Origin of the sequence: Marinifilum fragile (assembly GCF_963677365.1) — a bacterium.
In the GTDB taxonomy this organism is placed as follows: Bacteria; Bacteroidota; Bacteroidia; order Bacteroidales; family Marinifilaceae; genus Marinifilum; species Marinifilum fragile.
In genome coordinates this window covers 1,787,816-1,845,486 of record NZ_OY781962.1, presented here as the reverse complement: position 1 = coordinate 1,845,486, position 57,671 = coordinate 1,787,816, and the positions used below count along the sequence as shown (strand labels likewise).

The window sequence follows — 57,671 nt, the reverse complement described above, 5'->3', positions numbered from 1 at the left end:
ATGATTTTTGGCGCTTGGCTTGAATCGATTCTTAAAAACATCAACACTCAAAACCAAGGCACCGGTATTGATCATGGAATCCATGGTTGACATGATGGCTGAGCAAAGACCTACAAATAGCAATGCAGCCAAACCCAAGGGCATATAATCTTGGATTATGGCAGGCACAATTCCTCCTTCGGGTACCGATTCATATATACCCAGACTAAGCATACCAGTTAAGGTCACCATTAAATACAATGGAATAAATACAACGAATGCCAAACCCATCATTTTCCTGGCATCGGTAGGTTGTTTTGCAGCTGAGATTCTTTGCCAGATATTGGCCTGTATCATCCATGAGCATCCAAAGGTGATGATAAACACAAAGTTGTTGGATAAATTGTGGAAGAAAGAAAAGAACTCAGGTTTGTTTCTGCTTAAGGCGATTTCCTGTACTTTTTCGAATCCACCCGAATGATTGTACGCAAATATGAAAAGCACAACGGCTGCTATTAACAGAAATACAAACTGAATGATATCGGTAACTACAACGCCTTTAAATCCGCCAAAGAATGAATAAAGCACTACAATGCCAGTTCCGATGAATGCTGCAAGCTTATAATCTATATCGAAAAAGGATTGGAAAAATTTCCCGATAACAACCGCCTGTGTGGCTACGCCCAAAATCATGAATATCAAAATGAGAATAGATAGGAGCAAGGCAACCGTTTTGTTGTAGCGCATCTCCATGATTTGTGGTTGTGTTATGGTTCCTACTTTTCTAATAGCTTTCGAAAACAGGTACATCAGAAAGGTGGAAAAAAGAACAGGCATGCCATAAATCCAGAAGGAGGAAAGTCCTTGATTGAATCCATGATCGACTAAATCAATAGAAGACCCACCTCCCCACCAGGATGCGATAAAGGTAATCGCCAATGCCCAAAAGGGAAGTTGACGGCCGGCTAAAAAATAATCTTCGGTGTTTTTACTTGCTTTCGATCGCAAAACAATAAACATGATTCCTGCGAAATAAGCAATCAATAGAAGTATTGAAATATTTTGAAGTTGATTCATATTTGCATTTTAAAATTAATAATGCTGTTTGCCACAGCATTTCTTAAATTTCAATCCGCTTCCGCAAGGGCAAGGACTGTTTCTGCTGATGCTTTGTTTGGCACGAAGCAATTTTCTTTGCGACATATTCTGGTTAAAAATTTCTTCAAGCAATTTATAAAGCTCTGGGTGTGCACTCTCCAATAGTTTAGGTCTTTCGAAAAAGTACTCGCTGATTACTGCAAAAAACTCTGCTTTATTGGTCGCTCCATAAGGGTTGATGTCTGATCTTTCTTCGTAGATTTCTTCAATTTTCTTGCTGATTAAGTCCAGCCAGGGAATGGAGTATTGCTTTTCCATCAATATCGAAGGAAGGCCATCAATCTTGCCATCCATTTTATCGATAAGGTGTACAAATTCGTGTATAGCTGTGTTTTTCTTATCCGATTCGTTCGAGAACCCATGCAGCAAAGCTGGTTTTGAAAGAATCATTTTGCCTTCCATATAACCTGACCCAACCATGCCCAATATTCTGGCATTTTCACCTTGGGTTTCAAATTGGTCGTTAAAGCTGTTGGGGTAAAGCAGCACCTCAAACAGGTTGGTGTATTTCCAATTGGGAAATTCGAAAACTGGAATTATGGCACTGGCTGCAACCAAAACTCGATCGGTATCATCTACCTCGGTATGAATTCCAGTAATTCTACAATTCAATAAGAACTCTTGAACCTTATACTCAAATCTTGTTTTTTCTTCAGCCGTAAGGCTATTGTAGAAACTAACTTTTTGAGTCAGAATATTTCTCCAATTGTTTGGAAAAGTTTTTTTGGGAGATATCCAGTTTTTGTTGGACCATAATTTTTTAAACAGAAGATAGGCCAATATACCTATAGAGAGGATTGCAATGTACTTCATGAAAAATGATTTTCTTACTAGTCGAATGGACTGTTGATAAAATAAAAAACTAAAGATAATAAAGTATACTGAATATGATTATTCTATTCGAAGCAGGGCGAATGATCTAAATTCTTGGATAAATCCACTAAAAGAGCCAGCGAATTTGATGATTATTTTTGAAATCCTGCTAAATTTGTAGCTTGTATAATCTCAAAACGTTTATGGAGTACATCGAATATATTGAAAGAGAGAGTGGAGAAGTAAAAAAAGAAGTAGTGCCTGGTGAGGGTATGCTTAAATGGCTTTATGGATCTTTCTTTGGAAAAGCTTCGTTGCATGTACTTGTTAAAAGAAAAGTGGTTTCGGCTGTTGGAGGTAGATTCATGAATAGCCGATTGTCAAAGGGACAAATCAAGCGTTTTGTGAAAAAAAATGGAATAGATCTTTCCATTTATCATGAACCTGACAAGAAATCGTATAAACATTTTAACGATTTTTTCTATCGTAAAATCCAAGATCAACAGCGCCCTATTGGCGATGCTATAGTTTCTCCTGCGGATGGAAAAATTCTTGTATTTCCTTCGCTTAACGATGTAGACTCCTTCTTTATAAAGGGATCTGAATTTTCGGTGAAAAGCTTTTTAGGTGACGACAAGTTAGCAGATCAGTATACAGATGGGGCAATGGCTATTGTTCGATTGGCTCCGGCAGATTACCATCGTTATCATTTTCCAGCAGGAGGAATAGTTACAGAATCAAAAAAAATTAAAGGAAAGTATTTTTCGGTTTCGCCTTTGGCTTTAAAGAAGAGTTTGGAAATATTTTGTCAGAATCAAAGAGCTTATAGTATTCTAAAAACAAAGGAATATGGCGATATTTTAATTTCTGAGGTTGGAGCAACTATGGTAGGTAGTATTATTCAAACCTACGAGAAAGATACATTTGTAGAGAAGGGAAGTGAGAAAGGGTATTTTGCTTTTGGTGGATCTACAGTTGTTTTGTTTTTCGAGAAAGACAAAATTGTTTTCGATAAAGATATTGTTGAGAATACTCGACATGGCTACGAAACTTCAATAAAAATGGGCGAAAATATTGCCAGAAAACATCAATAATTAGAGCTTTGTTTTGAAGCCGTATCACCATTATAAGTAGATTACTTGTAGTGGATTTTTTTTTCTATAATAAATCACTTCATAACTTTATAGATAAGTTGAAACCAGTATAACTGGGAATGCTTTTTTTATTTCAATTGCCTAATGCAGTTCATCAGGGTATCCCTAAAGTTCAACGTATGCTAATGCAAGTCGTTTAAAATCCATGCTAAGTTTTTTGTTTTCTCCTATAAATTAAAGGGTTTACCAAAATGAAATTGTTTTGGGAGAGAAAAATATGTAACTTAAGTATTATTCACTAAATACTTGCTGAAATGAGAAAGATATTGCTATTGGTTACGTTTGCTCTGTTATGCAGTATTGGCATGGCACAGCAGGAAAGATATTTGGTCTTTGATTTTATGAAGGTTGCCGATGATATGGAGAATGATTATTGGGAAACAGAAACCTTCTTTGAAAAAATACATGAACAACGCCTAAAGGATGGAGAAATACTGGGCTGGGATCTTTGGTCGCTTAAGCCAGGAGGAAGCGAGCAAGGTTATCAGTACCTCACCGTTACCATTTATGATGATCCGGTTAAGGCTATGGCAAATGGAGATGTTTTTGCTGCTGCAAAAAAGGCATATCCAAATATGTCGGATGCAGAATTGAAAGCAGAGTTGAAGGAGTCGGTTGGTTCGCGAGAGTTAAGCAAAAGAATTTTCATGAAAGTAATTGCAGCTACCAAGGATGATTTCAAAATGGATGTGGGTACGGTAATGCGAATGAATTTTATGGAAGCCATAGAAGGTAAATTCGATGAATATGAGAAGGCTGAGATGGAGTTATTTCTACCCATTCATCAGAAAAGGGTTGATGCAAAAACCATGAGTCATTGGAGCTTAACGAGAGTGTTAATGCCTTCGGGAAGCAGTGTACGTATGACGCATATGACTTTTGATATGTTTGAGGGCTATTTGCACTATTTTGATGCTTATGGTAGAAATGAGGTGTTTAATGTAGATGAAGAAACACAACGTAAAATTGATGAAGCCATAAAATTGAGAGATCTGAATTGGTCGTACATTGGAATCATGAAGAAAACTGTGAAGTGATGATCAGTTGTCAGTTGGAGTTTGATGTATATGACTTAATGATATAATTAAAAAAGGCGCAAGGTGTTGCGCCTTTTTTATTTTCTACAAAGTGAAAAAATCGTTGTAAAGTAAAAAGGAGACAAACTCAAAAGTTCATCTCCTTTTCTTTCATAGTTAGTGGTTAGTCGGGTACTGTGTTCATAATCACATACCAACTCCATTCATCGGGATTGCCTTCGCCAACGCTTGGTGTATATCTGAAAATCCCAATGTTTTTTCCTCCTTTTAAATACCGATTTACTATGGCCAAATCATTAATCGAATTCCAAATAGACTCTAGAGGGTAGTCAACTCCTTCTTCGGGGAAAATAATTTGAAACCTTTCGTCAGCAGGTTTCTCTATTTCTTCATCCAAATACAGGAAATCTTCAGGGTGATAAAGTCTTTTGGGAAATTTTCTATAGCCAGTGCCATCCCAAATTATGGAACCATCAAAAATAAGCTCTTCCCTGGGTTCGTAAAAAAGTGAAATGCTCCCAAAATCTCCAGGTGATACATACTCTACACTTATCGGAATCGTATCTGAACTGTTAAACTCTGAGTGAAGAAATAGTTCAATTCCTCCCTCAAATTCAAAATCGGTATAGTTAATCTTTAGCAAAACTACAGAGTTGTCGTGGGTGTGATAGATGTAGTTATTGTCATCATCGTCTAAACAACCTGTTAGTATACCCATTAGTAAAATCAATATCCACTTCTTCATCGTATCTTTTCTTTAGAGTTATACCAGTTTGATTGTAACAAAAATAGTACCCAAATTATCGACGCATTTGTCTGTTATTGGTCCATTTATACAATTAAATGATGAAGAAATGCGAAATGGGTTGCGTGAAAATATTCTTGATATTTGCATTTGACTTATCATTCTTTTGATAAAATTCCTATTGCTACATATATTGAATCATTCTTTTAAAATTTAGTTGAAATACAATTAGAGGCTTTACAATGAATCCAATTTGACTTTGGTGGTGTAGTGAAGGCTATAAGAATGTGGTAGATCAGGAAGAAAAAGTAAGGCCCCTTCACTATCGCACGAAACGAAGTTCGATGAAATCCAAACTTTCGTGCAGTAGTGCAAGGGCAGGCATAAAAAATACCATTACGAATTACTCATCGCATACTCTTAATCAAACTTCTTTTCGAAAGGATCTATATTTGAAATTTTAAGATTGACTTCTTTTACTTCCTCAAGGAGTTGATCGGGATAAATGATTGTATTTTTAAAAATGACCAGTTCTATGTCACGTGTGTTTTGAATGTTTTCAAGAGGATTGGCATTCAACAGTACCAAATCAGCCAATTTGTTTTCATCAACACTTCCCATTCTTTTTTCCTTGTGCATATAAGTCGCTGCATTTATGGTGGCAGTTTGAAGTGCTTCGGTATTCGAAAATCCGGCATTCACAAAATACTCAAGCTCATCATGTAAATTAAAACCAGCACATCCCTGATCGGAACCCGCTATAATTTTTATTCCTTCCCTTTGCATTTGATAAAGTAATTTCTCCTGCAGTTTTAACTCTCGCTCAAAAGGCTTCATTTTTTTCAGCTTTTCCGCATCGGGGCGATATCTTTTCTGAACAGGAGGAGGAAAAAAATCATATCGATTGTCGGTGTATACCCAATCCAATTCGTTGTATTGAAAGCGATGTTTCACGCCAAGAGTAGGACACTGGTACATGTTGTATTTGCTTAGTTCATGAATGACAGAATCAGCCTTTGTCTGATCGAAAGACCAAAGTGCCTTGGTTGTACACCCCATGATTTGCATTTTTATAATCCGTGATAACTTTTCCTCTTTCGAAGCAATACCAAGCAAGCTATCCAGTCTTGCATGTAAAAATTTCTCTTGTTTAGAGCAAGCCAGGAGTAAACCGTTTAGGTGTTCATTCGATTTTTGTCCCAGGCTTGCCGCTTCTATTAGTCCTATGCTGTAAGGAACATGTCCTGCAAACTCAAAATTTAATCGATTACATTCATTAGCAATGGCCATGTATTGGTCTCTGGGTACCAAACTAAGCAACTTGATAAATTCACTTTTGCTTTTCTTTGCCTCTTGAACAATTTGCATGGCCTGCTTACAACTTTTAACCGGAATCTCATTTTCGAACCATGGAGTAGGACCATCTATAATCTGGCTGGAAAACGTGATTCTCGGCACATTGCTATTTTGCTCTGTGCTATCTTGCCATTCCATACGATATCCAGTCATTTCCCGGACGCCAACAACGCCCTTGGACAGGTACATTTTTAGATATTCTTTATCAGGAAAATAAAAATGCACATGCATATCCCAGAGCCCAGGGATTAAATACTTGCCATTCCCATCAATTACTTGAGTAGAATCATTTGCAGACAGCTGATTTCCAGTCGTTATTTTTTTTATGACTTGTTGTTGAATGCCAACATCTTTATTTTTTAGGATACTGCCTGTTTCAACATCAACGATACTTACATTTTGAATGATGATATCGTATTTTTCACTTCTTGATGGAAAAATGAATAGTGTGCATAAGAGTAAGCATAAGCTTATTTGTTTCATTTTTAGGTGTTTTTATTATTAGTTAAAGGTTTGTAAAAGCTTGTCTAAAAAGTGTCAACGACGTGAAACATTTGATTTTCAGATCTGGAGATTACTCTACCAAAACTTCCGGATCAGAATACCAATTATTATTGGACATTGAGACAACCTCAAGGCTTATACTGTGACGAATGAAAACAGCATTTGACTACAGAGAAATTAATTAATATTATTATTTATTTGTAAGGTGCTTATAAATAGGAGGGTGGTGAAGTAAATAAATGATATTAAAAGTTTTGTTTATTTCGCTTTGTTGCTGAACTTTGTTTTGTGCGGCAGCATTGAGGAAATTACAAATTGAAAAAACACTAATCAAAAATGCAAAGAAACAGACTCCACTACTTCTCTTTAATCGTATTTACCATCATTATCGGCTTGGCCTCACGACATTTTTCGAACTACCTTCCCGAAATCATCAATTTGGGATTGGGAGATGCCTTATGGGCATTGATGATGTATTGGATGATTGCCTTTGTTTTTCCTGCAGCAAGTATTAGGAACTTGACTGCAATGGCTTTGACTATCTGTTTTCTGGTTGAATTTAGCCAACTGATACAAGTTGATTGGTTAAATACATTGCGTAGCAATAGATTTGCTGCATTGGTTTTGGGACAAGGCTTTTTATGGTCGGATTTATTGGCTTATACCATAGGAGTAGCAAGCGGCATGGCAATTGAACTGAACTTGATGAAAAGGAAAGTAGCTGCTTAGCTGATCATGTGAATCAAGAAATGAAAATCTTTAGAGTTTTCCATTTGCCTGAAGGGCAAACAGCAATTGCCCAGAGGAAGGGAGAGAAAACGACCGCTGCCCTGGGTTAATAGTACCATCTTGAAATCGTCGCAACAGCAAACCTCAATAGGTCTGGAATTAAAAATGCGACGAAATATATGGCATTACGTTTCAAGATCAATGTTTCCCTTTTAGGGAACCGTAGCGGAGCGAAGCTCGTGAACACAATTGAAAATTGAGTTTAATGTGAACAAACTGTCGACAGACTAAAGGGTGAAGTAGTTTAAAATATAAGCAACAGCACCCCTCTGGCTTTCGTGGACCCGATAGGGAGAGGGGTGTAATGATAGAGGTTTTTATCTTCAATGAGAACACCCTCACAAATAAACTGATCAAACAAACCTCTAATCTTTGCACAACTTCCCCTCCTCAAGAAGAAAATTAAGCTGAGGTGAGGTGGAATTACAAACGGCAGTACCATTGAACTAAATTTGCTAAACATGAAGAGAAGTAGCTTAATTTCTTACTGAACAAAACACAATATCAATCTTCCTGCCTCATTATCCAATAAAGATATTAATCGTCGATTAAGTAAGTAATTGTGATGAAAATAATATTTTATAAAAAAAAATCACATCTGGCTAAATTCATCTCCTTGTACTGAAAACACTGGTATTTGTTTTGTTGTGAATATCTGTATTTGTTTGATAAACAAATGTTATTTTAATATTAATCACATTTTTGTTTGGAAATTAAAGAAATAATTCTCTAACTTTATATAACAATTCAACCAAACAACTACTAGAGTAATAGATCATAAGTAGAAATTACACTCTGCTTTATGCTTTAAATACATAAAAGACCATCAGGTTGATGTATTTTACATTTGCTGAATGACTCCCTCGATTCCGATAAGCATCGGTACTTCGCTGTTAGCAAAACTTAGGCTCATAATTATTGGATCTGCATGATCTGCAGATTGGTCTACATTCTCAACAAATGGAAGAAAATACTTCCAGATAGCATGTAAGCCAAAAATCATTAAGAGTCTGTTCATTAAAGTGTGTCAAGTAAAAGTTTAAGAAACAATTAATAACTTGATACAATGGATGGCAAAGATTTTAATTACAAAGAATTTGAGAAGGAAGCTTTAGAAGGTCTCAAATCAGGAAAAAAACTAGAAGGTAAAGATGGAGTTTTGGTCCCTTTACTTCAGCGTTTGTTAAATGCAAGTTTAAATGGTGAATTGGATGCTCACTTAAATGAATCCAAAAAACCCAATCGTCGCAATGGCAGAGGTAAGAAAAAGGTAAAAACAGGTTTTGGAACAGTTGAGCTAACACCTCCCAGAGATCGTAACGGTAGTTTTGAACCTGAACTGGTAAAGAAGCGACAGTTAACTCTGGGAGACGGAATAGATCACAAAATCATTTCCTTATATGCCAAAGGAATGAGTTATGAAGCCATATGTGATCATCTTGAAGAATTGTATGGGATCACTTTATCTCCATCAAGTTTGACGGCCATAACTGATCGTATCATTCCTGAAGTTTATCAATGGCAAAATCGCCCTTTAGATGCCATTTACCCAATTGTTTGGTTGGATGCTATACACTACAAAGTACGCCAGGAAGGAAGGATTGTTAACAAAGCAGTCTATCATGTTTTGGGTGTCAATCATAGTGGAGTGAAGGAGGTTTTAGGCATGTATATTGGAGAAAAAGAAGGAGCAAAATTTTGGTTGCAAGTACTTAGTGATCTGCAAAACCGGGGCGTTAAGGATATTCTTATTGCCTGTATAGATAACTTAAGTGGATTCAAAGATGCTATTGAATCTATTTTCCCAAAAACCGATATACAACTTTGTATAATCCACCAGATACGCAATGCATTTAAATATCTTGTTCGATACGACAAGACAGAATTTTTAGGAGATCTAAGAACCGTTTACCAAGCATTAAATATAGGAGAGACTGAAAAGAATCTGGAAAAACTGGCTTTAAAATGGGGAAAGAAATATCCTGCAATCATTCGTTCATGGAAAGCAAACTGGGTAGGATTAAGTACATTTTTTCAATACCCAATGGATTTAAGAAAGATCATGTACACAACAAATATTATTGAGAGTTATCACAGTCAATTAAGAAAAATCACCAAAAGTAAAAGAGTGTTTTCAAATGATCAGGCCTTGTTGAAGTTGCTATATTTAATCTCTAAGAAAGTCACAGAAAAATGGAGTATGCCAATCAGAAATTGGAAAGCAGCATATTCTCAGTTGGCTATTCTTTATGAAGAGAGAATGGAGATCAAATGAACAATTTTTCTTTTCCCAAAACCCTGTTAATGGATGAAGGGCCTTGAAAAAAGAAAAATTTAGTGGTGACACAGTTTATTGAATAGACCCATCATTAATGGTAGAGCTAACAAGAACGGAAATAGATCCAACGGAAAAGCAAATAGATCGTGCGGAAATAGAAATAGAAAGGGCGGAAAAGGAAATAAACTGTACGGAAATGAAAATGGAAGAAACGAAAAAGGAAATAGACTGTACGGAAATGAAAATAGATCATTAAAAAATGGAAATAGATTGTACAGAAATGAAAATAGAAACATCGGAAAAGGAAATAAATCCTTTCAGATTTCAGCTAAATCAAAAAAATGAAAGTGCTGAAAGATGAACAAACGAAACCAATTAAATCTCTTATGTCGCGTGATGTTTTATACTAAAACCATAATTGCGCAACTCTGTGTCTTTTTGATGATTAACAACTACTTAAAAACTTAAAAAAATGGATAATGCCAGTAATTTAAAATTAGATTCTTTTGTACAAACCAATACGGCTTTGACTGAGAATGCGAGTATTTATGAAGCCAATGTGAGCACCAAAGCCCAGGCGGATCAGTTCGCTTCGGATCTGGAGCAACTTTTAAACTTGAAAGAGGAAGCCGATCAGCCTGTAAAATGGTTGATAGGTGAAAAAAATGAGGTGAAGAAATCTCTGATAGAGAAGCTCTATCTTTTATGCAATGGATTGGTCTGTTATGCCAACTCTGTGCCAAATAGTGAGATATTGGAGAAGACAAGTACTGGCAAATATGCTCTAAGGAACCTCAGTGAATTGGGCTTGATTGATTTTTACAAGCAGTGCGTAGGCATTGCCAGGCAGCATGTGGCCGATTTGCCACCCTTTGGCCCTAGCGAAGAAAGCATAACAGCTGTAGAGACCGATGGCAAAGCCTTTGAACAAAAACGTTCCGATCTGATTCTTTTAAAAGAGGACAAGGCCACTGCCAGAAAAGAATTCAATCTTTTACTGAAGAAGATCAATAAGCTTTTAAATGGCAAGTTGGATTATAGCATAGAAAACCTGCGTACTACCCATCCTGATTTTGTGAATTACTATTTTGCAGCCCGACAAAAGGCCAAGGGAGTACAACGCCATTACGATGTGTTGGGCTACTTAAAAGACAAGGCTACCGGTGAACCGATTGCCCTGGGCAAGGTTTCGGTAGAAGGTTTGGATTTAACGACACACATTACCGCGAACGGTACCTTTAGATTCAAGCATTTCCCGGAAGGAGAGCACCGACTCATTATCGAAAATATTAATTACAAAACCCTGTACGTTCCAATACGCCGCTATGCTTCGGAACGAAGCAAACTGTATTTGGAAATGGAAGCCATTCCTTTAGAGGTAATTTAAGTATTGAAAAACTTTGTTTGTTCCATACTCTGGTAAAGGTTGAATGGTATTGGAAGAGGAACAAACAAATCCAAGCTGTGGTAGGAGTGCCACAGCTTTTTTTATACCCAATCATAATTATGTAGATTGATTCTATTTTTCTTCTTGAATAGTCCATAAATACTAGTTTAAAGGTAAAATGGATAATTCTCTTAAAATTTATTACTGTAAAATATTTGCTTTAAAAATGATTGTTTATAATTTTAACAGAAGAAGAATTAATAAGTGCACAATACATACCATATGGGGCAGTATTGTGCACTTTTAATCATGATATATTAAAAATATATGCACTTTATAGTGCATTTTCTAACAAGTTATGCGCAATTAAAAAACAATCCTGCACTTAACAAATAAACAATATGGATGATTTGAAAGTTATAAGAAAGCTTGAGCAAAAGGTTAATGTTAAACTGCCAAGACTTAAGTTTATTTCCATGCCTCAAAAAGGTTATACAGTGGAGAATAATTCGATAAATGGAGTTGCTCTTTGTAGCAGCAATATTGCTGATTTAAATCAAATTGTTGGTTTGTTAATGGAATTAAAGAATTTGTCGATTCTCTACTTGTCACGAAATGTTATTTCAGATTTAGATCCTTTATATAAACTCATTAATCTCACCAAATTAGACTTAAGAGAAAATAGGATAAGCGATATATCACCTTTGAGAAATCATCTAAAACTTGATAAGTTATACCTAAAAAACAATTTTATAGTAGATATTTCACCTTTAAAAAACTTAAAAAGATTAGAACGGTTGGATTTAAGGTTTAATAAGATTGAAGCATTACCTGTCTGGATAACCGAATTTAATTTGATGGAACCAATTTTGGGAAAGGGGAAAAAGGGCTATATGTTAGTTGATAATAATCCAATTCAAAGCCCACCACCAGAGATTATAAAACAGGGAAGAGTTGCTATTAAAGCATGGTTTAAAGCTAAACGTAAAAAACTAAATGAGGTAAAAGTCGTTCTTGTGGGAGACGCAAAAGCTGGTAAAACTTCGATATTAAAGAGATTACAAGCTAATTCATATAATGAAAATGAGAATCAGACAAATGGGATTTCAATTGAAAAATTTGATTTTAAAAAATTAGATACCTTCAAGAATAATAAGGAATTACATGAAATCAAGGCTAGTTTTTGGGATTTTGGAGGTCAAGAAATATTATTTTCAACCCATCAGTTTTTTCTATCAAGACGTAGTGTATATATCCTTGTACTTGAAGCAAGAAAAGATATTGATCCCGAAAAACAAGTACAATCTTGGCTAAATAGAATTAAAACTTATGCAGGTAACTCTCCTGTCATTGTAGTGGTTAACAAAATAGATCTAAATCCAGCTTTTAGTATAGACGAATATAGTATTAGAGAGGAGTTTAATAAAATTCAAGAAATAGTTAGTGTCTCGTGTAAAACAAATGAAAATATTGAAAAATTAAAGCAAATTTTGGAAAAGATAATACCAAAATCAGAATTATTTGAGACAGAGATAGATGAACGTTGGTTAATATTAAAAGAAGACATTCAAAAACTAACAGACGAAAAAAGTTTTATTACTCATTTTGATTTCAGAGAATTGTGTATTAAGCGTGGTGTTAAAAAACAAGTTGAACAAAGGAATGTCATTAATTTCCTGCATGATTTAGGAATTGTGCTCCATTTTGATGATCTAAAACTAAGTGAGTACTATGTCCTAGACCCTTTCTGGGTAACAAATGGTGTATATAAAATACTTACATCCAATGTTTCTGCAAGACAAAAAGGAGAAATAGAGTCAGACCAACTTTTTTCATTAGTAAATGAAAACCAATCTTTAGAATCATCAATAGAATATAGTCCAAATGAAACAAGATATATTGCAGATATAATGGTTCTATTTAAATTAGCATTTTATTCAAATAATCGTCAAAAATTATTGATTCCAGATTTATTAGAAAAAACTCACAATACCTCAGTTTATCAAAAAATTAAGTCCTCCAGTGAAAAAATATCATTAATATATAGTTATGATTATCTTCTTTCTTCTGTAATACCGAGATTGATTGTTGAATTAAGAAAAGATATTAAAACGCTTTGGCGAAAAGGTTTCATTATTGAATCTGATGTTAACTTTAAAGCAACGGCTTTAGTATATTCAGCAGGAAATAAAATTAATATTTTTGTTCTTGGTGAACCAAAACAAAAACGTGAATACCTTTCGGTTATTAGATTTTTTCTTGATGCCATAAATGAGGATCTTGATCTAAATCCAAAGATTTACATTCCTCTTCCAGACACTTCTAATAAATATGTTAAGCTTGACATCCTCCAAAAGATGGAAAAAGCTGGTGAACTAAAATATAAAGATTGGGACATTGAAAAAGAATTCAACATCTCCTTGTTGCTTGAGGGGATTGAAGATAATGAAAACATAAATAAAATGTTTACCCATTCTAATATTAACGATGTATATAGAAATAATCCTTTTCAATTACTTGAAAGAATTATTGATAAAACAGATACAATATTAAAGAAACAAGATGAGATTCTTATTCAAGTAAGTTCAAGCTTGGATTTATTAATGAAATTACCTGAAAATAGTAGTAATAAAAGAGAAATTGAAGATGTTATTGAATATTTACTGAAACAGCAATCAGAAGATATAATTTCGGAAATTATCAGCTTTATCATTAAAGCTCTAACAGAACTTGATTTGGAGATTAAGGATAAAATTAATGAGGTAATATCTTTAATATCCGACACAGATAATTGGGATACAAAAGTGAAGTTGAGTGTTCCACTTTTAAATCTTGTTGGGATTAATATTGAACATGAATACTCATTAAAAAAACATATTAAAAAAATTATAGGATAAAATAAAAGCGCATAACATTTTGTATATTCCATAGGGGTTTCAGCGGTTTTCGGGCATTGTAGCTTTTATCAATTTAAGGTGTAACGGTCGACAGTGACGCTCTCCGAAATCCCCTACTTAACATACAATTTACCGTTATGCAAAATAATAAATTAAGACACTATGGAAATTATTGACACCCTTCAAGTGATTGCAATAATTCTTGTATCACTTCTTTATTTCTTCGTATTTTACTTTGTATTCATAAAACGAGAAAGAGTTAAAAGAATTCGTTCATATTTTTTTAAAGGATTAGTTAACATCTTTTCATCAAATGAAAGTACAAGTTCTTATGTCGAGGAATTCGATTTGGTTTATAAAAAACTAAAAGAGAAGTTCCCTAGAGAAACCAACCAATACAGAAATGCAATTGAAATTCTTGAAGACATTTTCACTCAAATAAATGTTCAAGATATTAACAGAATTTGTAAAGTTTACAAGCTAAAAGAAGACTCTGAAAAAATCATTGATAAGCAAAAATTGCTGGATATGATAAAGTTAATTAAAGAAAAGCGACCTTTTTCATCTATAAATTCAAAGGAATCTCACTTGTTGATGAATATTAAGACAGCTATTGAGACAAATAACGTTGAACTAGGGAATACTATGCTGACACAACTTTCGGACAATATTGAGATTGTTGAAAATAACCTGAGAAACCAGGAAAGACAGAGTAAAAAATCGTTTGTAGTAGCGATTGTAGGTATTGTGCTCACAGTTATTTTTGGATTGAGTCAATTAATCCCATTTATCAGTACATTGATAAACTAGTAAATTACTTTGCATAACATTTTGTATATTCCATAGGGGTTTCAGCGGTTTTCGGGCTGTTCAGCTTTTTTCAAATAAAGGTGTAACGGTCGACAGTGACGCTCTCCGAAAATCCCCTACGTAACATACAATTTACCGTTATGTAAAATATAAAAGACGATGAAACTACATATTGAACAGTGGATAGAAAGTAATAATTTCTCTGAGGATGTAAATGCACTTTTTAGAGATTCAATAATATGTTATAAATCTGGAGCTAATAGAGCTTCTCTGCTATTTTCTTATTTAGCATTTATAACAATTTTAAAAGAACGAATAATTGGAGGTGTTAAACCAAATCTAATTGACCAAGGAGAATGGGATAAAATCATTACAACCTTGCAAAATGAGGATTTATGGGAAGCATCAGTCTTTGACGCAACTCAACAACGGGAGAAAATTGACCAGGGAACAAAAGAACGAAAAAAGGACCCAATATTTAATATTAATGAAAATCTTAGATTACAAATAAAATATTGGAAAGATAGAAGAAATGACTGTGCACACTATAAGGATAATATTATAGATACGTTTCATATTGAATCGTTTTGGGCATTCATTGAAAGTAATCTTTCAAAAATAACAATTGAAGGAGGTATGCAGTCTTTAATTAATAAGATTTACAAGCATTTTGACCCAACTGTGACACCTCCTGATAAAGATTTAACACCATTGATTCGAGAAGTTGAGTTTTCTGTTGAAAAGCCTAAATTAAAATCCTTTTGGGAAACATTGTTAAATAATGGCGATTGGAATTATGATTTGTCTAGGCGAAAACAAGAATTGATAAGAATTAGCTTGGAAGTAAACAAAGATTTTGTAAATGACAGTTTGATTTCTATCGTAAAGGACAACCAGTATTATTTAAGAGATTTCTTATCAAAGAATCCAGATAAGGTATTGATATTCAATTTTTCGCCAGAAGAAGTTAGAGAGTTCTGGAAAAAACATTTAAGAGATTGCGATAACATATTAGGATTGTATACCACATTTCTTAGAAATAGCCTAATTCCCCAAAATGAAATTGAAGAAGCTAACAAAACAGTTGTTAGTATGTTGAAAGATTATGCTCCTAGTGCATTAGAACAACAATTATTAGCGGGTAATAATTTTTTAGATGCTTTCAAATCTGAGATTATAGATAACCATAGTTTTATTGGCTTTAAATCGTTTCATTGGGTTAATGATAGAGCTGACTTGATTGCAGGGATTATTAAATATTATCCAGCTGATAAGGATATACTTTGTAAGTTAATTGAACATTACAATTTGGACTATCGGTCAGAGTGGTTGCTTGGAAGATTTGACAATATCTTTGTGAATAGTAGTGAACTAAAAGAACAATATAAAGAAATAATTGAGTCTGAAAGTTTAACATTACCAAGAGACTTGAAAAAATACTTTGCATAACATTTTGTATAAGTAATGGCAGGCAATGTACTAAATATCAAAGTTTGTAACCCGCTCAAACTGCATAACGGTTTGACAGGAAAGTACCACGCAATCTGCCACTACTCATACAATTTACCGTTCTAACCAATTAGAAACAAAACGAAAACTACTTAAATGAAAAAGATATCATTAGTTTTATCAGGAGGTGGCGCAAGAGGTATTGCACACATAGGAGTTTTGGAAGAATTAGAAAAGCAAGGTTATGAAATTCATTCTATTACAGGAACTTCTATGGGAGCAGTTGTTGGTGGGATATATGCTGCTGGAAAAATTAAAGAGTTTAAAAAATGGATTTTAGATCTCAATAAAATTGACATTTTTAAATTAGTGGATTTCACACTTTTTAATAGTGGTTTTATTAGAGGAGACAAAGTGTTTGAGGAATTATCAACCTTCATTCCTGACTATCAAATTCAGGACTTGCCGATTAAGTTTTCTGCAACTGCCACTGATTTAATTGGTAAAAATGAAGTCCTTTTCACAGAAGGAAGTCTGTATAATGCAATGCGTGCTTCGATAGCAATTCCAAATGTTTTAACACCTGTGAAAAATGAAGGTTCTATCCTTGTTGATGGTGGTGTAGTAAATAATATTCCTATCAATCATGCCCAACGAATTGATGGTGACCTTTTGATTGCAGTTAATGTTAATGCAGATATTCCCCTACCCAAAAAGAAGAAAAAGAAAGAAGAACGGCATTCTTTTTACCAAAGCACTATTAATAAATTCAACAAGAATTTGAGCGAATTATTCTCTGGCAATAAGAATAATGATTTAAGTTATTTTGATATCATGAATGTATCATTCGAAATAATGAGAAATGAAATGGTTAAGTTCTCCCTTAAAAATAATCCCCCTGATATTTTAATAGAAACATCACGATATAGCTGTAACGTATATGATTTTTATAAAGCAGATGAATTAATAGAAATGGGGTGTAAAGCAACAATAATAAGTATAAATAATTATAACGAAACTTAGGTCCCCTGCTAGCGCGAGCTTGTAGCTCGTGTTTTGCGAAGGCAAAAATGATAAGAAGAGCAAATGTAACTGCTTACCCCCCGCTGGAACGCAATGCTATCGCGTTCCATATCTAAAACAAAACCAAACGAGAGGACTAGTGCATTAGCAAAGGCTAATTATTCTCAAATGAACCAATATCAAACTTGATGAAAAAATTATTTATAATACTATCCATTATTACGCTAAGCTTTTCTGGTTACAGTCAGGAAAGTGTAAGAAATTTTAAAAATGTAAGAGGAGAGGTCACTTGGCAAAAAGTATTTGAAAGTGAACTTCAAAAGAGCACCATTAAAGAGTATTTTCAAAACTCAGGTATTTTTAAAGAAATTGAAATCACAGAAAATGGTTTAAGGGGCGAATTACGACTGTTCGAACCAGACCATAGAGGTGCAGGCTATTCTGTATTCAAAGCTTCTGATTTAATTCAGGAATATTATCATACTGCTTTTGTTTCAATACAGTTTAAAGAATCACGATATCGCGTTACCATTAATAAAATTACTTTGACTAAAAAAATTGATAACTCATCGGGAAGTCATGGAAGTATAGAGCTTTTGAATGGGCATGCAATTACCAATAAAGGTCTCTTTGGAAGATTATTCATTAAAAATTCAGTACCGATTTACGATTATACTTTCCTGAAAATGTTTGAGCCTAAAAACATTGGGACTGATGATGATTGGTAGATTTGAATCGCCTGCTAGAGACAGATCAATGTCATTAAATTAAGGGTGAATCCTTTTGATAAACATTGCCAAAATTACCCCAAACCCCTAAAGGGGCTTACCCAGCGCGCTGTTCCCTTTAGGGTACAAAGCAAAGCGTCTCATGATTAAAAGGAATAATAAAAGGGTGAGCGTGGGGCGAATTTTGCTAACTTAATAACATTGAACGAGAGCTTGTTGTTGGTGTTTTGCGAAAGCAAAAGTGATAAAAAGAATAAACAAACTGCTTGTTTTCATTTGTAAGTTATGGGCAAACCAAGAACCTAAGCGCAATACAAACTACTTGAATGATTAAGATTTTCACGAACCATACAAACAGGCTTCATGGATTAGACCACTTAAGGGCAATTGCAATTATTCTTGTGATGATCTTTCATTATGGGAGAGGAATTCCTGATTGGTTAGAACCAATAAAACGGATTGGTTGGACCGGAGTCGACCTGTTTTTTGTTTTGAGTGGTTACCTGATCGGCTTTCAGCTTTTAAAGGAATTTAAGGGCAGTTCAAAAATCAATTTGAAGCGTTTTTACATGAAACGTTTGTTTAGGATTGTTCCGGCCTATTTAGCCATACTGGTATTGTATTATTCATTGGGTAGTTTAAGGGAAGGTTCGGGATTACCACCATTATGGAAATTTCTAACTTTCACACAAAACTATGGACTCGACAGCCAAACACAGAAATCATTTTCCCATGCATGGTCTTTGTGTGTAGAGGAACAGTTTTATTTACTAATGCCTATCAGCATAATTCTGTTTTTTCAAACTCGATTGCAAAAACTAGCTCCATACCTGATGCTTGCCTTAATTGGAATAGGTATTTTACTTAGAATATACAATTGGAATGAGTTTGTTCAGCCTTTTATCGAAAATGGTAGTAGGAGACTGATGGTGCAAGGACTTCTCGAAAAAGTATATTATCCAAGTCATAACAGAATGGATGGATTGATTGTTGGTGTATTGATCGCATCAATTTTTAATTTTAAACCAGACTGCCAAACTTTCTTAAGCAAATATGGAAACCTTAGTCTTTTATTGGGGCTTGTTTTATTCCTGCTTGCCTATCAAATTTGTGAAAGTATTCTTTCATTCGAAGCAATGGTTTATGGATTGCCCTTGATATCATTAGCCTATGGTTTTATTGTGATGGGAGCCATTAGTCCCACAAGTATTCTTTACAAGTTAAAATCTCGATTCACTTTTGTTATGGCAACATTATCCTATGCCATTTACCTAAGTCATAAGCAGGTTTATCACTTTGTGAAAGTCTTAGTGACAGATATCGATAATGAATTTATTCAGCAAAATGTATTCTGGATTTGTCTGATCCTTGCTGTAATAGGCGGATTGATATTGCATCTGTTCATCGAAAAGCCATTTTTAAGATTAAGAGATCAATTATTAATTGGAAGTGAGAAGAAGCAAGAGATCAGAGGGAAATTAATTTTAAATTATATAAAAAACATTTGGAGATAAAAAGCCGGGGTATAACCAGACCCATTGCTGACCTAAAAGAACAATCATGAAAAAAATTAAATTTGATAATTGGAAAAAATACGGATTTGAGTTTTTGTCAATTTTTATTGCTGTTGTTTCTGCATTTGCATTAAACAATTGGAATGAAAACAGAAGAGATGCTCTATCTGAAAACAAAATTCTTACAGAAATATCAAATGGCCTCGAAAAAGACTTGAGTGATATTAAATTGAATGAAAATGGTCATCGGGATGGAATTTCTGCCTGCAACTATTTTAGAAAAGCATTTACAGGAAAGAACATAAACGCTGATTCTTTGATGTACCATTACTTAAAACTTACGCGTGATTTTGTATCCATTCAGAATATAGCCGGATATGAAACCTTGAAATCAAAAGGGCTTGAATTAATTAATAATGATTCATTAAGATTTCAAATAATCTCGCTCTATGAGTATGACTATAACACTTTAAGGAAATTAGAAGAGGAGTATTCGGAAATGCAATTTCAAGAAAATTATTTCAAAGATATTAATGAAGAATTAGCCCCAAGCTTTAACATTGACAGTCTTGGCAATCTTAATGGAATTGATTTGCCTCTAAAAATTCAAGAGAATAAAAGAAACAAGCTACTGATTTACCTGTGGAAGATACAAGAAAACAGAAACTTTATTCTTGAATATTATTCAGAAATTGAAAAGAAAATTGATAAAGTCAGGAAAAATATAATTAATGAAATAGAGCACTAGGATATCCCTTGCTGGTTGGTTATGTTATCGCATTCTATTTTTAGAATTGAACCACTTAAGAGGATTGATTTTATCGCACTTACCTACGTGTGATAAAGGAGGGAAGTATTTGTTCCGGAATCAAAATTGGCAGAATTGGAGCTAAAGCCAATTGATCTGTTTACAGAGAAAATGCTTAAATTGATTCCTGTTGTTTATAAGTGGTATAAAAGGAGACAATTCTGCAAAATGTATACGACTCTTCTTAAAATGTATTCAATGAAACCTGAATTTAGAATGACCTTTGTGATATCAATAATTTAAAAATAGAAATATCATGAAAGACAAGAAAGTGATTCTAATTACAGGAGCTTCATCAGGAATGGGTAAGGATGGAGCATTACGATTATTAAAAGAAGGACACATTGTTTATGGTGGCGCAAGAAGGCTCGATAAAATGAAGGATATTATCGATGCAGGTGGACATATACTAGAGTTGGATGTAACCAATATTGATTCTATTAAAAAATCGATAGAAAAGCTTATCGCTGAGCAAGGCAAAATAGATGTGCTGTGGAATAATGCCGGATATTCTGTAACAGGTGCAGTTGAAGATGTTTCATATGAAGATGCAAAAAGACAGTTTGAGGTAAACCTATTTGGTTTGGCAGAGGTAACCAAAGCTGTACTTCCCTTTATGAGGAAACAAAAATCTGGTAAAATTATTAACACTTCATCTGTTGGAGGGAAAATTTTTTCTCCGTTGGGAGCTTGGTACCATGCGACAAAACATGCTTTGGAAGGATGGAGCGATAGTTTACGGATTGAGTTGAAGCCATTTAATATAGATGTTTCAATTATAGAGCCAGGAGGAATTGCAACAGAATTTGGAGATGTGATGTATCAACCATTATTAGATCGTTCAAAAGGGGGAGCTTATGAAGAATTTTCCAAAAAAGTGGCTCAATCATATAAGGAAAATTACGCCGACCCAAAACGATTATCTCCTGCTTCTGTAATTAGCGATGTGCTTGTAAAAATTGTAAATAGCAACAATCCAAAAACAAGATATGTTGCAGGATATATGTCTAAAACGACCATTTTCTTGCGCTGGTTATTAAGTGATAAGCTTTTTGAAAAAATGATAATGCGTTTCTTTTAAATTGAGATCATGAATGACAAACTTATTGAAATAAAGTCTATCAGTCAGGTACACCGGTTGCTGGATATCAATAAACCCAATCATCCATTGGTAACTGTATTGCGCAATAGTGACCGTTTGGCAGAATTCAGTTCATCAGAAAATAAGTTTATAATAGATCTTTTTATTGTAAACCTCAAATCAGGAATGGAAGGAACATGCACTTATGGTAGAAACAACTATGACTATCAGGAAGGGACTATGGTTTTTATGTCTCCTGGTCAGACCATTAAGGTTGACCCAATTGCTCAGACTCCTAACTTATCAGAAAGCTGGATTCTTTTGTTTCATCCTGATTTAATCAGGAAATCTGAATTGGGAAAGAAAATAAATGATTATTCCTTTTTCAACTATGAAGTAAATGAAGCACTGCATGTATCTGAGTCTGAAAAGATCTTTTTAAATCAAATCATTCAAAATATAGAAAGGGAATACTCTCAAAACATTGACAGGCATAGTCAAGAACTGATTGTTTCAAACATAAAAATGATTCTTGATTATTGTATTCGCTTTTACGATCGTCAATTCTATACTCGTACCAATTTAAATAAAGATATTGTAAGTAATTTCCATTCTGTACTAAAGGACTATTATGAGTCAGATTTTCCAATCGAGATAGGTATCCCTACAGTAAAATATATAGGAGATATATTGGGAATATCCCCGTATTATCTAAGTGACTTATTGAAAAAAGAAACTGGCAGAAACACCATAGAACATATTCATTTTTATATCATTGATAAAGCTAAAACCAAATTATTGAACTCATCAAAGTCGATAAGTGAGATTGCGTATGAATTGGGTTTTGAATATCCTCAGCATTTTGCTAAAGTGTTTAAAAATAAAACTGGATTAAGCCCAAGTGAATATAGAAATGTAAAATAAATGTCAGTAGCCAACACTCTTCAAAAGCTAATTTTAATAGGCGAAGATGCACCTTTGAAAGCTTTCTGGACAAGACCTATAATCCCAATTCAAAAATCCAACTATAACAAAAACACAAATGGATAACTTTGAACTCAATAGAGAGAGTTGGAATGAGTTGATATCTATTACTTGGTTTTATAAAATAAAAATATACAATTAAGGAGAGTGATATATTTCACACAATGAATGACATAAGAAGAATAAATACAATTGTGTTCATTTATAAATTAGCTGCAAAGCTGAAAAATCTGAATTAAATAAAGCTTGATTCAAAAATGATATTACTTTTGCAATTGAAAAATTAAAAAAATTCAATGACAATGGACGAAGGCCCTTATCATAGTAAATTAAAGTATTAACATTCTGTAGGGCTTTGTGTTTCCTTACAGAATATAATTGTAAGGAGACATCATCATGATTAAAATCTTCAAAACTTTTGGCGGGTATGTTGAAATTAACAGCCCACAACATGACTGCTGGATTAATGTTACAAATCCAAGCGCAGACGAACTTAAACGTTTAGATGATGAGTTCCATTTGCCCAATGATTTGATAAATGATATATTAGATCAGGATGAACGACCTCGTATAGAGTTTGATGACAAGTGGACATTGATAATTCTAAGAATTCCTGTGGAAGTCAAAAACAATGGAGTTCCATTTTATACCATCCCGCTAGGTATTTTTATTGCAGAAAATTTTACATTGACCTTGTGTGTGCAAGACAATGAAATATTGCCCATCGGACAACCTTCTCCGTTTCGAGATCAATACAAAGAAATTTCTGATAGTTTTAATTTTATACTTCGACTGTTTCTTCGATCAGGAAATTTGTACCTGAAATACTTGAAGCAAATCAACCAAATGACTTCATTGATTGAACAAGACATTGAAAAATCAATTAAGAATAAGGAGTTGAACAAGTTGTTGAAGATGGAAAAGTGTTTGGTTTATTTTATTACCTCAATAAAAGCAAATGAAATTGTTCTGGCAAAACTTCGTAATTCAAAAAAGATAACGAATTTAATCAACGAAGAATTATTGGAAGATGCCTTTATTGAAAATAAACAAGCCCTTGAGATGGCGCAGATTTATTCAGATATTCAAAGCGGAATGATGGACGCTTTTGCTTCTGTAATTTCCAATAATCTGAATATTGTAATGAAACAGTTGACACTAATCTCAATTGTTTTAATGATTCCTACTTTGGCAGCAAGCATTTTCGGAATGAATGTTCCTAACTTTATGGAGAATTCAGCATGGGCTATGCCATCAATCATTTTTGGTTCCTTAATTTTATCATTTTTTGGCGTAGTTTTATTTCGAAAAAGACAGTGGTTTTAACAAAATCCGATTCGAGCAGGTAATTAACTGTATCTAAACAAATAGGCTTGATCGTATTAAATTTAAATGGCTGTAATCTCCAATCACATGGTTTGAAAATAATCACACTAGTTCGTGATAATAACTAAAAAGCAAACCCCAAAACACAATTTACTATGGATTTACTAGTAAAGGCGAAGGAACAATTGGAACGAAACAATTTTGAAGTATACATTTCAGATAGTTCCGAATCTGCATATCATACATTTATTGAGGAAATATTGCCAACATTAAATGTACAAAGTGTTTCCTATGGTGATTCTAAAACAATGCATGAAACCGGAGTGATTGATTATATCAAAACTTGTACTTCATATCAGTTTATAGATACTTTTAATACTGAGGATAGTTGGCGCGAACAAATTTTACAAAGGAAAAGGGCCTTGACAGCAGATCTGTTTTTAACCGGGAGTAATGCCATAACAGAAACTGGTTGTTTGGTGAATCTGGATATGATAGGAAATCGAATTGCAGCACTCACTTTCGGACCAAGATATGTTGTTTTATTTGTTGGAAAAAATAAGATTGTAAAAGATCTGGAAGCAGCCAGGAAGCGGGTGAAAGAAGTTGCAGCAATAAAGAATGCAAAAAGCCATAAAAACTTAAATATACCGTGTCAAAAAACGGGTAAATGTATGGATTGTAGTAGTCCTCATAGGATTTGTAATTCGTGGACCATTACGGAAAAGTCCTATCCAAAAAATAGAATTAAAATTGTACTGATCAATGAAGATTTGGGATATTAAATCAGTGCACAGTAAAAAGGAAAAGTTTTTGGGTAAAGAATGATTTGGCATAAAATATGTATATTGATTTTGCCGCATTTTAAAGATGAATAATAATTAAGGCTCTGTAATATATATAGTGGGTATCTATTAAAATTACTTATAAACTAGTAAATTGATTTATACTTTGTTCAAGGGTGGATGGGCTTACACGCCCTAGATTTTTTGCATCCTTTTTCATCAATGGAACCGACTGAAGGGAGCTCATGAATTCCTTTTAAAGAAATCATTTGATGAATAAAAAGGATGAGCCATGCGGCTTTAGCAAAGTTAAACTGAAGAATGATAGTAGTATTCATTTTTTTGTTTTTAATGATCCATTGTATTCAATGTAGAACCAGAATTTAAATACATATAACATGACTAGAACAATATTGGGTTTACTATTAATGGTACTAATCTCTCTTGGAGCCTGTAAAGAAAGCAAAAATACAGGGGAGAAGAACATCAAAAATGAAGAAGTAGCGACTTCTGCTGCACCTATCAATAAACAATTATTAATAGGCTCTTGGTTGGATACATCTGCATCTCAACTTCATTTTTCTTTGCTTGAAGATGGAACGTCACGTTCAGATAATATGGCAACGCTTTTGTATCAGAAGTGGAGATTAGAGGGGGGCAAATTAGTTTTAACTGTTAAAAGCATTGGGAATGGCAGTTCATCCATTGATGAAGAAAGCTATGAGATTAAAACATTGACGGAAGAAAAGTTGGTTCTAGAAAATGGGGATTACACCATGGAATTTACAAAGAAAAAATAAAGTCAATGACACAAGAAATTTATCAGAGAGCATTGAAGTTTGCTGGTGAAAAGCATAAAGATCAGAAAGTGCCAGGAACCAATTCGAATTACTTACTGCATCTTTCCAATGTCGCAATGGAGATACTGATGGCTCATGCCAGTGAGCAGAATTTTGATGTGGACTTTGCCATTCAACTTGCCATATTGCATGATACCATTGAAGATACTGATACAGAGTTTGGAGAGCTAAAGGAAACATTTGGAGATAGAGTTGCCCAAGGAGTTTTGGCTTTAACCAAAAATGTAAATCTTCCTTCGAAAAAAGAGCAAATGTTGGATAGTTTGTCGCGCATTAATCAATTGGAGAAAGAAGTGGGAATGGTGAAGTTGGCAGACAGAATCACGAACCTTCAGGAACCTCCACATTATTGGACCAATGATAAAATTGAGAAATATCGTAAAGAGGCTGAATTGATTAGTCAGACACTTGTCAATAAAAATGACTACTTAAATATAAGGTTGGAAAGTAAGATTGAAGAGCACAAGCAGTACCTAAAGGGATGATCATTTGATTGAAATTGACGTGAATCAATAAACTCTAGCTCAATAATTTTAGAAAGAGGCCTCTCATGTTTTAAAGGAAGCCTCTTGAATTTTTAAATTTTATATTCTTACAATTTGTAAAATTCGTGGTTTCAGATATTCTAGAAATTCACTTCGTCTGCAATATTCAGGAAGTTCTCCAACAGGGGATTGGTATTCACCGAATTCCATACCAATTTCAGGGTGGTACGTTGTGGGATTTTATCCAATTCGATGAATTTGATTTTCATATCGAATCCCAACTTCAATGAGGTTGGAACAATTGAGACTCCAAAATTATTTTCGATTAACCTGAAAATGGAACTTGCGTTTACCGTATTGTGAGAGATGATGGGAGCAAAGCCGGCATCATCGAAAATCTGCATTACCTTTTCGTAATAGGATTGACTATAAGAGGAATCAAACAGAATAAATGGTTCATCTTTAAATTGTGATAAACCTATAAATGTGCTTTCATCCACCTTGTGATCAGCAGGTAAAACCAATGAAAAAGTATCCTCGAAAAGAGGCAGGATATTCAGACCTCTTGGCACACGTTCCATTCTAACAAAACCAACATCAATTTCTTGTTTCAGTAGTGCTGTTATCTGTTTGTTGTTATCCATCTCGTTGATATCGAATAACACATTTTTATGCTCTTCTTTAAATTTCAATAATAAATCAGGAATTACCCTTTGCATGGCCGATCCCACATAACCCAACTTTAAGTTTCCATCTACACCATCGTTCAGCAATTTGGCATGCGAAATGATATCAGCCAAGCGCTGAAAGTTATTGATTAACTCTCTTTGCATGTACTCACCGGCTTTGGTAAGCTTTACTTTTCGGTTGTGTCTTTCAAACAGGTTAACTCCCAAAGCTTCCTCCATTTGCTTAATTTGTCGGCTTAAACCGGGTTGAGAGATGAACAACCTTTCCGAAGCTTTTCTAAAATGCAAGTCCTCGGCCAATGCTAAAAAATACTTGAAATGTCTAAATTCAGTTTGATAACTCATAGTTATGAATCCCTAAATAAAATAGTATTGTTACGTATCAAACTTAGTGATAACTTTACACAATTAGAAATTCTATTACGATTACTCGGGTAAAGTAATGAGAAAATTTAAGCAACAAATTTAGATCTAAATCAATATGAAGCAATTAATCGAATGTGTTCCTAATTTTTCTGAAGGGAACGACATGAATATTATTAAGCAGATTACAAACGAAATTGAATCTGTGGAAGGCGTAAGCCTAATTGACGTTGATCCGGGAAAAGCAACTAACCGTACTGTTGTAACTATGGTTGGAACTCCTGATGAGGTTTGTGAAGCAGCTTTTCGTGCGGTAAAAAAAGCGGCTGAATTAATTGACATGAGCAAGCACACTGGTGCTCACCCACGTTTTGGTGCTACTGATGTTTGTCCATTGGTTCCTGTAGCGAATATTACAATGGAAGAAACTGTTGAGTATGCGCACAAATTGGCTCAACGTATTGGTGAAGAGGCTGGTGTACCAGTTTACTGTTATGAGCATGCAGCTTGTAAGGCAGATCGTAAAAATCTGGCGGTTTGTCGTGAAGGTGAATACGAAGCTGTAAAAGAAAGAATCGGAACAGAAGAGTGGAAGCCAGATTTTGGTCCAGCTGAGTTTACTCCTGCTGTAGCAAAGAGTGGTGTTACTGCTGTTGGTGCTCGTAATTTCCTAATCGCATACAACTTTAACTTGAACACTACTTCTACTCGTCGTGCCAATGCAATTGCTTTCGACGTTCGTGAGCGTGGTCGTACCTTGCGTGAAGGAAACCCTATCACAGGTAAAATTGTAAATGATGAAAACGGTAAGCCAGTTATGATTCCTGGTACTTTGAAAGCTACAAAGGCAATCGGTTGGTTTATTGAAGAATTCGGAGTGGCTCAGATTTCAATGAACATGACTGATATCTCTGTAACCTCTATCCACGAAGCATTTGATGAAGTATGTGCTAAGGCTCAGGCTCGCGGTATTCGTGTAACTGGTTCTGAATTGGTGGGTGTTGTGCCATTGAAAGCAATGTTGGATGCTGGTAAACATTACCTACGCATGCAAGATCGTTCTACTGGTATTTCTGATCGTGAGATTATCAAGATTGCTGTTAAATCTCTTGGTTTGGATGAATTGTATCCATTCGATCCAGATAAAAAGATCATTGAGTACATTTTGGAGAACGAAGCGAAGAAAGGTCAGAAGAAATTGGTTGATATGACCCTTACTGCATTCGTTGAAGAGACAGCTTCAGAATCTATGGCTCCAGGTGGAGGATCGATCTCTGCTTATATGGGTGCTATGGGAGCTGCTCTTGGTTCAATGGTTGCTAACCTTTCTGCTCACAAGCCAGGTTGGGACGAGCGTTGGGAAGAGTTTTCTGATTGGGCTGAAAAAGGAAAAGAATATCACACCAAACTAACTTGGTTGGTTGACGAAGATACAAATGCATTCAACAAAATTATGGATGCGGTTCGTATGCCAAAAGGAAGCGAAGAAGAAAAAGCTGCTCGTGCTGAAGCAATGGAAGAGGCTACCAAATTTGCTACTATGGTTCCTTTCCAAACCATGGAGCTATGCTTAGGCTGTATGGATGTTTGCAAAGCTATGGCTGAGATTGGAAACCCTAACTCAGTTACTGATGCAGGTGTTGGTGCGTTGGCTGCTCGTTCGGGTGTAATTGGTGCATTCATGAACGTGAAAATCAATGCTGCTGACCTTACAGATAAGGCTTGGGCTGAAGACATCATCGCCAAAGGACAAGCGATTGTTGACAAAGCAGTGGCTTACGAAAAAGAAATTGTTGATATAGTGAATGCTAAGATTTAATTAGTGAATTACTATGTTGTTGTTGAACCTGCCAGAAAACTGGCAGGTTTTTTTTTCAAAACCATAGGCTTTTGATGCTCTCACTTGAGTGAGGGTATCAATCCAGATTTAATTGAGAGCCTCACTTTGAGTGAAACCCTCAAGAAATAACTCTTTTCTAATTGATTCTTTTTTTGAAGTTTGGCTAAATGTAAATGATATAAAAATAAAGAGAGCCACACATGTGTATGGCTCTCATTTGGTACATCTAACAAATCTATTAATTTGTTACTTTATTTAACTTGGCTATCATTCTTCTGGCCCAAAACATGTTTTCCGATTGCTCTTGTGCAAAATATTCTTCGTATCTGATCAATGCATCTAAAGCTTTCTTATTTTCATTCAATCTCAGGTGAATCAATGCTCGTTCAGACCAAACCCATGGCAAGTCGGCAACAGCATTATTTTCTGCCTTGTTAAGAATTGTAAGAATGTATTGGTTATCCTCCTCACTATATTTGGTGTGACGCAATGCAACTGCTTTTAATAAGTAAGCTTCACCTTCAGTCCAATGTGATTGAATTGAGCGATTCAATAGTGGGAGAGCTTCTGCATAACACTCATTGGCCACCAATAATTTGGCGTTGGTTTTTAAACAGTCTGAAATGTTGGTGTCGTAATCCTTATCAAGAATAGTCATTTTGATTCCAGTAGGTTTTAATTGATATTTCTTTTTATTCAAGATGTTTTCAAATCTATTTTTAAGAAAAAAACGATTCTCTGAAAGTTCATTAATGGTTCCTCTGGATTGAGCCTCAAAAAATTGTAACCTTCTTATGGCTTGAGCTAAAGCATAGGCGTTTCGATTGTTTTTCATCATCCATTCCTGAGCGATCTCATCAGCCTCATATATTCTTGAACGATTGTAGCCAACACCTAAAGCACTTAAAATTCCATAAGAAAGAAGTTCAGAACTTGCTCCCACAAAACTTCCCAGGTAATCGGCTTCCCAATAGCTATCACCTTTATCTATTCTATTTACTGTACTTGCAACATAAATACCAGCACCAATTATAGCAGAAATTGCTTTTTTTGTTTGCATGGCAGTATAGGTTTCAACATTATGGTCCAAGGTTAGATGGGCAATTTCTCTGGCTAAAATTGCCATTAATTCATCTTCCGATTGTAATAAAGATAACATACCAGTACTGGTAATAATAGTTCCATTAGCAAATGAAAATGTTTCTGGAATCGCAGATTTGATTACCTTAATGTTTAAATTGATTTTTTGTTGGGCAGGAAAAGCTTTTTGGCGAATTTGATTGATCAATTGATACAAATAATCTTCCAATTCGGGATCGATGTAAAAAGCATTTTGCTGCTCTAGTTGGATAAGGTATTCCTGTGCTGCATCGTGCAGTATTTTACGATTCTTGTAATTCCAGGAATGATTATTAAGTGTTTGCTGATAATCTCCGGATTCCTTTTTATATGCACTTACATTATCCATCCATTTTTGAGTCCAGAAACTGTTGTTTGATTTGTTTGCTAGTGCTGATAAGGAGCATACGGCAATAAGAATTAAGGTAAGTTTTATTTTCATTGTTTGTAAGTTTAGTTAAAGTTTTTTATGTTTCAAATATTGTGCCAATTACTATTATTTTAATAATTATTCATTGCTAATTATGAATAAATAGTCAAAGGTCGAAGAACTAACTTCCAAAAACCTACCATTTTATTATTCATTACTGATTACTCATTATTAATTGCTCATTGTTTATTGCCAATTGATAACTATAGGTTATTATATCTTGATAAAACTAGTCTTGTTGGGTATTAAAATACCATTTACATTTGCAATAAATAAAACTGAGTGGTTTAAAATAAACGATATAAAATACTTAAACAATGTTTAAATACGGGATTGATCGACTAACAGTTGATAAAACAATACAGATTGCTCGTGGAGAGCTAAAAGCTGTCTTAACAGAGGAAGCTATTGCTAAAGTAAATGAATGTAGAGCTAAGGTGGAAACCATGGCTAATTCAGACAAAGCGGTTTATGGTGTAAACACAGGATTCGGACCACTTTGTGATACTCAAATTTCACCGGAAGAAACCAGCAAGCTTCAGGAGAACTTGCTTATCACTCATGCCGTGGGTGTTGGTAATCCAATTGGCAAGGAGTTATCTAAAATCATGATGATTTGTAAGGTACAAGCTTTGTCACAAGGATTTTCTGGTGTTCGTTTAGAAGTGATCGAACGTATTTTATTCTTCATTGAAAATGATATTTTGCCAGTTGTTCCTGAGCAGGGATCTGTAGGTGCATCAGGTGACTTGGCGCCATTGTCACACCTATTCTTACCTCTATTGGGTGAAGGTGAATTCTGGGTTGGAAAAGATATTGTTCCTGCGAAAGAAGTATTGGCTCAGCATGGATTGGAGCCTATTACCCTTGCTGCTAAAGAAGGTTTAGGATTGATTAATGGTACTCAGTTTATTTTGGCGCATACCATTAAAGGTCTGCACAGAATGGAATATTTGCTTGACTTGGCAGATGTTGCTGGAGCAATGAGCTTGGAAGGATTTATGGGAAGTGCTGCGCCTTACAAAGCTGCATTGCACGAAATTCGTCCATTCCCAGGAAACATGAAAGTTGCTGAACGCATGCGCATGTTATTGGATGAGTCGGAAAACTTGGCATTGCATAGTAATTGTGAGCGTGTTCAGGATCCTTATTCATTGCGTTGTATTCCTCAGGTTCACGGAGCATCAAGAAATGCATTTGCTCACGTAAAGGAAATGGCAGAAATTGAAATGAATTCGGTTACTGATAATCCAATCGTATTGAGCGAAACAGAAGCTATCTCTGGAGGTAACTTCCACGGACAACCATTGGCAATGGCAATTGACTATTGTGCTTTGGCAGCATCTGAGCTTGGTAATATTTCTGATAGAAGATGTTATTTGTTATTGGAAGGAAAATATGGATTGCCTCGTTTGTTGACTTCAAGCGGTGGATTAAATTCAGGTTTCATGATTCCACAGTATACAACTGCAGCATTGGTAACTGAAAACAAATCATTGTGTTTCCCTCCATCAGCTGACAGTGTTCCAACTTCACTAGGACAGGAAGACCACGTTTCTATGGGAAGTATCTCTGGACGTAAGTTCAACCAGATTTTGGGTAATCTTGAGAAAATTTTTGCAATCGAGTTGATGTATGCTGCTCAGGCAATCGAATTCAGAAGACCAAACAGATTGTCGGATATCATTGAAAAGAACTTTGATATTATCAGATCTAAGGTTGACAAATTGGAAGATGACCGTGTGTTGAAAGATGATATCAACGCAATGGTTGAGTTTGTGAAAAACAGAGCTTTTATCGTAAAATAGGAGAAAATAAGATGACATTTCAAGAACAAATATTACAGGGAATTCCTTCAGAATTGCCTGCAAAAAGAGAATATCCAAAGGATGCCAACAGAGCTCCTAAAAGAAAGGACATTTTATCGGTAGAAGAAAAGCAATTGGCCATACGTAATGCACTTCGCTATTTTCCGGTAGAATGGCATGCAGAATTGGCTCCTGAATTCGCACAGGAATTATTGGATTTTGGTCGCATTTACATGTATCGTTTTAAGCCTGAATACAAAATGTATGCAAGACCAATTGAAGAGTATCCAGCAAATTCGAAACAAGCTGCAGGTATCATGTTAATGATGCAAAATAACTTGGATCCAGCGGTAGCACAGCATCCAGAAGAATTGATTACTTACGGTGGTAATGGTGCGGTATTCCAAAACTGGGCGCAGTACTTGCTTACGATGAAATATTTAGCGACCATGACTGATGAGCAAACTTTGCACATGTATTCAGGTCACCCAATGGGATTGTTCCCATCATCAAAAGGAGCTCCTCGTGTAATCGTTACCAATGGTATGGTAATTCCGAATTACTCGAAGCCTGATCATTGGGAGAAATTCAATGCACTAGGTGTATCACAATATGGTCAGATGACTGCAGGTTCATTCATGTACATCGGCCCACAAGGAATCGTTCATGGTACTACCATTACAGTAATGAACGCTTTCCGTAAAATGTTGAAAAAAGGAGAGACTCCATCGGGCAAAATCTTCTTGACTGCAGGTTTAGGTGGTATGAGTGGAGCTCAGCCTAAAGCTGGAAACATTTCGGGTTGTATTACCGTTGCAGCCGAAGTAAATCCTAAAGCTGCAACAAAACGTCACGAACAAGGTTGGGTTGATGTTTTGGTTGACAATATGGATGACTTGGTAAGCCGTGTAAAAGAAGCTCAGGATAAGAGCGAAGTAGTTTCTATCGCTTACATCGGTAATGTTGTTGATGTTTGGGAACGTTTCGATAAAGAGGATATCTTCATTCATGTAGGATCTGACCAAACTTCTCTTCATATTCCATGGACAGGTGGTTACTATCCTGTTGATGTTACTTTCGAGGAATCGAACCGATTGATTCGTGAAGAACCAGAGGTATTCAAGGAAAAAGTACAAGCTTCCTTGCGTCGTCATGCTGCTGCAATCAATAATCACACTGCCAAAGGAACTTATTTCTTCGATTACGGAAATGCATTCCTTTTGGAAGCTTCAAGAGCTGGAGCTGATATTATGGCTGAAAATGGCATCGACTTCAGATATAAATCATACGTTCAGGATATCTTAGGTCCTATGTGTTTCGATTACGGATTTGGTCCTTTCCGTTGGGTATGTACTTCGGGTAAGCCAGAAGATTTGGATATGACTGACGAGATTGCAATGAATGTATTGCAGGAAATCATGGAATCATCTCCAGAAGAAATCCAATTGCAAATGCAGGATAACATTACCTGGATTAAGGATGCGAAGAAAAATAAAATGGTTGTTGGCTCTCAGGCTCGTATTCTTTACGCTGATGCTGAAGGTAGATCAAAAATTGCTGAAGCATTCAACAATGCCATTGCAGAAGGCAAGATTGGCCCTGTAGTATTAGGTCGCGATCACCATGATGTAAGTGGTACGGATTCTCCATTTAGAGAGACTTCGAACATTTACGATGGAAGTAAGTTTACTGCTGATATGGCCATCCACAATGTAATTGGTGATAGCTTTAGAGGTGCAACCTGGGTATCGATCCACAATGGTGGTGGTGTAGGTTGGGGAGAAGTAATCAACGGTGGTTTCGGTATGCTGCTTGATGGAACTCCGGAAGCTGATGCTCGTTTGAAAAACATGTTATTCTATGATGTGAACAATGGTATTGCAAGAAGAAGCTGGGCAAGAAACGATGAGGCTATGTTCGCTATCAAACGTGAAATGGAACGCCGTCCAGACTTAAAAGTTACCCTTCCAAACTTGGTTGAAGATTCATTATTGGAAAACTTGTTTTAATACAAGAATTTCAATTTAAGATATTAAGGGGCTGTCTCAAATGGATGAAACAGCCCTTTTTTATTTGTATACCTATTCGAGACTTTTTTCAAATATTCAATTGTCAGTGAGTTTATCCGATTTATGATACAGCCTCTTTTTTACGTTTGTAATTTTAATGCTGGTTTGTTTTTGAGATTAATTTTTAGTCCAAACAAAGGTCGTAGTATAATACTTCGCTTGATAACCAACTCATACAATGCAAAGCATCCTATAAATGTGATTAAATTAATAATAACAAAATTTAGAAATGCAGGCATTTGTAATGGCAATATCAGGTAAGATGCTCCATACAGCATCACCATGTGAATAATATAAACCGGATAAGCAGCCTCGCTTAAGTAAGTCAATAATTTGCTTGCTTTATTCAGGTATTGGAAGGCAAAACCGAATACAGTAAAACCCCATAGGTTCGACTCTATTGCCATCAGGTAGTTCGGCGATTGTAACTGGAAAACTACCAAACGGACAGTATACAATCCTGCTGCAAGAATTAGGAAGAGCCATTTCCATTTGATCAATGTTCTTCGCAGCGTTTCTCCAGCCAGAATGAACACAAAGCCAAAGAAAAAGGCCATGAATCCCAATATAAATCCATGTAGAGTCATAGCATACATCTCAAAAGGATTCGGATTAATTAGAAGAGATTCGAATACAAACGGTATTGTTACAACTAATAATCCAAATGGTGTTTTGAACAGTTTATTCAGCCAGCTTTTTATCAGGAAATGATTCCTTTTCATATAAAGGAACAGAGGCAATAATATCAGAACATAGGCGAATATATTGCCTAAGAACCATAAATGACTTGGATTCGCCTGATAAGTAAGATCTTGATTGTAATAGTTCTTCCATATAAGAAAGTGTAGTGGTACAACACAAAACATTCCAAATAGAAAAGGAACCAGAATTCGAATACTACGTTCCTGAAGCAATTCTATCGCTGATCTTTTACGCATGGCAAAGCACACGCCCATTCCCGAAACGAAAAAGAGTAAAGGTATTCTCCAGATGTTTAACATCGACATGGGAATCCAGATGCTTTCCATTGAGGTTTCACTTTTGATAAAACCTATAAATGGTGCCCATGGTTGAAATATTATTGCGATATGATAAATCAATAACAATCCAATGGTAATTACTCTCAACCAGTCAATATCGAATCTTCTTTCTATTGTTGTCATGATTTGTATCTTTTTAAGAGGGCATTTACCCTTTAATTTTCTTTTAATTCTTAGTCTAACTCTGAGTTCTTAATAATTCCGCTACTTCAGGTCTTGTTTTTTCCATTCTTTCAAGGTTTAATCTTAAACCAAGAGGTCCAAGTTCTTTATTAAAGAATTCATAAATTCCTTTAACTTTTGCAAATGGAGCCGAAACACTCTCTAAAGCGGTAGCACCAGCATTATTCTTTACGCCTTGATCAGCACCTTTTGCAATAAGAGCCTTTACAATTTCTGTTCTGCAAAAGAATGCTGCGACATGAAGAGCGGTAGAACCATCATTGTTTTTAAGATTTAAATCTGCGCCACCATTAATAAGAGCCTTCGCAACTTCAGTTTTGCCAAATAAACATGCAGTAATTAAAGGAGTTGATCCTCCAATTGGCTCTTTACTGTTTAAATTGGTGCCTGCAGCAATGTGTTGTTCTACAGTTTTTACATTTCCCATGAATGTGGCTGCATGAATATCAGTTTTAGGGGCTTTCACTTTTTCAGTGGTATTTGTTTTACTATTTCCTGTTTTTGAATTTTTGCTTTCGCAGGAATAAACTGCCAATACAAGTAGGATATACATTCCTAATGCTAATAATTTATGTGCTTTCATTTTTACTGATTTTTAGTTCAACATTTATCTGATGTAAAGGTCTGGCATTTCATGATGCAGGTCATATCATTTAAAAATCCAAGAATGTAAGCTTTTGAGCCTCAATGTAAATTATGACGCATTTGTATAAAATATGATGCGTAAGGTAATTTTTATCCATCGAATAGGTCAAATTGAAGGAGAACAATTCAATGAATAGTGTTGATATTATTTGTATCTTTTTCTAGAATTATTGATGACAATTTTACCCCAGTATAATGACCAACCAACGATTTGAAGAGAATGAATTTCTGTTAAAGCTAAAATCACTTGTTGAAGAAAATTTATCCAACGAAAGTTTTGGTGTTTCCGAATTGGCAGATGCAATAGGAATGAGTCGATCCAATCTCCTGCGAAAAGTAAAAAAGCAATGCAATCTTTCCGTTAGCCAGTTCATCAGACAAATCAGACTCGAGAATGCCCGGGAAATATTAGTAAAGGGTGATGCTAATGTTTCCGAAGTTGCCTACCAGGTTGGTTTTAGCAGTACATCCTACTTTATAAAATGCTTCAGGGAATTTTATGGTTATCCCCCTGGAGAAACAGGAAAGCATGAGATTGCTGAAGTGGAACGTAATTCTAAAAAATCAAGACCACGAAAAAGACTAATAGCAGTTGTGATTTTGCTTGGCATTTTTACTACTTATTTTATTCTGAATTCAATTCAGTTTGGTAGTGAAGAGGCAGATAAATCAATCGCTGTCCTTCCATTTAAAAATGACAGTAAGGATTCATCTAATGTATACATTGTAAATGGATTGATGGAATCGGTTCTAAATCATTTACAGAAAATTAAAGATGTAAGAGTTATAAGCAGGACTTCGGTAGAGAAATATCGAAATTCACATCTCACCATTCCTGAGATTGCCAAAGAGTTGAATGTAAGCTATTTTGTTGAAGGAAGTGGTCAGAAAATCGGAGAGCAAATTTTATTGAATATTCAGTTGATAAAAGCTAGTAATGATAAACACTTGTGGGCAGAACAGTACGACCGACAAGCCAGGGATATATTTGAGTTGCAAAAAGAAGTGGCTAAGAAAATAGCCGCAAGTGTAGAGGCCATCATTACACCTGAAGAGGAGAAATTAATAGATAAAAAGCCCACAGATAACCTTGAGGCCTACGATGAACTCTTAAAAGGATTGGATTTGATGCGAAGGGGGAAGAGAGAGTATTTGCTGGAAGCAATTACTTATCTTGATAAGGCCATAGAATTGGATCATGAGTTTGCACGTGCTTATGCTTTTCGATCAATGGCTTACTACTATCTGGATATCTTTAAAGCAGAAAAGTTGTATACCGATCAGGTGATTGCGGATGCTGATAAGGCCATGTTGTTTGACTCAAAGGATTACCAGAGCTTAATTGCCAAAGCACTATCTTATGTAGCAAAGGATGAAAACCAAACTGCCGTTCCTTATTTTGAAAAAGCTTTGGAGTATAATCCAAACTCTGCTTATGTATTGAACTACTTATCTGATTTTTATGCCAATTACATGCCTGATACTCAAAAATATCTTGAGTATGCATTAAAAGGCATACAAGTGAATATTGCAGCCAACGATTCTGTGACAACAAGTTTTATTTATCTGCACATTAGCAATGCGTTGATACAGGCTGGTTTTGTGGATGAATCAGAAAAGTTTGTAAACAAATCTTTGGAATATAATCCCGACAATTTGTATTCTGAATACCTGAGAGCATATGTATTGTACGCCAAAAACAAAGATTTAAAAGAGACAAAGCAATTGATTATTGATGCCTGGAACAAAGACCAAACTCGCTTTGATATTTTGCAGGAAATTGGAAAAGTTTGCTACTGTCAGCGAGATTATGAAGAGGCTTACAGGTATTACAGCAAGTTTGTAAAAGCCAGGGAAGATGCCAATTTGGACATCTATCCCGGTGAAGATGCTAAAATTGCCCATGTGTATGCTAAAGTAGGCAAATACGAAGAGGCAAAAATGTTTTTTAAAAGATATAAGGAGTTTGCCCACAAACATCAATCCATATATAAAGATTTGAGTTTGGCTGTGTGTGATTTACAGGAAGGGGATGTGGAGAAGACTTTCGAACATTTGTATCGTTTTGCTGAAGCGGATAAATATCCTTACTGGATTCTTTTATTTCTTGAAGATGACCCTTTGTTTGATGATATTAATAAAACAAAGAGGTTCAAGAATTTTATGAACTTATTAGAGAAAAGGTTTTACAAACGCCATAAAAACCTAAAGAAAGTACTAAAAGAGAAGAAATTGATTTAAAAGAAAAGGGTTCTCCATATATTGAGGACCCTTTTTATATCTGTAAGAGAGATTATCCTGTTTCACAAATTCGTTCCAGCCTTTCCCTGTCAAGAATTTCAAGATACCTGCCTTCCAAAGAAATGATTTTATCGTCCTTAAATTCCTTAATAACACGCGAAAGACTTTCTACCGACATCACAGTTATTTCAGCAAGATCTTTTCGCGACAACGCCATCTCAAAGTAGTTGCTCTTGTATAAACGGTCAGACAAACATAAAAGAATATCTGCCAATCTTCCACTTGCCTGTTTTTGGGTCAAACAAAAGAGGCGTCCATAACCGCGAATGGTATTTTCGTTTAAGCGTGCAATTAATTTTGATGCGAATCCAGGGTTCTGCTCAATGATTTTACTTATGGTATTCATTTCGAAAAGACACACGGTAGTATTTTCGTAGGCAACAGCTGTGTAGTGAAAAACACTATTACCGAAAAGAGACTGTAATCCGATCATATAACCATCTTTTTCAATGGTCAAAATGATGTTTTTATTATGGCCTCCTTCGATATACAATTTCACAAATCCACTCTTAATATAAATCAAATGTGAGGCTAGCATTCCTTGCTTACAAATTATTTCTCCTTTCTTAAAAGTGACTTCAAAGCGTCCTTGATCGATTAAAACTAATTCTTTTTCAGATAGTTCTTTGAAGCATGCAGATTTACTAACGCATTCTTTGCAACATGTTGTTTTTACTGGCATTGCCATAGTAAGGGAGATTTAGGTTGTTGTATCTAGTCCTGTAAATATATACAAATTTAGAGTATAAATACGTGTCAAATGTCAGCAAAAAACATGTAATAGATCAAGAAAACACCTTTCTGGAGTCAAATTATTTGTTTCAAATTACCAATTCTGGATTGAGGGATTGGGGTATGATTTTCTAAAATTCGATTAAGGAAACCAGTAATATTGTAATAGAGAAATAAATCTTTATTTGTGCTTGCTCAACTTGGATCAAAAGTAGTCCATTCATAGTCTACTTTTTTTGTCAGAAGGTTTGCAAACGTTGTAAGAGGGCGCAAAGGTAATAATTCTTAATAAAATGTTGCAGTTTTTAAACTTAAATATCGAATCTATGAAAACAATCAAGGCTTTTTTCTTTATCTGCCTTATTGCTCTTGTAGGATGTAACAGTAATTCTAACAATCCTGTTAAATCATATGAGAGTGTTGATGAAATGGTAGCTGATATCCGTAAGGATATTACAGAGATATCAGTGGCAGATTTTCATTCACTTATGAATAGTGAAGATCCATATGTACTATTGGATGTTCGTCTTCCTAAGGAACATGATAAAGGTTTCATACCTGGTTCTGTTTCCATTCCACGCGGTGTTCTTGAATTCAGAATCGGAAGCGAAAAGGTATGGGATGAGGAGGGACTTTATGTGCCAGAAAAAGAGGAATTACTTATTCTTTATTGTAAGAAAAGTAACCGTAGTCCTTTGGCTGCATTGCGTTTACAGCAATTGGGATATAAAAATGTAAAGGTAATAAGTGGAGGTTGGCAAGGCTGGCATGAAGCTCATCCTGAAATCAGCGAAGATAATATCGAAGAAGGTGGGATGGAATATGCAGCCGCAGCGGAAGAAGATTCCGGTGGATGCTAAACTTGAACTATCTAACCTGAAATATAACCTAAACTATTACAAACCTAAACTATTGAGTCATGAAAAAATTAATGAAGTATTTCTTTATTTTTACATTGGTGCCGACACTATTTCTGACCTCTTGTAAGGAAGAAAATGATGTATACACCCCAGAACCAGGTCCTGATCTATCAGAAAATTTTTTAATATTAAAGGATTATATGGTTGCTAATGACCTTGATCTTCCAGATGTTTTAAATGGTTGGATCGTGGGTGCACCGGCACAGGCTGATTTGGCTACTTTCCTTAGTACTTATGATATTATCGATATTCGATCGGCAGATGCATATGCCGCTGGGCATATTGAAGGTGCAGTTAATTCTTCATTAGATAATATTCTAAACACTGCGGCTAATACGACTAAACCTATTTTGGTTGCCTGTTATACAGGACAAACAGCTTCTCATGCAGTAGTTGCACTTCGTTTGAGTGGTTACACTGATGCGAAAGTTTTAAAATGGGGTATGAGCGGTTGGAACTCAAGTTTATCAGGACCTTGGGCAAGCAATTCAGGTGCTGAAAATGGTGCGGTTGCTGAAGGAAATGCAAATTGGGTTACTTCTCCAGTTGCAACTAACCAAGTTTTCAATTACCCTGGTTTTAACACAACAGCTACCACTGGTGCTGCAATTCTTGAAGAAAGAGTAAATGCAATGATCATTGGAGGTTTTAAAGGAGTTAGTGCTTCTGATGTTTTAACTACTCCATCTAATTATTTCATTAATAATTATTGGGCAGAAGCTGATGTTGATCATTACGGACATATTGCTGGAGCACATAGAATTCTACCTTTAAGCCTTGAAAATAACGAAATTGAAAGTCTAGATCCAGATGCAACAATATGTACTTACTGCTGGACAGGTCAAACTTCATCCATGGTTACTGCTTATTTAAATGTAATTGGGTATAATGCGGTTTCATTGAAATTTGGTACAAATGGTATGATTTATCCATCACTTGAGAGCCATCAATTTGTTGCTCCTACTGTTGATTTGCCTTTGGTTACTTCTGATGTTGTGGAAACCAATGCTTTTGAAACATTATCAGATTACTTGGTTGCAAATGATCTTGATTTACCAGATGTTTTAACTGATTGGATTACAGGAGCTCCTGCTGAGGCTGATTTAAGTGCTTTCCTTTCAACTTACGATATTATTGATATTCGTTCTGCAGATTCATACAATGCGGGCCATATTGAAGGTGCAATTAATTCTACTTTAGCAAATATTGTATCAGATGCAGCCAGTACAACTAAACCAATCTTGGTTGCATGCTATACAGGTCAAACAGCTGCTCATGCAGTAGTTGCACTTCGTTTAAGCGGATACACTAATGCTAAGGTATTAAAATGGGGAATGAGTGGATGGAATTCAACATTGTCCGGATCATGGGAAAGTAATTCAGGAGCTACCAATGGTGCAGCGGCCGAAGGACATTCCAATTGGGTGACTTCTGCTGTAGAGAGCAACCAAACTTTCGATTATCCAACTTTATCAACTTCAGCTACTACTGGTGCCGCAATTCTTCAGGAAAGAGTAACAGCCATGACAACAAACGGTTTTAAAGGAGTAAATGCTTCGGATGTATTAACATCTCCATCAAACTATTTTATTAATAACTATTGGGCAGAAGCTGATGTTACCAAATATGGTCATATTGCTGGAGCACACAGAATTCTACCTTTAAGTTTGGAAAATGGTGAGATGGCAAATCTTGATTCAAGTGCTCAAATTTGTACCTATTGTTGGACCGGTCAAACTTCTTCGATGGTTACAGCTTACTTAAATGTACTTGGTTATGATGCTGTATCATTAAAGTTTGGTTCTAACGGTATGATTTATCCATCATTAGAGAGTCATCAATTTGTTACTCCAACAACCGATTTACCTCTGGTTAACTAGCACAGGAACAAGATATATTCATACAACTAACCGAATAGGGAATTGTATCGATGAATTATGAAATACAATTCCCAAAACCTAAAAAAAAGATAATCATGAAAAAATTATATACATTACTATTTGCAGTTGCTTTTTGTATTCCTATGCTGGTAAATGCACAAGGATGTGACGAGCCGTCAGGTGAGGGAGTTAACGTTTTTGGTTTTATTCAGCCGAGATATCAATACAGCGAAAAGGCAGCTAACAATGATACCAATACTTTTGATTTTAATAGAGCTAGAATTGGTGTAATGGGCAAAATTCCTTACGATATCAGTTACTATGTAGTTTTGGAAGCAAGTCCTGATAATCAGAGACATGATGGGGATGCTTATTTGTTGGATGCGTTTGTAACTTATTCGCGTTATGATTTTGCTCGATTGACAATGGGATCATTCAAATCTCCAATCTCGCTTGAATTAAATACAGCTTGCCGTAAATTACATACAATTAACCGTTCTAGAGTGGTTGAGCAATTAGCATCTCCTGATCGTGATCGTGGTATTATGGTGATGGGTGGTGCTGATACTACTTTGTTTCAGTACAGTTTTGCTATAACTAACGGTACTGGCTTATTTGCGAAAGATGACAATAAAGAGAAGGATTATGCAGCTCGAGTTGTTTTAAATCCGCACAAAAACTTTAAGCTAGGGGCTAGTTACTTGTATGGAGAATCAGCATCGGCTACAGCAGGTATGCCTGATGATGAAAAAACAAGATGGGGAGCTGATCTTCAGTACAAGAACGGAGGATTTATGTTTCAGGCAGAATATCTATATGGTAAAGATGTAGGTTCTTATACAACTGGTGGTGGATGTGGCGAAGAATTGGAAGTTCACCAAGGCAGTATTAAGCGTGATGGTGGTTTCATCATGGGTATGTATAAGTTCAAGAACAATCTTCAACCAGTGTTAAAAATTGAATACTACGATTCAGATAAAGATATGGGTAACAATACAGAGTTCTGTACTACATATGGGGTGAATTATTGGTTAAATGATTGGACTAAGATTCAGGCAAACTACGTTTATCGTGCAGAAAGAGCTGATGAAATTGATAACGATATTTTCATGTTACAGGTAACTGTGAATTTTTAATAATTAGTTTTGGGAGTCGTTCTGACTCCCATAGTAATACTCCCAAAAAGACAAGATTATGAAAAAAATGATATTACTAGCATTTGTTTGTTTTTTAGGCATTCAAATGACATTTGCTCAGGATGTAATTTCTGTTAAAGAATTTCTTAAAATTAAGAATGATGATAATGTAGTACTTGTGAGTACACGTAAAGCTACTGATTACGCTAAAGTTCATATTGAAGGGGCAATTCATGTAAATCATAAGGATCTTTATAAAGCTGAACCAAAAAGTACATTAAAATCAACCGCTGAGATAGCTAAAATTTTTGGTGATAAAGGCATCAGTAATACCAATACAATTGTTTTGTATGATAACGGATCTGGGAAATACTCAGGACGTATATACTGGATTTTGAAATATTTAGGTGCAAAAGATGTGAAGATTCTTGATGGACATATGAAAGCCTGGAGAATGGCTCGTAAGCCTGTAACCAAGAATCCTGTTAAAAGAAAAGCAACAACTTTTAATGTTGCTGTGAATAAAGCGGCTATTGCGGATATTGTACAGGTGAAAAAAGCATCAAATTCTTCAGCTGCTGTTATTATTGATGTTCGATCAGCTGACGAATATAAGGGAATTAAGGAATCAAAATTACCTCAAGGTCATATACCAAATGCTATTAACCTTGAATTTAAAAAGGTTATGGATACCAAAAGCATGCTAAAGTCTAAAGAAGAGTTACAAGCTTTATTTAATACTGCTGGAGTTACTAAGGATAAGGAAGTTATTTTATACTGTGAGTCAAGTGTTCGCGCTGGCGTGGTTTACATGGCATTAAAATCGGCTTTGGGTTATCCAAATGTAAAAGTATATGATGGCGCTCTATTTGAGTGGACCGCTACTGAAACTGTTCAAAAGTAGTTTCTTTTCATAAATTTAATTCATGCCCTTCGAAGGCGGAGGGTGTGAGTTTAAGTTATTCTGCAACTACATACACATTGATCAAAATTGCAGCAGTTTTAAATCCTGTTGAAAGTTGAAAGACTCAACGAAATTAAAACAAACAGGTGTTTGTTCTAACAGCATCAGTTCAATTATAAAACAACAACCTGATGAACAAGTCGAGAAGAGAATTTATTAAGTTATCCGCAATTGGAGCAGGAGGATTGGTATTGGCTAATCCGCTTTTAAATGCCATGATTGGGCAAGTAAATGCAGCTGAACCAATGGATGCTTCGAAAATAAAGCGCTTCCCAACATACTGCGAAGTTTGTTTCTGGAAGTGTGCCGGTTGGGTTTACACCGATGAAAAAGGTGAAATCTGGAAAATTGAAGGAAATGAGGATGATCCACATTCTAACGGAAGGTTCTGTCCTCGTGGTACTGGAGGTATAGGAATGTACAATGATCCTGATCGTTTGAAAACTCCTTTAATGCGAGTTGAAGAAAATGGAAAACAAACTTTTAAGGAAGTTAGCTGGGACAAGGCTTTCCGTTTTATCGCAGAAAAAATGAATAAAATTAAGGAAGAAAGCGGACCAGAAAGTCTTGCCTTGTTCAAGCATGGATCAGGTGGTGCACATTTTGGAAAACTTTTTAAAGCTTTTGGTTCCAAAAACATTACAGCTCCTTCTTATGCCCAATGTCGTGGTCCACGAGAAGTTGGGTTCAATACAACATTCGGATCAAATATTAACTCTCCAGAACCAGTTGACCTTGAGAATACTAAATGCTTGGTGTTAATTGGAAATCATATTGGAGAGAATATGCACAATTCCCACGTGCAGGAAATGTCGAAAGCCATCGACCGCGGTGCTACCATCATTACTGTAGATCCACGATTATCCACAGCAGCAAGTAAATCGAAATATTGGTTGCCAATAAAACCTGCAACTGATATCGCCTTACTACTTGCATGGATGAATGTTATTGTAAGCGAAGAATTATACGATAAGAACTATATAGCGCAATATGCTTACGGCTTGGAAGATTTGCAAGCTCATGTTGCCGATAAAACGCCTGAGTGGGCAGAAAAAATTACAACCATTAGTGCTGATGTAATAAGACAAACAGCACGCGAAATGGCATTTCATGCTCCTGCAACTTTAATTCATCCGGGACGACACGTAACTTGGTACGGCGATGATACACAAAGATTAAGAGCAATGGCTATGCTGAATGCCTTGTTAGGATCATGGGGAAGAAAAGGAGGATTTTATTTCCCTGAAAAAGCAAAAGTACCTTCCTATCCACATCCAGGATATCCACCTGTAAATTGGACTTGGAAAGATCATTTGGATGGTACATATGCATTGGCTGATTCATCTATAGCTAATGTATTTGTTGATATGTCTCATCCTGATAATGAATCGGATTACAAGATTAAAGGTTGGTTTGTTGTGGGTACGAATTTAATTTCAACAATCCCTAATACCCAGAGAACCTTAGAGGCAATTCAGAACCTTGATTTATTGGTGGTAGTAGATACAATGCCTATGGAAATTACAGGTTATGCAGACATTATCTTGCCTGAATGTACCTATTTGGAGCGTTACGATGATATGAGAGTATCGCCAAACAGATTCCCAAATGTGGCGGTAAGAGTGCCAGCTGTTAAGCCAAAATATCTATCAAAACCATCGGATTGGATTGTTAGAAAACTAGCTAAGAAATTAAAACTATCAAAACATTTCAATTACGAAAGTTATAGCGAAGTAATCGACTGGCAACTAAAACAAATGGGGTCTTCACTAGCAGAAATGAAAGAAAAGGGTGTTCTGAAAATGGAACGCAAGACTCCAATGTTTATTGAAGAGGGCGATTATCACGAGTTTGGTACATCTACAGGAATGATTGAACTGTATTCGTTGGATTTGGAAATGGAAGGTTTTGATCCTATTCCAAACTACACGCCACATCCCGAACCACCACAAGGATTTTACCGCTTGAATTATGGTAGAGCTCCAATGCATACCTTTGGAAGAACAGCTAATAATCCAAACTTGAATGAATTGATGAGTGAGAATTGTCTTTGGGTAAATCCATTTGTTGCAGCTGATAATAATTTGGAGAATGGGCAGGAAGTTTGGTTGAAAAATCAGGATGGTGTAGTTTCTGATTTTCCTATTAAAGTTCGAATTACGGAACGAATAGGAAAAGATAATGTCTATATGGTTCATGGATTTGGTAGAGCCAACAAGAAACTAAAGAGATCATTTGGGAGAGGAATTAGTGATACGCAATTGGTGACTAATGTGATGGTAGATCCAATTATGGGAGGAACGGGAATGCGTGGCAACTTTGTAAGTTTTGTAACTGATAAACCAGAAAGCGAGGTAATATCATGAGATATGCAATGGTAATTGATACAAAAAAATGTGTTGGCTGTAGCGATTGTGTTGTAGCATGCCAAAACGAAAATCGTGTGCCAATTGGGTATTGTCGCGACTGGGTGATTGAGAATGCAAAGGGTACATTTCCAAATGTAAGCATCGAATTAAGATCAGAGCGTTGTAACCACTGTGAAAACTCTCCTTGTGTAAGATGTTGTCCAACCGGAGCAAGTCATTACGAAGAGGGAGGGGTGGTAAAAGTAACTCGCCATGAATGTATTGGTTGCGGAGCCTGCGTTCAGTCTTGTCCTTACGATGCTCGCTATTCTCATCCCGATGGGTTTGTTGATAAATGTACTTTTTGCCATCACAGGTTACAAGAAGGAAAACTACCTTCTTGTGTATCCGTTTGTCCAACTGAATGCATGTACTTTGGCGATTTGGATGATAAGGAAAGCAAAGTATATCAATTGTTACAAAACAGAGATTGGAAAGTATTGGCTCCCGAAGTGGGAACAAAGCCACATGTTTATTATCTGATCTAAAGATATTCAAGATAATGTTGATCAGCCCAATTAAGTTGGTTTTGTATGGTGGTTGGTTGGCAGGTTTTAACAAGTTCAAGTTTTATAACGGATTCCGTTTGTCAGGATTCTTTTGCGCTGGGGTAATTCTGATGAACGGAATCTAAAAACAATCAAATTATGAACGAAGAAATTATTTTAAGTGGAAGAATGAATCCTAAAATAGATCCTACTTTGGGAATTTGGGGATGGGAAATTCCATTGTATTTGTTTTTAGGTGGTTTGGCCGCAGGAATCTTATTCTTTGCTGCACTTTACACCATTTTAGGTAGAGAAAAAGAACTTCCAACTGCCGTTAGGAAAGCTACCTTTATAGTACCAGCAATTTTAGTAATTGGTTTATTCGCCCTATTCCTCGATTTAAAGAACAAATTGTATTTCTGGCAATTGTATACCACTATCCGATTAGAATCTCCAATGTCATGGGGAGCTTGGGTATTGATGTTGGTTACACCATTATCAATTGTTTGGAGTGTTGCCTACTGGAGAGATTTGGTGCCAAATTGGAAATTTAAAGTGGAATGGCTCGAGTTTGTTGAAAAGCAGGTAAATAAATATCGTAAGCCATTGGCTTGGATGATGATTGTATCATCTGTAATTCTTGGGATTTACACGGGTATTTTATTGTCAGCATTTAATGCAAGACCGTTGTGGAATACCTCTATTTTGGGGCCTTTGTTTTTGGTTTCAGGTTTATCCACAGGAGCAGCAGTTATCATGTGGATGTCAAAGAATCATTTGGAGAGAACATGGTTTAGTAAAATTGATTTAATATTGATTGGGATAGAAATCTTTTTTATCATTCACTTGTTTATGGGATTTTTAGCGAGTAATGCTGCTCAAATCGAAGCTGCACAATTGTTTCTTGGTGGTGTCTACACTTTGCCTTTTTGGGGTGGAGTAGTAGTGCTGGGCCTATTGGGTCCAGCTATTCTTGAAATTCTAGAGCTAAGAGGGAAGAAAGTTCCGGTAGCACTACCTGCATTCTTAATTCTTTTGGGAGGAATGATTTTCCGATTTATTATGGTTGATGCAGGTCAATTAAGTAAATATCTATATTAAAGTTAGAATTTAAATTAAGTTTTAGGAAACTAGAACGGTTTAATCAAGTTAATGACAATGGGTGCATGTATATGTATCCATTGTTTTTTTTGAAAAAAGCACATTTCTGTCGTAACTTAGGTAAAAACCGATTTTTTTCATCTAAATGATTGTTGTTATGGCTTCTAAAAATAAATTACCAAAGGATGTTGAGAAAAGGAGGGAGATATTAAACACCGCCTTAGGGATTTTTGTGCAGGAGGGGTATTTTGCTGCAAAAGGAGCAAAAATTGCAAAGGCTGCAGGGATTTCAGAAGAACAACTATTCTCTTACTTTAAGACCAAGGAAGATTTACTTCATACCATTGTTGATGAAGCTGTTCATATATTATACGATGGTTTGGACCCAAATGAAGATGGAGACCTTCAGGAAGTGGAATTGCTATTCTTTATAGATGATTACTTTGATTCTATTGAGAAGAATTTAAAATTTTTTAAGCTGTTTTACGCTTTGCGTTGGCAGCCAGGGGTTTTACCTTTGTATCAGCAAGAGTTAGATGAAATTGTAAGTTTGAAATTTGATGTGTTGATTGAATATTTCGACAAGAATGGAGCTGCCGATCCGGATATGGAAACAGAATTCTTGACTTCTATGTTGGATGGCATTGCTATGAATTTTGTATTGGAACCCGAAGGATATCCGATTGATGCCATGCAGCAGAAGGTTTTGAATATGTATATCACCAAAGCAGAGTTCGAGGAATGAATCAATTAAGAATTATCATTAATGGATATAAAAAAAACCGATTCACATTGTGAATCGGTTTTTATATTGAATATCGCTAAATGCGATTTTTATTTTAATCCTCTCTTGATTAAAAGAGCATCTTCATTTGGTTCAGCACCTCTGAATCGCTTGTACAATTCCATTGGATCTTCAGTACCACCTCTGGATAATACATTATCGCGGAATAATTTAGCTGTTTGCTTATCGAATAAGCTAGTTTCTTTAAATGCCTGGAAAGCATCAGAATCAAGAACGCCAGCCCAGATGTAAGCGTAATAACCAGCTGAGTAACCACCAGCAAAAATGTGGTTAAAGTAGGTTGAACGATATCTTGAATAGATTTCAGGAATCAAACCTAATCCTTCCAAGTAGTTCTTTTCGAAAGTCATTACATCTTCAGTCATTGGCTCAGTTAAGGTATGATATTTCATATCTAACATTGATGCAGCCAAATATTCAACAGTAGCAAATCCTTGGTTGAATTTACCAGCGTTTTGAATTTTCTTAACCAATTCAGCAGGAATTACTTCACCAGTTTGGTAATGCTTTGCATAGATTGCTAACATTTCAGGCTCGAAGCACCAATTTTCCATTACTTGAGAAGGAAGCTCTACGAAATCACGAGATACAGAAGTACCTGACAAGTAGTTGTATTTACACTTAGAAAGGAATCCGTGAAGAGCGTGACCAAACTCGTGGAATAATGTTTCAACTTCGTCTGGAGTCAACAATGCTGGAGTATCACCTACAGGCTTTGTGAAGTTACAAATGTTCATGATAATTGGAGTAACTTCCTTATCGGTACCGAAGCCTGATTGCTTACGGAATGAGCTCATCCAAGCACCACCGCGCTTAGATGCACGTGGGTGATAATCTAAATAGAAAATACCAATGTGAGATCCATCAGCTTCCTGTAATTCGAATACTTGGTTTTCAGGGTTGAATTTAGCAATATCGTTTCGAGGAATGAATTTGATTCCATACAATTTGTTCGCTAAAGCAAATGCACCATCACGAACGTTATTGATTTCGAAATATGGCTTTAATTCTTCTTCATCCAAGTTATATTTAGCTTTCTTCACTTTATCAGCATAGTACCACCAGTCCCAAGAAGCTAGCTTAAACTTACCACCTTCTTTGTTGATGATTTTTTGCATTTCCTTCACTTCTTTTTTAGCGTTTGGAAGAGCGGCAGTCCAAAGTTTGTTCAATAATTTGAACGCATTTTCTGGGTTTTTAGCCATGTTTCTTTCCAAGATGTATTCAGCGTGGTTATTGTAACCAAATAGCTTAGCACGTTCGATTCGAAGGTTTACAATTTTCTTTGCAATCTCTTTGTTGTCGTACTCGTTGTTGTTGTTACCACGGTTTACATATCCCATGTACAATTCCTTACGAAGATCACGATTGTCAGCATACTGTAAGAAAGGTAACATGCTTGGTTTTTGAGTTGTGAAAACCCATTTTCCTTCCTTACCAGCAGCTTTTGCAGTTTCAGCAGCAGCAGCAACAACACCAGCAGGAAGACCAGCAAGATCTTTTTCGTTGTCGATAACTAGTTCGAAATTATTTGTTTCGTTCAATACATTTTCGCCAAACTGAAGAGTCAAAGAAGAAAGTTCTTCATCGATCTTACGCAATTGATCTTTCTTGTCAGCAGGAAGGTTAGCACCTCCGCGAACAAATCCTTGATAGATTTTATCTAGCATGGTTTGCTCTTCAACAGAAAGTTCTAATTGATCTTTTTGCTCATAAACGGCCTTAATTCTTTTGAATAAGTTCTCATTTAAGCTAATGTCGGCACTATACTTGGTAGTAAGTGGAGATAATTTTTTAGCCAAAGCAGCAATAGAATCGTTGTTTTCCGATCCTTTAATGTTGTAGAATACATTTCCTACTTTATCAAGCAAAGCACCCGATTTTTCGTATGCTAAAATTGTGTTTTCGAAAGTTGGAGCTTCTTTGCTATTTGCAATTGCCTCAATTTCTGCACGACCTTCTTCCATACCCTTCATGAAAGCAGGCTCGAAATGTTCGAATTTAATTAAATCAAACGGAGGAGTTTGATGAGGAGTGTTGTACTCAGCAAAAAACGGATTGTCAGTCTTTTGCTCACTTTTTTTTCCATCGCAGGCTGTAAATGCCATACCTGCTACAAGTAAATAAAGGAACGTCTTTTTCACTTTGTTAGGTTTAGTGTTAATATTAAAATTGTTTGATCGCCAAAATAGTAAAAACTTACATTCTGGCGATGTATTTTTCACGATTTCGTAACATGTTTTATGCAATGATTAAAGATCAATTAGCAATGAATAATGTGTAATTAATAATTGATAGCCTAAAGGTTGTCTCTTTAGTAATTGTATTAAAACAGATTTTACAGGAAATCAATGTAATATTTATAATTAGATCCTAATGGTGTGAATAATAAATCGATTCTTATATAGTCTTGTTTATCATTCATTACTCATTGATAATTGCCAATTTTCTATTTCAGTCCTTTTTTCAAGTTAAAGCTGGTTGATGGCTGTACTTGTTTCGATTGCTGGAAGTTTTTCATCAGTCTTTTAAAAGTGTTTGATGATACTTTCTCATTGCTTAGGTCAATCAAAAATCTTCTGAATCCTTCTTTAGATAAATTGTTTTTCTGTTGCATCCAGGTAACAGGGTGTTTTGGATAAATAATGGTCATTCCGTCGCGCAATTCCTTGTGATATTCACCTTGCATATCATCAATTAATTCGTCGTTTACCGTTTTTACAGGCATACGAGAATAGAATAGCTGCGGGTAGAAGTATACCGGAACAATTCCAAAGCGATCATTGCTCTTCAGTAAGTTTTCCAGGTCATTCTCTTGCGGGTGACAGAACAAGTTGATTTTTTCATCACGTAAGTGAGCAATTGCAGCATCGTTAAACAGGTATACATTTTCGTTGCAAGAAATGCGAGCTTTGTTTGGAAGCAAAAGTTTTTGCGAAAGATGACTCAGCATAAAGTTTTGATAGCCACTTAGCATAGCCTTTTTACATATCTGTTTGTAGAAATCCAAGTCTTTTTCCTGAATGAACTTAGGTAATTCAATAATTATCTTGTGTGCATTTTTTTGAAGAAATGGAACATCCCATTTTAATTCCTCCCATTCCGATTTTTTAAGGTTAAGAATTAAATAGTTGACCTCATTTAAGTTTACTTTACGCAACCAGGCCAAGGAATCAATTCGAACATAGATTTGTTCTTTTTGAGGAATATTCTTTTTTCCCAATGAGTTTAGGATTTTAGCCTTTTCGGTTCTGTGCATGCTAGCTTTTAGAGGTTTTCCTTCTTCTTTGAACTTGTTAGGAAACTTTTCCTGCATCATTCCAGCCAAATACACTTGATCGCCTTTGTCAGCTACAATATTTCCGATTTCAATTTGATAAGTACCTTTGCTTAATTCCTTAAACTCTTTGACCTTAATGGCTTTTTGTGGCTCACCATTTTTTTGTTTGAATCTGATTCTATTTCCAATTTGTATGTCATGAGAAGAGGTGAAAATTACCATGTTTCTATTTCTCTTTTCAACAGTACCAATCAGGATTCCAGTATTTGTATTCTCCGTAATGGCTTTGTTTACATTTCCAGCAAGAAAATAACCAGTTTTTTCACGACCCATATCATAGGCCAAAATTTCTTTGGCTGTTTTCAAGTCGTTATTATCAATTACTTTTCTATAAGCTCTTGATACATTATATACAAACTCTGCTGGTTTTAATCGACCTTCAATTTTAATGGATTCTACACCCATTTTCATAAGCTCAGGCAATACTTCTACTGCTTGATTGTCTTTTAGACTAAAGACATAACTCTTCTCATTTCCTGTTTCATAAAATCTGCGACAAGGTTGAGCGCACAAACCTCTATTGGCACCACTTCCACCAAGAAAACTACTAAATAAACACATGCCGGAGAAGGAATAGCATAATGCACCATGCATAAATATCTCTAATTCAATATCAGATTTCTTACGAATTTCTTTCAATTCAGGAAGAGTTAATTCTCTTGCCATTACAACTCTTTCGAAATCTTTGCTTTTACAGTAAATTGCTCCCAAGGAATTGTGATGAGCCATTTGTGTACTTGCATGTATGGTAATTTTAGGAAAGTGTTTTTTTACCAAGTAGTAAACACCCCAATCTTGAATGATTATGGCATCAACTCCGGTTTTTTGGATTAGATTTAAGGTATCCAGCAAATCGGGTAATTCTTCATTCTTAATTACCGTATTCAAAGTTAGATAAACCTTGATGTCATTTTTCCTTGCAATTTTAATTAATGCCAGTAATTGTGAGCTTGTAAAGTTTGATGCTCTCCCGCGGGCATTAAATTGACGTAATCCCAGGTATACAGCATCAGCTCCACCTTTTACGGCAGCATGAAACATTTCAGGATTCCCAACAGGTAGTAATAATTCAGGTTTATTCATTCTTCAATAATTTGTTCTGCTTGCAAAGATAAAACTGATAATTGGGCTTAGCGAGTTTTAGGCATAAAAAATACCGCTCTTTTGAGAAAGAACGGCTGTAAAAATGATAATAAACCTTATGGGGATTGAAATTAGTTGTTTAATAAAATGTGTGTGGTTTAGTTTAATTTGTGATGGGAGAATTTTCCATTGCATTTAAACCATTCTCTTTCAGACTTTCTTTTATCACTTTTAGGGCTAAAACTTAAATAAAAAGCTACCCATAACACGAATAAAACAATTGCAACTGGAGTTGAACGATTAAAGTAAATGCCTTTGAAATTATATAGAATTGCTTTGTGAGGATTATCGGGATCAAACAGTATGATAAATTTTTTCCCAAGTGGATATTCAACATTTTCCAATCCTTTTATATGGTAGGTTTTAGCATTAACTTCATATTGAATGATGGAGTAAAAAGAATAGAGTTGTCCCATATTGTCCTTACTGGTTTTAATAACGACTCCTTCAGTTTTATTCCCATTCAATAGCAATCTCCAATTGCTGTAAATTGGAATGAGCAGTATTAATGCAGTAATAATCAAGAATCGAAAACCAGTAATTTTCATGAATTAAGAACAATTTCAGTTTCCATAAATGTAATGAATTTTAAGTAATAAAAAAGGCCGCCAAATTCTGACGACCTTAGTATTTTATCTATTTTGAATTATTGCGGATAATTCAAATTTTCTTCCGTAAGATTAGAAAGTACTTCTTTTCTGTATTTATCTGATTCCCATTTTGCAATGGTTAGATCGTGGCTAACGTAGTTGCCACATTCAATTTTGTTGGTTCCAGGAATCTCACCTTCGAAATCAGCCATAAAATCGAACATTTCTTTGGTAACATCGATAATGTCTTCTGATTTTAAATCACCATGGAAAATAATGTAAAATCCAGTTCTACATCCCATAGGACCAAAATATACAGTCTTGTCTGACCATTTTTTATTGTTTCTTAAAAAAGTTGCACCAAGATGTTCCATGGTATGCATTGCAGGAATATCCATTGCAGGCTCCTGATTGGCCAATTTGGTTCTGATATCGAATGTTGTGATGGTTTCATCACCAAATCGATCTTTTCTTGATACGTAAATACCTCTTTTCAATTTATTGTGATCAACCGTAAAGCTATCTATCTTTTCCATATTTTTTTATTTATACTATTTTGCTAATTCTTTGGTCATTTCAACAACCATATTTGCTGAGTTTACAGCAGCTGTTTCAACAAATTCTTCATACTCGATTGCATTCTCTTGTCCTGCAATATCCGAAATTGATCTGATAACTACAAAAGGAACTTTGAATTGAAAGCAAGTTTGAGCGATTGCAGCTCCTTCCATTTCCACAGCTTCGGCAGAAGGGAAGGTATCTTTAATTTTTTTAGTGGTTTCAGGATTGTTCATAAACTGATCGCCTGTAAGAATTGTTGCCTTCTTGGTTTTTACATCAATCAATTTATGGATGCATTTATCAGCCAGATCGATTAATTTTTCATCAGCTGCAAAGCTCGCAGGCATTCCAGGAACCTGACCGGTTTTGTATCCAAAAACTGTACAGTCCATATCGTGATGAATCAATTCTTTTGAGATTACAATATCACCAACTTTTAAATCGCCAGGAAATCCTCCTGCAGCACCGGTGTTTATTACAAAATCAGGAGAGTAGTTGTCGATCATGATGGCCGCACCAATTGCTGCATTTACCTTTCCAATGCCTGATTGTAACAGAACAATATCATTTCCGTTTAGCTTTCCGGTATAGAAAACAAAACCACCTTTTTTTTGTTCATTTTTATCCGACAATAGTGCTCGAAGTCTTACAACCTCAATTTCCATTGCCCCAATAATACCTATTTTCATGGATACAGTATAAAGTTCAAAGTTTGAAGAATAAAGTTCTAATGCCTTTATAGTTCGATTTATTCATAGCTTACAAAGTTATAAACAATTCGTGTTTTTTTATCTTTCGATATTTAATAAAAGTAGATATTACCTGAAATTATGGACATTGCTCATGATAGCTTAGTAGTATTAGATAATTTAATTAAATTTAGATTTTTAATTAAAAATAATTATTAGAGTATGACCTTAAAGCAGCTTGAATATGCTTTGGCTTTGCAAAAATTAGGCGGATATGGTAAGGTTGCCAAGTTTATGGGGGTGTCGCAACCTGCTGTTAGCTTGCAAATACAAGCATTGGAAGAAGAACTGGGTATTAAGCTCTTCGATAGAAGTAAGAAACAGGTGGAACCCACTACAAATGGGAATCTTTTTCTGGAAAAAGCACAATTGTTGATTACAGAATCGAAGCACCTGGAAGATTTTGCCGTGAATTTATCTGAAGATATTCAGGGGGAACTTTGCTTGGGAATCATACCAACCCTTTCGCCATATTTGGTGCCTTTGTTTGTGGATGAACTCAATCAGCGATATCCGAAATTGAAACTCACGGTTAAGGAAATGATAACCGATGAGGTTTTACAAGGAGTGAAGGATGGTAGTTTGCATGGAGGAATCATTTCAACTCCAATTCAATTGAAGAGCAATCTGGAAGTTTGCCCGATTTTCTATGAAAAGTTCTATTTGTATGTATCCGATAAGCATGATTTGTTTACTAAAGATGAAATTGGCATTGATGAGTTAGATCATGAAAGCATTTGGATGCTTAAGGAAGGGAATTGTTTTATGGATCAGGTTACAAACATCTGTTCATTAAACAGAAAAGAGGAGAATGAACTGGTTTATGAAAGCAATAATATTGATGCCTTACGAAGAATCGTGGAATACAAAGGTGGAATTACTTTTGTTCCTGAGTTGGCAACATTAATGATTCCATCCGATCAGGAGGACTTGCTCAAAGATATCAAGGGAAGCGATAAGGTAAGAGAAATCAGTTTGATTCAACTGAAAAGTGAGGTGCGAAAGAACCTTTTGAACTCGGTAATAGGTACCATTAAGGATTGTATACCAAAACAGATGCTAAATAAAGAGAATAAGGAGGTGGTAAAAACAAATTTTATAGAACAATGATTGCCAAGACATTTAAAACACCATATTATGCTGTAATTTTCTCATCAGTAAGGGAAGAAGGAGACAAGGGCTATTCTGAAATGGCCGATGCAATGATAGAGTTGGCTCATACGCAAGCCGGATTTCTGGGAGTAGAATCCGCCAGGAATGAATTGGGCATAACGGTTTCTTATTGGGAGAGTTTAGATGCAATTCAAAAATGGCAGGAACATCCGGCGCATACAATTGCCCAGAAAAGAGGAAAAGAAGAGTGGTATAAGAAATATGCCGTTCGTATCTGTAGAGTGGATTCTGATTACTTTTTTGAGAAATAAGGCTTACCTTCGAATTAATCCAATTAACCAGATTAACAGAACGGCTCCTATTGTTGAGGCGACAAGTAAACCAAAAAAGCCAGGCATATGGATGTGGAGATGATCCAAAATGCTTCCTCCAATGAAGGCTCCAATGATTCCCACGATCATGTTGACTAGAAGTCCCTGGCCTTTTCCTTTAACGATGATACTGCCCAGCCAGCCGGCAATGATTCCAATGATAATAAAGAGAATGTAGTTCATAATGTTGCGTATTGGTTTTTATTAAGATACGAAAAAATATGTAAGTTCATTTATTCAGGTAGGAACTGACATGCTTTGTCTTCAAGCCAGAAGGCTTGTTTTTTATCCTCAAGCCGGTTTGGCTTTTCATTTTTGGGTTATTCGCTATCATTCATGAGATCCAATTTGTTACGGTAGACTCGAAGCAAAAAGGTCAAGCCAATCAGATACAGCTTGCCATTCCATGGTTATGGTGTGTGCCGATTTGCTCCCGATCAAAATGTCTCTTTTAGATGGAATTGGATTTCTCCCATTCAGGGGAGATCCCGATAGGGAGAGGGGTGTTGTAATAGTGTTGTTTTGTCTTTAAGCCAGACAGGCTGTTCTTATCCTCAAGCCGGATAGGCTGTTCTTTTATCATTGCTATAAAAGAACCAAAAGATCTAGACGTCAAAAATATAGTTACCCATAACGACTTAAAGTCTAAACAGAATAATATTCACTCGTACCTCGTTCATGGGATTCTGTTCTTAACGACTTTTTCATCTATGGGTCCCAACAAATTTTTGAATGTCACTGTTACTGCAATAAATGAGTGATGTTTTAAATGAATTTTGCCTGAAGGGCAAATATCATATAGCCCAGGGGAAGGGAATTGTAGTGACCGCCACCCTGGGTTATTGTGTTTTAAATGTAATTGTCGCAATAGGGATTGGTGTTTTGTGTGGATTGCTTATTGCGACGGCTAATGGATTGGTTTGTCTTATCTTC

At 35.5% G+C, this 57,671-nt stretch carries 49 protein-coding genes (1 of these 49 cut by a window edge); 33 read left to right on the top strand and 16 right to left on the bottom strand.

Going from position 1 to position 57,671, the window contains the following annotated elements; all coding sequences use genetic code 11:
- Positions 1 to 1,056, bottom strand: the 5' portion of a protein-coding gene (locus tag ACKPCA_RS07220; protein WP_321282208.1) for a sodium:solute symporter family protein. Its footprint begins 402 nt before the window's first position; only the first 1,056 of its 1,458 coding nucleotides appear in the window; the start codon lies at positions 1,054 to 1,056; its stop codon lies beyond the left edge, outside the window.
- Between the two features lie 15 nt (positions 1,057 to 1,071).
- Positions 1,072 to 1,950, bottom strand: coding sequence for a zinc-dependent peptidase (locus tag ACKPCA_RS07215; RefSeq protein WP_321282207.1), 879 nt, complete (start codon positions 1,948 to 1,950; stop codon positions 1,072 to 1,074).
- A 203-nt stretch (positions 1,951 to 2,153) separates the two neighbouring features.
- Between ACKPCA_RS07215 and ACKPCA_RS07210 the strand changes: the two genes are divergently transcribed.
- Together ACKPCA_RS07210 and ACKPCA_RS07205 are read left to right on the top strand one after the other, a co-directional pair.
- Complete coding sequence (locus tag ACKPCA_RS07210) at positions 2,154 to 3,044, top strand: phosphatidylserine decarboxylase (RefSeq protein ID WP_321282206.1); 891 nt, start codon at positions 2,154 to 2,156, stop codon at positions 3,042 to 3,044.
- 314 nt (positions 3,045 to 3,358) lie between these two features.
- On the top strand, positions 3,359 to 4,141 hold the full coding sequence (locus ACKPCA_RS07205) for a hypothetical protein (RefSeq protein ID WP_321282204.1): 783 nt from the start codon (positions 3,359 to 3,361) through the stop codon (positions 4,139 to 4,141).
- A 163-nt stretch (positions 4,142 to 4,304) separates the two neighbouring features.
- Here the strand turns inward: ACKPCA_RS07205 and ACKPCA_RS07200 are convergent, their stop codons facing one another.
- Positions 4,305 to 4,886: a hypothetical protein gene (locus ACKPCA_RS07200; protein ID WP_321282203.1), complete on the bottom strand. Its 582-nt coding sequence runs from the start codon at positions 4,884 to 4,886 to the stop codon at positions 4,305 to 4,307.
- 420 nt (positions 4,887 to 5,306) lie between these two features.
- Entirely contained in the window at positions 5,307 to 6,725 is a 1,419-nt protein-coding gene (locus tag ACKPCA_RS07195) for an amidohydrolase family protein (RefSeq protein ID WP_321282201.1), read from the bottom strand.
- 357 nt (positions 6,726 to 7,082) lie between these two features.
- On the opposite strand from ACKPCA_RS07195, the gene ACKPCA_RS07190 reads away from it, so the two are divergent.
- A complete protein-coding gene (locus ACKPCA_RS07190; protein ID WP_321282200.1) occupies positions 7,083 to 7,475 on the top strand; it encodes a ribosomal maturation YjgA family protein in 393 nt (130 codons plus the stop codon).
- 901 nt (positions 7,476 to 8,376) lie between these two features.
- Here ACKPCA_RS07190 and ACKPCA_RS07185 read toward each other — a convergent pair.
- Positions 8,377 to 8,553 carry a hypothetical protein gene (locus ACKPCA_RS07185; protein ID WP_321282199.1) on the bottom strand — a complete coding sequence of 59 codons (177 nt, stop codon included), beginning with the start codon at positions 8,551 to 8,553 and terminating at the stop codon, positions 8,377 to 8,379.
- Positions 8,554 to 8,601: 48 nt separating this feature from the next.
- Between ACKPCA_RS07185 and ACKPCA_RS07180 the strand changes: the two genes are divergently transcribed.
- The 16 genes from ACKPCA_RS07180 (at position 8,602) to ACKPCA_RS07105 (ending at position 25,950) form a co-directional block, all read left to right on the top strand.
- Entirely contained in the window at positions 8,602 to 9,810 is a 1,209-nt protein-coding gene (locus tag ACKPCA_RS07180) for an IS256 family transposase (RefSeq protein ID WP_321282198.1), read from the top strand.
- A gap of 97 nt (positions 9,811 to 9,907) precedes the next feature.
- Entirely contained in the window at positions 9,908 to 10,069 is a 162-nt protein-coding gene (locus ACKPCA_RS07175) for a hypothetical protein (RefSeq protein ID WP_321282197.1), read from the top strand.
- Positions 10,070 to 10,285: 216 nt separating this feature from the next.
- Positions 10,286 to 11,200 carry a carboxypeptidase-like regulatory domain-containing protein gene (locus ACKPCA_RS07170; RefSeq protein ID WP_321282195.1) on the top strand — a complete coding sequence of 305 codons (915 nt, stop codon included), beginning with the start codon at positions 10,286 to 10,288 and terminating at the stop codon, positions 11,198 to 11,200.
- 401 nt (positions 11,201 to 11,601) lie between these two features.
- A complete protein-coding gene (locus ACKPCA_RS07165; protein ID WP_321282193.1) occupies positions 11,602 to 14,097 on the top strand; it encodes a COR domain-containing protein in 2,496 nt (831 codons plus the stop codon).
- Positions 14,098 to 14,259: 162 nt separating this feature from the next.
- On the top strand, positions 14,260 to 14,907 hold the full coding sequence (locus ACKPCA_RS07160; protein ID WP_321282191.1) for a hypothetical protein: 648 nt from the start codon (positions 14,260 to 14,262) through the stop codon (positions 14,905 to 14,907).
- A gap of 159 nt (positions 14,908 to 15,066) precedes the next feature.
- Complete coding sequence (locus ACKPCA_RS07155) at positions 15,067 to 16,356, top strand: hypothetical protein (protein WP_321282190.1); 1,290 nt, start codon at positions 15,067 to 15,069, stop codon at positions 16,354 to 16,356.
- A gap of 156 nt (positions 16,357 to 16,512) precedes the next feature.
- Entirely contained in the window at positions 16,513 to 17,379 is an 867-nt protein-coding gene (locus ACKPCA_RS07150; protein WP_321282189.1) for a patatin-like phospholipase family protein, read from the top strand.
- Positions 17,380 to 17,567: 188 nt separating this feature from the next.
- A complete protein-coding gene (locus ACKPCA_RS07145; RefSeq protein ID WP_321282187.1) occupies positions 17,568 to 18,107 on the top strand; it encodes a hypothetical protein in 540 nt (179 codons plus the stop codon).
- A gap of 326 nt (positions 18,108 to 18,433) precedes the next feature.
- Positions 18,434 to 19,621 carry an acyltransferase family protein gene (locus tag ACKPCA_RS07140; RefSeq protein WP_321282186.1) on the top strand — a complete coding sequence of 396 codons (1,188 nt, stop codon included), beginning with the start codon at positions 18,434 to 18,436 and terminating at the stop codon, positions 19,619 to 19,621.
- A 46-nt stretch (positions 19,622 to 19,667) separates the two neighbouring features.
- Complete coding sequence (locus ACKPCA_RS07135) at positions 19,668 to 20,369, top strand: hypothetical protein (protein ID WP_321282184.1); 702 nt, start codon at positions 19,668 to 19,670, stop codon at positions 20,367 to 20,369.
- A 316-nt stretch (positions 20,370 to 20,685) separates the two neighbouring features.
- On the top strand, positions 20,686 to 21,510 hold the full coding sequence (locus tag ACKPCA_RS07130; RefSeq protein ID WP_321282183.1) for an oxidoreductase: 825 nt from the start codon (positions 20,686 to 20,688) through the stop codon (positions 21,508 to 21,510).
- Positions 21,511 to 21,519: 9 nt separating this feature from the next.
- Positions 21,520 to 22,434, top strand: coding sequence for a helix-turn-helix domain-containing protein (locus ACKPCA_RS07125; RefSeq protein ID WP_321282181.1), 915 nt, complete (start codon positions 21,520 to 21,522; stop codon positions 22,432 to 22,434).
- A 456-nt stretch (positions 22,435 to 22,890) separates the two neighbouring features.
- Positions 22,891 to 23,820 carry a magnesium transporter CorA family protein gene (locus ACKPCA_RS07120; RefSeq protein ID WP_054722128.1) on the top strand — a complete coding sequence of 310 codons (930 nt, stop codon included), beginning with the start codon at positions 22,891 to 22,893 and terminating at the stop codon, positions 23,818 to 23,820.
- Positions 23,821 to 23,975: 155 nt separating this feature from the next.
- Positions 23,976 to 24,605, top strand: a complete 630-nt coding sequence (locus ACKPCA_RS07115; protein WP_321282179.1) for a lactate utilization protein — start codon at positions 23,976 to 23,978, stop codon at positions 24,603 to 24,605.
- A gap of 398 nt (positions 24,606 to 25,003) precedes the next feature.
- The gene (locus tag ACKPCA_RS07110) at positions 25,004 to 25,405 is read left to right on the top strand and encodes a lipocalin-like domain-containing protein (protein WP_321282178.1); all 402 of its coding nucleotides are present in this window, start codon (positions 25,004 to 25,006) and stop codon (positions 25,403 to 25,405) included.
- Positions 25,406 to 25,410: 5 nt separating this feature from the next.
- Complete coding sequence (locus ACKPCA_RS07105; protein WP_321282177.1) at positions 25,411 to 25,950, top strand: HD domain-containing protein; 540 nt, start codon at positions 25,411 to 25,413, stop codon at positions 25,948 to 25,950.
- A gap of 140 nt (positions 25,951 to 26,090) precedes the next feature.
- On the opposite strand, the gene ACKPCA_RS07100 is transcribed toward ACKPCA_RS07105, so the two are convergent.
- Positions 26,091 to 26,984, bottom strand: a complete 894-nt coding sequence (locus ACKPCA_RS07100; protein ID WP_321282176.1) for a LysR family transcriptional regulator — start codon at positions 26,982 to 26,984, stop codon at positions 26,091 to 26,093.
- Between the two features lie 136 nt (positions 26,985 to 27,120).
- Here ACKPCA_RS07100 and ftcD point away from each other — a divergent pair, with 136 nt between their 5' ends.
- The gene (ftcD, locus tag ACKPCA_RS07095; protein WP_321282175.1) at positions 27,121 to 28,821 is read left to right on the top strand and encodes a glutamate formimidoyltransferase; all 1,701 of its coding nucleotides are present in this window, start codon (positions 27,121 to 27,123) and stop codon (positions 28,819 to 28,821) included.
- A 259-nt stretch (positions 28,822 to 29,080) separates the two neighbouring features.
- Here the strand turns inward: ftcD and ACKPCA_RS07090 are convergent, their stop codons facing one another.
- Positions 29,081 to 30,403 (bottom strand): M48 family metalloprotease, encoded by a 1,323-nt coding sequence (locus ACKPCA_RS07090; protein ID WP_321282174.1) that lies wholly within the window; start codon positions 30,401 to 30,403, stop codon positions 29,081 to 29,083.
- Positions 30,404 to 30,708: 305 nt separating this feature from the next.
- On the opposite strand from ACKPCA_RS07090, the gene hutH reads away from it, so the two are divergent.
- Positions 30,709 to 32,199 (top strand): histidine ammonia-lyase, encoded by a 1,491-nt coding sequence (hutH, locus tag ACKPCA_RS07085; RefSeq protein ID WP_321282173.1) that lies wholly within the window; start codon positions 30,709 to 30,711, stop codon positions 32,197 to 32,199.
- Positions 32,200 to 32,210: 11 nt separating this feature from the next.
- Positions 32,211 to 34,208, top strand: a complete 1,998-nt coding sequence (locus tag ACKPCA_RS07080; RefSeq protein WP_321282171.1) for a urocanate hydratase — start codon at positions 32,211 to 32,213, stop codon at positions 34,206 to 34,208.
- A 140-nt stretch (positions 34,209 to 34,348) separates the two neighbouring features.
- Here ACKPCA_RS07080 and ACKPCA_RS07075 read toward each other — a convergent pair whose 3' ends face one another.
- Together ACKPCA_RS07075 and ACKPCA_RS07070 are read right to left on the bottom strand one after the other, a co-directional pair.
- Positions 34,349 to 35,431, bottom strand: a complete 1,083-nt coding sequence (locus ACKPCA_RS07075) for an acyltransferase family protein (RefSeq protein ID WP_321282169.1) — start codon at positions 35,429 to 35,431, stop codon at positions 34,349 to 34,351.
- A 55-nt stretch (positions 35,432 to 35,486) separates the two neighbouring features.
- Positions 35,487 to 36,074, bottom strand: coding sequence for an ankyrin repeat domain-containing protein (locus tag ACKPCA_RS07070; protein ID WP_321282168.1), 588 nt, complete (start codon positions 36,072 to 36,074; stop codon positions 35,487 to 35,489).
- Between the two features lie 257 nt (positions 36,075 to 36,331).
- Here ACKPCA_RS07070 and ACKPCA_RS07065 point away from each other — a divergent pair, with 257 nt between their 5' ends.
- A complete protein-coding gene (locus ACKPCA_RS07065; RefSeq protein WP_321282167.1) occupies positions 36,332 to 38,377 on the top strand; it encodes a helix-turn-helix domain-containing protein in 2,046 nt (681 codons plus the stop codon).
- 52 nt (positions 38,378 to 38,429) lie between these two features.
- On the opposite strand, the gene ACKPCA_RS07060 is transcribed toward ACKPCA_RS07065, so the two are convergent.
- On the bottom strand, positions 38,430 to 39,125 hold the full coding sequence (locus ACKPCA_RS07060) for a Crp/Fnr family transcriptional regulator (protein ID WP_321282165.1): 696 nt from the start codon (positions 39,123 to 39,125) through the stop codon (positions 38,430 to 38,432).
- A gap of 370 nt (positions 39,126 to 39,495) precedes the next feature.
- Between ACKPCA_RS07060 and ACKPCA_RS07055 the strand changes: the two genes are divergently transcribed.
- From ACKPCA_RS07055 to ACKPCA_RS07020, 8 genes are all read left to right on the top strand, one after another.
- On the top strand, positions 39,496 to 40,029 hold the full coding sequence (locus ACKPCA_RS07055; protein WP_321282164.1) for a rhodanese-like domain-containing protein: 534 nt from the start codon (positions 39,496 to 39,498) through the stop codon (positions 40,027 to 40,029).
- 59 nt (positions 40,030 to 40,088) lie between these two features.
- A complete protein-coding gene (locus ACKPCA_RS07050) occupies positions 40,089 to 41,969 on the top strand; it encodes a rhodanese-like domain-containing protein (RefSeq protein ID WP_321282163.1) in 1,881 nt (626 codons plus the stop codon).
- Positions 41,970 to 42,064: 95 nt separating this feature from the next.
- Positions 42,065 to 43,105, top strand: a complete 1,041-nt coding sequence (locus ACKPCA_RS07045) for a porin (RefSeq protein WP_321282161.1) — start codon at positions 42,065 to 42,067, stop codon at positions 43,103 to 43,105.
- Positions 43,106 to 43,163: 58 nt separating this feature from the next.
- On the top strand, positions 43,164 to 44,009 hold the full coding sequence (locus ACKPCA_RS07040; RefSeq protein ID WP_321282160.1) for a sulfurtransferase: 846 nt from the start codon (positions 43,164 to 43,166) through the stop codon (positions 44,007 to 44,009).
- A 191-nt stretch (positions 44,010 to 44,200) separates the two neighbouring features.
- The gene (locus tag ACKPCA_RS07035; RefSeq protein ID WP_321282159.1) at positions 44,201 to 46,435 is read left to right on the top strand and encodes a molybdopterin-containing oxidoreductase family protein; all 2,235 of its coding nucleotides are present in this window, start codon (positions 44,201 to 44,203) and stop codon (positions 46,433 to 46,435) included.
- Entirely contained in the window at positions 46,432 to 46,965 is a 534-nt protein-coding gene (locus ACKPCA_RS07030; protein ID WP_054722164.1) for a 4Fe-4S dicluster domain-containing protein, read from the top strand. The genes ACKPCA_RS07035 and ACKPCA_RS07030 overlap by 4 nt, the downstream gene beginning before the upstream one ends.
- Positions 46,966 to 47,124: 159 nt before the next feature.
- Entirely contained in the window at positions 47,125 to 48,066 is a 942-nt protein-coding gene (nrfD, locus tag ACKPCA_RS07025) for an NrfD/PsrC family molybdoenzyme membrane anchor subunit (RefSeq protein WP_321282157.1), read from the top strand.
- Between the two features lie 157 nt (positions 48,067 to 48,223).
- The gene (locus tag ACKPCA_RS07020; RefSeq protein WP_321282155.1) at positions 48,224 to 48,811 is read left to right on the top strand and encodes a TetR/AcrR family transcriptional regulator; all 588 of its coding nucleotides are present in this window, start codon (positions 48,224 to 48,226) and stop codon (positions 48,809 to 48,811) included.
- An 89-nt stretch (positions 48,812 to 48,900) separates the two neighbouring features.
- Here ACKPCA_RS07020 and ACKPCA_RS07015 read toward each other — a convergent pair whose 3' ends face one another.
- The 5 genes from ACKPCA_RS07015 to mtnN all read right to left on the bottom strand — a co-directional run bounded on the left by ACKPCA_RS07015 (position 48,901) and on the right by mtnN (position 55,194).
- Positions 48,901 to 51,015, bottom strand: a complete 2,115-nt coding sequence (locus ACKPCA_RS07015; protein WP_321282153.1) for a M3 family metallopeptidase — start codon at positions 51,013 to 51,015, stop codon at positions 48,901 to 48,903.
- 305 nt (positions 51,016 to 51,320) lie between these two features.
- Positions 51,321 to 53,294: a peptidase U32 family protein gene (locus tag ACKPCA_RS07010; RefSeq protein ID WP_321282151.1), complete on the bottom strand. Its 1,974-nt coding sequence runs from the start codon at positions 53,292 to 53,294 to the stop codon at positions 51,321 to 51,323.
- Positions 53,295 to 53,452: 158 nt separating this feature from the next.
- Positions 53,453 to 53,902, bottom strand: coding sequence for a DUF3592 domain-containing protein (locus ACKPCA_RS07005; RefSeq protein ID WP_321282149.1), 450 nt, complete (start codon positions 53,900 to 53,902; stop codon positions 53,453 to 53,455).
- Between the two features lie 98 nt (positions 53,903 to 54,000).
- Complete coding sequence (locus tag ACKPCA_RS07000) at positions 54,001 to 54,480, bottom strand: S-ribosylhomocysteine lyase (RefSeq protein ID WP_321282148.1); 480 nt, start codon at positions 54,478 to 54,480, stop codon at positions 54,001 to 54,003.
- Between the two features lie 15 nt (positions 54,481 to 54,495).
- Positions 54,496 to 55,194, bottom strand: a complete 699-nt coding sequence (mtnN, locus tag ACKPCA_RS06995) for a 5'-methylthioadenosine/S-adenosylhomocysteine nucleosidase (protein WP_321282147.1) — start codon at positions 55,192 to 55,194, stop codon at positions 54,496 to 54,498.
- A 222-nt stretch (positions 55,195 to 55,416) separates the two neighbouring features.
- On the opposite strand from mtnN, the gene ACKPCA_RS06990 reads away from it, so the two are divergent.
- The gene (locus ACKPCA_RS06990) at positions 55,417 to 56,364 is read left to right on the top strand and encodes a hydrogen peroxide-inducible genes activator (RefSeq protein ID WP_321282146.1); all 948 of its coding nucleotides are present in this window, start codon (positions 55,417 to 55,419) and stop codon (positions 56,362 to 56,364) included.
- Positions 56,361 to 56,678: an antibiotic biosynthesis monooxygenase family protein gene (locus ACKPCA_RS06985; RefSeq protein WP_321282144.1), complete on the top strand. Its 318-nt coding sequence runs from the start codon at positions 56,361 to 56,363 to the stop codon at positions 56,676 to 56,678. Before ACKPCA_RS06990 ends, ACKPCA_RS06985 begins: the two co-directional genes overlap by 4 nt.
- A gap of 3 nt (positions 56,679 to 56,681) precedes the next feature.
- Here the strand turns inward: ACKPCA_RS06985 and ACKPCA_RS06980 are convergent, their stop codons facing one another.
- A complete protein-coding gene (locus ACKPCA_RS06980; protein ID WP_321282143.1) occupies positions 56,682 to 56,921 on the bottom strand; it encodes a GlsB/YeaQ/YmgE family stress response membrane protein in 240 nt (79 codons plus the stop codon).
- Between the last annotated feature and the right edge of the window lie 750 nt (positions 56,922 to 57,671).

What these genes read in the sequence shown, in the direction of transcription:
- ACKPCA_RS07215 (WP_321282207.1), bottom strand. Translation starts at nt 1,950, where the DNA reads ATGAAGTACATTGCAATCCTCTCTATAGGTATATTGGCCTATCTTCTG.
- ACKPCA_RS07210 (WP_321282206.1), top strand. Translation starts at nt 2,154, where the DNA reads ATGGAGTACATCGAATATATTGAAAGAGAGAGTGGAGAAGTAAAAAAA.
- ACKPCA_RS07205 (WP_321282204.1), top strand. Translation starts at nt 3,359, where the DNA reads ATGAGAAAGATATTGCTATTGGTTACGTTTGCTCTGTTATGCAGTATT.
- ACKPCA_RS07200 (WP_321282203.1), bottom strand. Translation starts at nt 4,886, where the DNA reads ATGAAGAAGTGGATATTGATTTTACTAATGGGTATACTAACAGGTTGT.
- ACKPCA_RS07195 (WP_321282201.1), bottom strand. Translation starts at nt 6,725, where the DNA reads ATGAAACAAATAAGCTTATGCTTACTCTTATGCACACTATTCATTTTT.
- ACKPCA_RS07190 (WP_321282200.1), top strand. Translation starts at nt 7,083, where the DNA reads ATGCAAAGAAACAGACTCCACTACTTCTCTTTAATCGTATTTACCATC.
- ACKPCA_RS07185 (WP_321282199.1), bottom strand. Translation starts at nt 8,553, where the DNA reads ATGAACAGACTCTTAATGATTTTTGGCTTACATGCTATCTGGAAGTAT.
- ACKPCA_RS07180 (WP_321282198.1), top strand. Translation starts at nt 8,602, where the DNA reads ATGGATGGCAAAGATTTTAATTACAAAGAATTTGAGAAGGAAGCTTTA.
- ACKPCA_RS07175 (WP_321282197.1), top strand. Translation starts at nt 9,908, where the DNA reads ATGGTAGAGCTAACAAGAACGGAAATAGATCCAACGGAAAAGCAAATA.
- ACKPCA_RS07170 (WP_321282195.1), top strand. Translation starts at nt 10,286, where the DNA reads ATGGATAATGCCAGTAATTTAAAATTAGATTCTTTTGTACAAACCAAT.
- ACKPCA_RS07165 (WP_321282193.1), top strand. Translation starts at nt 11,602, where the DNA reads ATGGATGATTTGAAAGTTATAAGAAAGCTTGAGCAAAAGGTTAATGTT.
- ACKPCA_RS07160 (WP_321282191.1), top strand. Translation starts at nt 14,260, where the DNA reads ATGGAAATTATTGACACCCTTCAAGTGATTGCAATAATTCTTGTATCA.
- ACKPCA_RS07155 (WP_321282190.1), top strand. Translation starts at nt 15,067, where the DNA reads ATGAAACTACATATTGAACAGTGGATAGAAAGTAATAATTTCTCTGAG.
- ACKPCA_RS07150 (WP_321282189.1), top strand. Translation starts at nt 16,513, where the DNA reads ATGAAAAAGATATCATTAGTTTTATCAGGAGGTGGCGCAAGAGGTATT.
- ACKPCA_RS07145 (WP_321282187.1), top strand. Translation starts at nt 17,568, where the DNA reads ATGAAAAAATTATTTATAATACTATCCATTATTACGCTAAGCTTTTCT.
- ACKPCA_RS07140 (WP_321282186.1), top strand. Translation starts at nt 18,434, where the DNA reads ATGATTAAGATTTTCACGAACCATACAAACAGGCTTCATGGATTAGAC.
- ACKPCA_RS07135 (WP_321282184.1), top strand. Translation starts at nt 19,668, where the DNA reads ATGAAAAAAATTAAATTTGATAATTGGAAAAAATACGGATTTGAGTTT.
- ACKPCA_RS07130 (WP_321282183.1), top strand. Translation starts at nt 20,686, where the DNA reads ATGAAAGACAAGAAAGTGATTCTAATTACAGGAGCTTCATCAGGAATG.
- ACKPCA_RS07125 (WP_321282181.1), top strand. Translation starts at nt 21,520, where the DNA reads ATGAATGACAAACTTATTGAAATAAAGTCTATCAGTCAGGTACACCGG.
- ACKPCA_RS07120 (WP_054722128.1), top strand. Translation starts at nt 22,891, where the DNA reads ATGATTAAAATCTTCAAAACTTTTGGCGGGTATGTTGAAATTAACAGC.
- ACKPCA_RS07115 (WP_321282179.1), top strand. Translation starts at nt 23,976, where the DNA reads ATGGATTTACTAGTAAAGGCGAAGGAACAATTGGAACGAAACAATTTT.
- ACKPCA_RS07110 (WP_321282178.1), top strand. Translation starts at nt 25,004, where the DNA reads ATGACTAGAACAATATTGGGTTTACTATTAATGGTACTAATCTCTCTT.
- ACKPCA_RS07105 (WP_321282177.1), top strand. Translation starts at nt 25,411, where the DNA reads ATGACACAAGAAATTTATCAGAGAGCATTGAAGTTTGCTGGTGAAAAG.
- ACKPCA_RS07100 (WP_321282176.1), bottom strand. Translation starts at nt 26,984, where the DNA reads ATGAGTTATCAAACTGAATTTAGACATTTCAAGTATTTTTTAGCATTG.
- ftcD (WP_321282175.1), top strand. Translation starts at nt 27,121, where the DNA reads ATGAAGCAATTAATCGAATGTGTTCCTAATTTTTCTGAAGGGAACGAC.
- ACKPCA_RS07090 (WP_321282174.1), bottom strand. Translation starts at nt 30,403, where the DNA reads ATGAAAATAAAACTTACCTTAATTCTTATTGCCGTATGCTCCTTATCA.
- hutH (WP_321282173.1), top strand. Translation starts at nt 30,709, where the DNA reads ATGTTTAAATACGGGATTGATCGACTAACAGTTGATAAAACAATACAG.
- ACKPCA_RS07080 (WP_321282171.1), top strand. Translation starts at nt 32,211, where the DNA reads ATGACATTTCAAGAACAAATATTACAGGGAATTCCTTCAGAATTGCCT.
- ACKPCA_RS07075 (WP_321282169.1), bottom strand. Translation starts at nt 35,431, where the DNA reads ATGACAACAATAGAAAGAAGATTCGATATTGACTGGTTGAGAGTAATT.
- ACKPCA_RS07070 (WP_321282168.1), bottom strand. Translation starts at nt 36,074, where the DNA reads ATGAAAGCACATAAATTATTAGCATTAGGAATGTATATCCTACTTGTA.
- ACKPCA_RS07065 (WP_321282167.1), top strand. Translation starts at nt 36,332, where the DNA reads ATGACCAACCAACGATTTGAAGAGAATGAATTTCTGTTAAAGCTAAAA.
- ACKPCA_RS07060 (WP_321282165.1), bottom strand. Translation starts at nt 39,125, where the DNA reads ATGGCAATGCCAGTAAAAACAACATGTTGCAAAGAATGCGTTAGTAAA.
- ACKPCA_RS07055 (WP_321282164.1), top strand. Translation starts at nt 39,496, where the DNA reads ATGAAAACAATCAAGGCTTTTTTCTTTATCTGCCTTATTGCTCTTGTA.
- ACKPCA_RS07050 (WP_321282163.1), top strand. Translation starts at nt 40,089, where the DNA reads ATGAAAAAATTAATGAAGTATTTCTTTATTTTTACATTGGTGCCGACA.
- ACKPCA_RS07045 (WP_321282161.1), top strand. Translation starts at nt 42,065, where the DNA reads ATGAAAAAATTATATACATTACTATTTGCAGTTGCTTTTTGTATTCCT.
- ACKPCA_RS07040 (WP_321282160.1), top strand. Translation starts at nt 43,164, where the DNA reads ATGAAAAAAATGATATTACTAGCATTTGTTTGTTTTTTAGGCATTCAA.
- ACKPCA_RS07035 (WP_321282159.1), top strand. Translation starts at nt 44,201, where the DNA reads ATGAACAAGTCGAGAAGAGAATTTATTAAGTTATCCGCAATTGGAGCA.
- ACKPCA_RS07030 (WP_054722164.1), top strand. Translation starts at nt 46,432, where the DNA reads ATGAGATATGCAATGGTAATTGATACAAAAAAATGTGTTGGCTGTAGC.
- nrfD (WP_321282157.1), top strand. Translation starts at nt 47,125, where the DNA reads ATGAACGAAGAAATTATTTTAAGTGGAAGAATGAATCCTAAAATAGAT.
- ACKPCA_RS07020 (WP_321282155.1), top strand. Translation starts at nt 48,224, where the DNA reads ATGGCTTCTAAAAATAAATTACCAAAGGATGTTGAGAAAAGGAGGGAG.
- ACKPCA_RS07010 (WP_321282151.1), bottom strand. Translation starts at nt 53,294, where the DNA reads ATGAATAAACCTGAATTATTACTACCTGTTGGGAATCCTGAAATGTTT.
- ACKPCA_RS07005 (WP_321282149.1), bottom strand. Translation starts at nt 53,902, where the DNA reads ATGAAAATTACTGGTTTTCGATTCTTGATTATTACTGCATTAATACTG.
- ACKPCA_RS07000 (WP_321282148.1), bottom strand. Translation starts at nt 54,480, where the DNA reads ATGGAAAAGATAGATAGCTTTACGGTTGATCACAATAAATTGAAAAGA.
- mtnN (WP_321282147.1), bottom strand. Translation starts at nt 55,194, where the DNA reads ATGAAAATAGGTATTATTGGGGCAATGGAAATTGAGGTTGTAAGACTT.
- ACKPCA_RS06990 (WP_321282146.1), top strand. Translation starts at nt 55,417, where the DNA reads ATGACCTTAAAGCAGCTTGAATATGCTTTGGCTTTGCAAAAATTAGGC.
- ACKPCA_RS06985 (WP_321282144.1), top strand. Translation starts at nt 56,361, where the DNA reads ATGATTGCCAAGACATTTAAAACACCATATTATGCTGTAATTTTCTCA.
- ACKPCA_RS06980 (WP_321282143.1), bottom strand. Translation starts at nt 56,921, where the DNA reads ATGAACTACATTCTCTTTATTATCATTGGAATCATTGCCGGCTGGCTG.